Here is a 55,665-nt window from a genome sequence, read left to right on the forward strand (position 1 = left end):
CTCCGTCTCCATGCTGCTTGGCGGGCGCTGGCGCGAGAGCGTGCGCGCCTATGCGACCGGCAGCTTCAAGCGCGATGGCGTCGACCGGGTCTCCGACAATGCGCTGGAGATGGCCGAGCGCCGGGCGCAAGGCTTCCATGCCTGCAAGATCAAGATCGGCTTCGGCATCGAGGAAGATCTGCGGGTCATTCGTGCCGTGCGCGAGGCGATCGGCGACGAGATGCGGCTGATGATCGACGCCAACCATGGCTACACCGTCACCGAGGCGATCCGGCTTGGCAAGGCGGCGGCCGACTACGACATCGACTGGTTCGAGGAGCCGGTCGTGCCGGAACAGCTTTCCGCCTATCGCGCGGTCAGGGCCGGCCAACCGATCCCGGTTGCCGGCGGCGAGACCTGGCATGGCCGATATGGCATGTGGCCGGCGATCGAAAGCCGTGCCGTCGACATCCTGCAGCCGGATCTCTGTGGCTGCGGCGGCTTTTCCGAGATGGCGAAGATCACGAGTCTTGCGACGCTGCACGGCGTTCGCATCGTGCCGCATGTCTGGGGCACGGGCGTGCATATCGCTGCCGCGCTGCAGTTCATGGCGGCGATGACGCCGGATCCGGTGCGGGTCAACCCGATCGAGCCGATCCTGGAGTTCGACCGGACGGAAAATCCGTTCCGGCAGGCGGTGCTGAAGGCGCCGATCGAGGCGGTCGACGGTGTCGTTGCCATCCCCGATGCGCCCGGCCTTGGCATCGAGATCGACCGTGACGCGCTCGCCAGGTTCAAGATGCCCGAGAGCGCGCAATGATCGAGCGAACCCTCACCGGCCGCCCGCCTGAACCGCGCTTGCCGACGGGCACGGTCGACGCGCAGATGCACATGTATCTGCCGGGTTATCCATCGCTTCCCGGCGGCCCGCCTTTGCCGGTTGAGCCGTTGCCGGATGCTGCCGCCTACCGCCAGGTCATGGACTGGCTCGGCATCGACCGGGTGATCATCACCCAGGGCAACGCCCATCAGAAGGATAACGCCAATCTGCTCGCCTGCCTGGCCGAGATGGGCGATGTCGCGCGCGGCGTCACCGTCATCGACGAAACCACGTCCGACGCGGACATCGGCGCGCTCAGCGACGCGGGCGTTGTCGGTGCCCGTATCATGGATCTGCCTGGAGGGGCGGTGGGGCTCGATGCGTTGGAAGCGGTCGATGCGCGGGCACATGCGGCAGATTGGATGATAGCCGTGCAGTTCGACGGCAACCGGCTGCTCGACCATCTGCCGCGGCTGGCGCGCATCCGGTCACGCTGGGTGCTCGATCACCACGGCAAGTTCTTTGCCGGCGTCGATCCGGATGGACCGGAGATCGCGGCTCTCTTGAAGCTGATCGATCGCGACAATGTCTGGTTCAAGTTCGCCGGCGTCTACGAGAGTTCGCGGGACGGGTGGCCCTATGAGGATGTCGCAGCCGTCTCCAGGAAGATCGCCGCGCATGCGCCAGAGCGCATCGTCTGGGGCTCGAACTGGCCGCACAACATGATCCGCAAGACGGAAGACTATCCCGACGATGCACGGCTGGCAGACCTCGTGCTCGGCTGGCTTCCGGACGAACGGGCCAGACATCTGGCTCTCGTCGAGAACCCGGAACGCCTGTTCAAGCTGCCGGCCTTCGCCGCGGTGTAGTTGCCGCGGGTGCTGGGAGGCGCCCGTGGAACCCACAACATGGAGATTTCGCATGCCGGCCCGGATGGGCAGCAACCCGGTCTTGGGAGAGGCCGAAGCACGACTAGAGGAGGAAAACATGAAGAAAATTGCAAGCATGCTTTGCGTCGCCATGGGGCTGGCGTTTGCCGGCACAGCGGCGCAGGCGCAGGAAATCACCCTGCGTTCGGCCGACATCCATCCGGATGGCTACCCGACCGTCGATGCGGTCAAATACATGGGGCAATTGCTCTCCGAGCGCACCAACGGTCGCATCAAGATCGAGGTCATGAACAACGGCGTTCTCGGCGGCGAGAAGGACACGATCGAACAGACCCGCTTCGGCGTCATCGACATGAACCGCGTCAACGCAGCACCCTTCAACAACCTCGTCAAGGAGACGATGGTCCTCGGCATGCCTTTCCTGTTCCGCTCGACGGAACACATGCACAACACCGTCGACGGCCCGATCGGCGACGAAATCCTCGCAGCCTTCGAACCGCATGGCTTGATCGGTCTTGCCTTCTACGATAGCGGGGCGCGCTCCTTCTACACGACCAAGAAGCCGATCGAGAAACTGGCTGACCTGAAAGGCCTGAAGATCCGCGTGCAGCAATCCGATCTCTGGATCGCGATGATGCAGGCCTTCGGCGCCAACCCGACGCCGATGCCGATGGGCGAGGTCTACTCCTCGCTCGAGACGGGCGTCGTCGATGGTGCCGAGAACAACTGGCCGTCCTACGAATCTGCCCGCCATTTCGAGGTGGCCAAGAACTATTCGCTGACGGAGCATTCCCTCAATCCGGAGATCCTCGTCATTTCCAAGACGAGCTGGGACAAGCTCTCGCCTGAGGATCAGACGCTGCTTCGCCAAGCGGCCAAGGACAGCGTCGGCAAGATGCGCGAGCTTTGGAGCGCGCGCGAAAAGGCTTCCGAGGAGAAGGTCCGCGCTGCCGGTGCGAACGTGATCAAGGTCAACAAGGAGGAGTTCGCAGCCGCGATGGGGCCGGTCTACGACCAGTTCGTCAGCGACCCGAAGCTGAAGGACCTTCTCGAAAGGGTAAAGGCGGTCAAGTGACAGCGGTGAGGCCGGCTCCGGGATCGGGGCCGGCCTTTTCAACTGTTTACCGGATCGCCTTTGCGGAGGAGGAAGAAACATGCGTCGTTTCATGCGGACGATACGTCCGCTTCTTGGCGCGCTGAGCCGCGCTTCGCTCTACATCGCCGGCATTGGCATGGTCGCCATGACCCTGATCGTCGGCTGGCAGGTCTTTGCCCGCTACGTGCTCAACGACTCTCCGAGTTGGTCGGAGCCCTTGGCTCTTCATCTCATGGCCTGGTTCATCATGCTCGGCGCCGCCGTCGGCGTACGCGAAAGCGTGCATCTCGGCCTTGATGTCGTCCGACACGTGATGAAGCCGTCGGTGCAGCTTGCCATGGATCTGGCGAGCCTCGGGCTGATCGTCGTGTTCGGGTTAGCGATGGCCTATTACGGCCTGCTCCTTTCGGCCGGCACCTGGACGGCGACTATTCCGGTTCTCGGATGGCCCGGCGGCGTCGACTTTTTCCCGCTCGTCGTCGGTGGCGCCATGATCGCCCTGTTTGCAGCCGAGCGCTTTATCGACCAGTTTCTCGGCGTCGAACTCGCAGCCGATGTCGTCGTGCAGGAGATGGCCTGAATGGCTTACACTATCCTCTTTGGGGTCTTCACCCTCCTGATGCTCATCGGCACGCCGATCGCCTTCTGCCTCGGCATCGCTTCGTTCGCGACCGTGCTCTATCTCGGCCTGCCGCCGGTGGTGGTGTTTCAGCAGCTGAATTCGGGCATGAACGTCTTTGCCATGATGGCGATCCCGTTCTTCATCTTTGCCGGTGACCTGATGGTGCGCGGCGGCATCGCCAACCGGCTGATCCAGTTTGCGGCCGGCCTCGTCGGCCACCTGCGCGGCGGCCTCGGCCAGGTCAATATCGTCGCCTCGACGCTCTTCGGAGGCATCTCCGGCTCGGCGGTGGCTGACGCCTCTGCGGTCGGCGGTCTGATGATCCCGCAGATGGCCAAGCGCGGCTACGACCGCGACTATGCCGTCAACGTCACCGTCAATGCGGCGATTATCGCGCTGATGGTTCCGCCGTCGCACAACATGATCCTCTATTCGATCGCCGCCGGCGGTAATGTTTCGGTTGCCGATCTCTTTACCGCCGGCATCATCCCGGGGCTCTTGCTCGCGCTTGCGCTGATGGTGACGGCCTATGTCGTTGCCAGGCGCCGGGGCTATCCGTCCGAACCGTTTCCGGGCTTTGCCAAGGTCTTCTACTATCTGCTCGCCTCGTTCCCCGGCATCGTGCTGATCGGCATCATCTTCGGCGGCGTGCGCTCCGGCGTCTTCACCGCCACGGAAAGCTCGTGCATTGCCGTGCTCTATGCCTTCCTCGTCGCCATGCTTGTTTATCGCGAGCTGGATTGGACGGGCTTCGTCGAGGCGGTGATGGGGGCGGTGCGCACGACGGCCATGGTGCTGCTCGTCATCGGCATGGCGGCGTCCTTCGGCTGGCTGATGGCGTTCCTTCAGGTGCAGGCATTGATGATCAGTGCGATCGGCGCGATCTCGGAAAACCCGATCATCGTGCTGCTCGTCATCAACATCATCCTTTTGATCCTCGGCACCTTCATGGACATGGCGCCGATGGTGATCATCTGCACGCCAGTGCTGTTGCCCGTGGTCAAGGCCTTCGGCATCGATCCGGTGCATTTCGGTGTGGTGATGATCCTCAATGCCGGCATCGGCCTCAACACGCCGCCGGTCGGAACCGTACTCTTCGTCGGCTGCGCCGTCGGCGGGATATCCATCCGCGAGGCGATGCGCACGATCTGGCCGTTCTTCGGCGCCAGCATCGCAGTGCTGATGGCGGTCACCTACATACCGGCGCTGTCGCTGTGGCTGCCTTCGGTCTTCAAGTGAACTGATCGTTCGCGATATCTCCGGGCTCGGTATATCCGCCGGGCCCGGCCTTTTTCAGGGCTGGCTACTCGTTCCCGTTGGCGGCGAGACACTGCCGCTCCAGGCGTTTCAGGAAGACGCCGATTTCCTTTGCTGCCTGCAGATCGCCCTTCCGCTCGGCGACCGTACGGCCTTCGCGCCAGACCTGAATTGCCTCCTGGTGGCGGCCCAGCTTGAGGAGGATTGCGCCACGCAGTTTCCATGCTGCCGAATAGTCCGGGTCGAAGGCGATCGCCCGCTCCACATGGGCCAAGGCGGTATCGAAGTCCGCCTCCTGGAGGCAGATGCTGCCGAGCGTGAACCGCAAAAGGGCGTCGTCCTTTCCGTCCTGTAAGAGCTTTTCGAGCACTTGCCGCATGGCTTCCTCCTCCGCGATCGCCGGTTCAGGCCGCAGGCTTGCTTGGGGTAAGGGGCGCATGCCCATTGCTCGCCAGCGTCAGCGATCTCGTCCTGTCGAGAGACTGATACCGGCGGCGGCCCCAGATCAAGGGGTCGGCATGAGCAGACGTCTGGGTTGCGACAATTGTTCCCACGAACAGCATATGGTCGCCCACCTCGATCGAAGCGCTGAGCAGGCAGTCGAGCGTGGCAGCCGCGCCGAGCAGCCTTGGCCGTCCGCTCGGCCACTCAGCCCATATGCCGACGAGATAGCGCTTCGACGCTTCGATCTTGCCGGCAAAGGCATCTGCGATCAGCTCCTGGCCCTCAGCGAGCATGGCGAGCGAAAACCCTCGCTCGGCGGCGATCAGCGCGGCAAGCGGACTGTCCGCCTTGATCGAAATGACGATCGACGGCGGGTTGGCAGAGAGCGAGAAGGTCGCCGTCACCGTCCGGCCGAGACTGTCGGGGCCATTGCCGGCGCTCGCCACGCAGACGGTGGCGGCGAGATGCGACAGGGTGTCGGCGAACTCCGGTTTCGACACCGCCAGGTCGGCATGGGCGTCGATGGCGAGGGAGGGCGGAGGTGTCTGGCGCATGGGGCTCGTTCCGAGATGAAATAGCCCGTGGCGGCGGGGAGACGCCACGGGATTTGCAGAAGCCTGAGCTCAGGCGGGGGCGAGCGGCTGCTGCAACTCTTCGACCGATCGGCTCGCGAACTCTTTCCAGCCCGCACCGCCTTCAGTCGGTCAGGCGGACTTGAGTTCCGCTTCGGCAAACTCATAGTTGGCAAGCTTGTCGAGGAAGTTCGACGCGTAGTCCGGGCGACGATTGCGGTAGTCGATGTAATAGGCGTGCTCCCAGACATCGAGGCCGAGCAGCGCCTTGCCTTCATTGGTGGCAACCGGGTTGGAGCCATTGGCGGTCTTCGTCACCTTCAGCTTGCCGTCCTGGCCGAGCACCAGCCAGGCCCAGCCCGAACCGAACTGGCCGGTGGCGGCTGCCTTGAAGGCATCCTTGAAGGCAGCGACGCTGCCGAAATCTTCGGTGATCTTCTTATCGAGCACGCCGGGGATCTGACCGCCCTTCGGCGAAAGGTTTTTCCAGAACAGGATGTGGTTCCAGTGCTGGCCGGCATTGTTGAAGACCGGGGCGAGTTCCGCCTTGCCGTGGCTGAGGCGAATGATCTCTTCCAGCGACAGGCCTGCAAGCGAGGCGTCCTTCTCGACGAAGCCGTTGAGCGCCGTGACATAGGCCTGGTGATGCTTGCCGTGGTGAAACTCGATCGTCTCGGCGCTCATGCCGTTTTCGGCAAGTGCTGCGGCGGCGTAGGGAAGGGCGGGAAGTTCGAAGGCCATGGTCAAATCCTTTGCGGGCGGGGCACTCTCGGATCACTTGTCTGCGAACGGAGGAGAGTGTATTTAGCAAGACAATTCTTTGTAAATCTGCGCGCGGGAATATGTCAAGCGATCCCTTGTTAAATCCAGAGCAAAGCGCCGGCCGCACCCCGGGCGAGCGCATCATGCTTGCACTCAAGCTACACGGACCGCAGACCGCGACAGCGCTCGGCAAACGTCTGGCGATCACCGGCGAGGCCGTGCGCCAGCAGTTGGTGCGTCTCGCCGAGGAGGGGCTGGCCACGTCGTGGTCCGAGGCAAAAGGCGTCGGTCGTCCGTCGCAGTTCTGGGGGCTGACGGCTGCCGGCCACGCGGAGTTTCCCGATACGCATGCAGAGCTGACCGTCCAGTTGTTGCGCACCATCCGGCAGACGCTTGGCGAGGACGCGATCGACCGGCTGATCGCCGCGCGTGAGGACGAGACGCGCCAGAACTATCGTGCGGCGATGGTGGAGAAAGAGAGCCTGCGCGAACGGGTGGACGTGCTCGTTCGATTGCGGTCACAGGAAGGCTATATGGCCGCCTGCGAGGATCCGGGCGACGGCACGCTGCTGTTCGTCGAGAACCATTGTCCGATCTGTGCCGCCGCGACCAACTGCCAGGGCTTCTGCAGGGCAGAATTGAGCGTGTTTCGGGCGGTGCTCGGCCCCGGTGTCGAGGTCGAGCGCGCCGAGCACATTCTGGCCGGCGCGCGACGTTGTGCCTATGTGGTCAAGTCGGCCAACCGGGCCGCCTGATCGTGCCAAAGGAACGCTCTGGCACGCGCCCGGTCGTCGGGCGCCACCAGCTCCGATCGTGTCAGCGCGCGCCCATGCGCAGGGCGCCGTCGAGGCGGATGACTTCGCCGTTCAGCATGCGGTTTTCGCAGATGTGCTGCACGAGTGCCGCGAATTCGTCCGGTTTGCCAAGGCGCTGCGGGAAGGGCACGCTCTTGCCGAGCGAATCCTGCACTTCCTGCGGCATGCCGGCCATCATCGGTGTTTCGAAGATGCCCGGCGCAATGGCGACGACGCGAATGCCGTGGCGCGCGAGTTCGCGCGCAATCGGCAGGGTCATCGAGACGACGCCGCCCTTGGAAGCGGCATAGGCCGCCTGGCCGATCTGGCCATCGAAGGCGGCGACCGATGCGGTATTGACGATCACCCCGCGCTCACCATCCTCGCCGGGCTCTTCCCGCTGGATCGCCTCTGAGGCGAGCCGCAGCATGTTGAAGGTGCCGATGAGGTTGATCTCGACCGCGCGCGAAAAGCTTTCAAGCCGGTGCGGACCGTCGCGCCCGAGCACCTTTTCCCCCGGCGCGATGCCGGCGCAGTTCACCAGGCCGTGCAGATGTCCGAAGCGATCGAGGGCCGCTGCCACTGCGGCGGCGCCATCGGCCTCGCTGGTGACATCCGTCTTCTGGAAGAGCGCGTTGCCGCCAAGCTCCTCGGCCATCTGCTGGCCGGCTGCGGCGTTGACGTCGGCGAGAACCACGCGGGCACCCTCGCCATGCAGCTGCCGCGCGACGGCCGCACCCAGACCCGAACCGCCACCGGTAACGATAAAGACTTTTCCATCGATCAGCATATGAGGCTCCTCCCGTACCGGATCGTGTCGTTGAACTATCGACATAGCCTTGCTGGCTGTGGAAGCCAAGTTCCGCTGACGACGGCGGCCTTACGCGTCGGAGCCTATTGGGCGCCGATCGGGGAGATTTCGATGATCTTGATGCCGATCGCGTTGGTGGCTTCGTCGAAGACGATTTCGCCGCGGCCGATCACCATGCCGTTGACCTTGAGTTCCACCGGTTCGCCGAAGTTGCGATCGAGATGGATCGTGTCGTCCTGATGGAGTTTCGAGATCTGCGACACCGTCAGCTTGGCGCGCCCGATCACCGCTTCGATCGCGAGAGGAATTCCCTGGACTGCGCGCTCGCTCATGACAGAACGGCCTTCGAACGCAGGGCTTTCGTCGAGCTCGACCAGCTCATCCTGTAGCTTCTTGTTAATCATTCTGCACCATCCAAAGCACTGATTCACGACTCTTTAACAAAGAGTTGCGCCAGTTCGCCCTGGGTAGCAACCGTGGCTAAATGGGGGGTCCCCGTGCCTTGCAAGCGAGCGTTAACAAAGCGTTAACATCCACAATTCGGAGGCGGTGAAAGCTGTCAAAGCGACACCGCAGCCCAGTTTCCGTCCCGTTTTTGGAATCCGATCATGCGGCGGCCATTCGGCAATTTGTCGCCGAGTCGCACGACATAGACGTAACCCTCGTAGACCATCAGCCCGCGATCGCCGTCACTGAACAGGATCTGGAAATTCGGCGACTGCATCATCGCGGCGTCGACTTCAGCGCCGGTCACAGCCGGGGCAATCGCTGCGATCTCCGACGAAGGCTCTTTCGCTCCACTCAAATAGTAGAGCGATGCCGCAGCGGCTATAACGAAAAGCAGCAGGGCGCCCGCCAAAGGCAATGGGCGGCTCTTGAAACGTGTCGGGTTCGGTTGAGAGGCGGCAACACTCAAGGTCAACTTCCTGATTCGCTGTATTTTCCGAACGGATCCGGCCACAGGTGGAAAGCGACTGATTTCTCCTGCCGATACAAGGGCCGGAGATCTTGCCAAATCTACCTAGTGGAACCGTTCCGTACTTCAAGCTGAGAAGTCACTTGCTTCTCCGACTCGACAGCATGCCCACTCGCCGATTTCAGGGACATATGCCCATCGGCGTTTCCACATCTTTTGCGTGCCGTGCGACAATAGCATGTCGCCGGATGATTTTTCAGCTCCCGACGCCCGCAACTGACAGGCGCCGGGGGCGAGGCCGATCCCTCAGCCCTTTCTGATGTCGATCAGTTTCAGCCAGGGCTGAAGGTGAAAGGCGCCCATCAGCAGATACATGGCGGTCATCCCGCCGATCACAGTTTGTCCGGCGCCGCTACACAGCATCGGATCGGCCCCGGCGGTTCCCATGTTGGAAAGAACCGCCATCAGGGCGAAGGTGGGGGCGGCGGCAAGCGCCAACCCCGCGGCTACCAAACGGGCGAGGGAGGGCGCCCGCCCGTCGCGCTCACCGGAGCGGGCGCCGATGCTCATGGCTTCGCGCTCGTGTCGGAGGCGCGCATCGCGGCCTCGCCGGCATCCGATACTTCGACCCATCTTTTGTCGGGGGCAGCGCCTTCGACGTAGCTGTCGTTCCAGTTCCACCACTTGTAGGTCGGGGTCTGCGGATATCCGGCCGGCGAATCCTCCCACACTTCCTGTCGGCCGAGCGGGGTGATGTCGAGATAGTTCCAGGTGCTACCCATCTGTTCGTCGCCGCGGCTGTTGACGAGGTAGGTGCGAAACAGCTCTTCGCCGTCGCGGAAGAAGACATTGTGGCCGTGCCACTCGCCCACGTCGAAATCAGCATCGAAGCTGTCGGTGATGGTGTACCAGGGCATGGTCCAGCCCATCCGTGCCTTCAGCCTGGCAATATCCGCCTGCGGGGCGCGCGAGGCAAAGACCAGGGTCGTGTCACGGGCGTTAAGGTGCGACAGATGCGCAACCTGATCGGCGACCATCGAGCAGCCCCGGCAGCCGTGATCGGGCCAGCCATGCACGCCCGGTTCGTAGAAGGCGCGGTAGACGATCAACTGGCGCCGGCCGGCAAAGAGGTCAAGCAGGCTCGCCTTGCCGTCGGGGCCCTCGAACACGTAGTTCTTGGTCACGGCCGTCCAGGGCATCCGCCGACGCTCGGCGGCCAACGCATCGCGGGCGCGGGTGTGCGCCTTTTCCTTTACCAGCATTTCCTGCCGGGCCGCTTCCCATGCCTGTGCCGAAACCACCGGCGGCTTCTGCATCGTCGACTGGGCGTCCGCGCGTCCGTTCTCGCGTTTCTCGATCGTCTGGGTCATGGTGCTGTGTCTCCTCGTTTCAGCAAAGCTTCTCAACGCAAGGCCGATGCCTTGCAGTCCTGAGCAGCTTGACACCGCAAGAGGATCGGCGGGAGTAACAAGTGTGGCGGTGTTTTCGAGCCGGAGCCGCTGCCACTGCGCAGCGGCGCGGGAGTTCGCCGATCAAGCTCCTTTTTAGTTGTCGCTGTTGTAATTCCTCGAAGTTGAGCGAGTATGCTTGTCGCAACCACGCGCGGGAGGACGGCATGCATTTCGTTTCGGATGCGGTTGGCGGGTACAAGGTCTTCGCCGTGTCGGGGGTCAATACGGTTTCGTTCGCGATAGACTATCGCAACGCCGACACCGCGGGGCTTCTCGGTTTTGCGGTCGAGCGGCATGATCCAACGGAAGGCGAGCGGTACTACATGTACGGCTTCAAGGTCTTCGAAACGGTGATCTCCCATCCCAATGAGGATACCGTCGTTCTGACCTACGACCATCCCGTTCAGAGTTTCGTCTGGGATGACTTCACGGCCAAGCCCGGTCGGCGTTACGACTATTACTTCCATCCGCTGACGGGTATGGCGAAGAACATCGACCGGTCAGCACCTGCCATCAGAATCGGTATCAAAACCGAACCGCTCTTCAGTGAGGAGACGCACGACGTTTTCTTCAACCGCGGTGTCGCGAGCAGCCAGGCCTACCGACGCCGTTTCGGAAACAAGCCGCCGGACAAGCTGGAAACGCCGGAAAAGACGCTCGAGGCGCTGCAGTGGCTGAGCCGGGACCTTGACGAAGCACTGCTGCGTTTCATCGACCAGGCGGAAGCGGGGGACACGCTGCTCGGCTGCTTCTATGAATTCAGATATCGCCCCGTTGTGGAAAGGCTGAAGGCCGCCTTCGAGCGCGGCGTCGCCGTGAGGCTCGTGCTCGACGCGAAGGAAAATGCCTATACCGACAAGAAGGGCAAGTTCCACGAGAGCTTTCCGCGCGAGGAGAATAAGGAAATCGTCCGCACCGTAGGGCTTCCGAAGGCGGCGATCGCGCGGTGGCGGCAGAACAATCCCGCCGACATACAGCACAACAAGTTCATGGTGCTGCTCCCCAAGGATCCGGGCCGAAAGGCGCAGGTTTGGACAGGCTCGACGAACCTGTCGATGGGCGGCGTGCATGGCCAGACCAATGTCGGGCATTGGGTCCGCGACGCCGATCTCGCCAAGGCATTTGAAACATACTGGACACTGCTTGCCGGCGACCCTGGTGCGGCAAAGACCGACAATCCTGCCGCGAGCAGGTCAAAGCGAAAAGCCTTTCGCAAGGCGGTCTCTGACCTTGCCGAGGTGCCGCATGCGCCCGCGGATGTTTCAAGCGGCGTGACCTCGATCTTCAGTCCGCGTGCCGGAAGCGCCGTTCTGGACATGTATGTGAGGGCGCTGGACGAGGCGCGGTCCTATGGCGGCGTGACGCTCGCCTTCGGGATCAACGATCGCTTCAAGCAGGCGTTTCTCGACAATAGTGCCCAGTCCGGCGTGCATCCGGTGCTCTTCCTCCTCCTGGAAAAGCGCGACCAGCCTAAGGCCAAGGCGAAGAAGCCGTTCATTCCGCTGACGGCGCGACAGAACGTCTATCAGGCCTGGGGATCCTATCTGCGCGATCCGGTCTATCAGTGGGCGCGGGAAACCAATGCGCGGGCGCTCGGGCTCAACAATCACGTCGCCTATGTGCATTCCAAGTTTCTGCTCGCCGATCCCCTTGGCGCGGATCCAATGGTCGTCACCGGTTCGGCGAACTTCTCGGACGCGTCGACCAACGACAACGACGAGAACATGCTGCTCATCCGTGGCGATCGGCGCGCGGCCGACATCTACTTCACGGAGTTCAATCGGCTGTTCAACCACTATTATTTCCGCTCTGTCCGGGAGGCGACAGCAATGAAGAAGTCCGACCGGGACAAGGCGGCGCGCGTGGGGACATCCGAGGGAGCCGCGGCCAGTCTGTTCCTCGATGAAACTGGCGAGTGGCTGAAGAAGTACAAGCCCGGCAAGCTGCGAGCCAAACGCGTTCAGGTCTTCATCGACATGGCGCAGCCGGAAAATCTGCCGCCGATCTAGGTCAGCGGCGGCGATACGCCCCGAACCTGCGATTGCGCCGCCACCGTGTCGTTTGCTGCTCCCCTGTTGATCGCAGTGGGCTGGCGCGGGCACCGGAAGGTGCGTGTCATGGGCTGGGGATTTCGGTGCACTCGGCTGGCCGAGGCGCGCTGCCTGTGTCAAAACATAACCCCTAAATTATGATTGGCACCCCATATTTCATTTTTACATCACCGTTTGGCATGGCAAGCTGACAACCATCAAATCGACAGTCGTTTGCGACGAGGATGCGGGCTCGGGAGTGGCCGGCATCTCAGGGAGGAAATATGAAGCGGATGATTCTGGCTGCGGTTGCGGCTTTGGCAATGAGCAGTGCTGCCTATGCCGACACGATCAAGATCGGTGTCGTCGGACCGTTCTCCGGCCCCTTCGCGCTGCAGGGCAAGAACTTCAAGGCTGGCATCGACGCCTATATGGCGCTGAACGGCAGCAAGGTCGGCGACGACGATATCGAGATCATCTACCGCGACGTGCCGCAGGCCGATCCCGCCCAGTCAAAGGCGCTGGCCCAGGAACTGGTGGTCAAGGAAGGCGTGCAGTACCTCGCCGGCTTCTACTTCACCCCGGATGCCATGGCGGTCACGCCGCTGCTCACCCAGGCGAATGTGCCGCTCGTCATCATGAACGCGGCGACCTCGGCGATCGTCACCAAAAGCCCGCTCGTCGTGCGCACCTCGTTCACCACCTGGCAGACCTCGACGCCGATCGCCAAGGTTGCCAAGGACGCGGGTGTTTCCAAGGTGATCTCCGTCGTCAGCGACTACGGCCCGGGCGTGGACGCCGAGAACGCCTTCAAGACGGGCTTCGAAGCGGCCGGCGGCCAGGTGGTCGAAGCGATCCGCATGCCGCTTGCGACCAACGACTTTTCCCCAATCATGCAGCGCATCAAGGATTCGGGCGCGGAAGGCGTCTTCGCCTTCCTGCCGTCCGGCCCGACGACGCTCGGCTTCGTCAAGGCCTTCAAGGAAAACGGCCTGAAGGACGGCGGCATCAAGTTCTTTGCGCCCGGCGACCTCACGCAGGAATCCGATTTGCCTGCTCTCGGTGAGGCGGCGCTCGGCATTCAGACGACCTTCCACTACGCCGTCTCGCACGACTCGCCGGAGAACAAGGCCTTTGTCGAAGCGGCGAGCAAGGCGATCGGCAACCCGGCGGAACTCTCGTTCCCCTCGGTCGGAGCCTATGACGGCATGCATGTGATTTACAAGATGATCGAGGCGACCGGCGGCGAGCAGGATGCGGCCAAGGCCGTGGAAGCCGTGAAAGGCCTCTCTTGGGTCAGCCCGCGTGGTCCGGTGACGATCGATCCGGAATCGCGTCACATCACCCAGAACATCTATCTGCGCGAGGTCGAGAAGGCCGATGACGGCACCTATTACAACAAGGAAATCCAGACCTTCGAGAAGCAGGGCGACCCCGGTCTCGCTGCGCTGAAGTAGTCGACTTGGGCGGGTGCTGAGCGCCCACCGACACTGATGATGCGTTGACCGGTTGCTTTTGAGCGACCGGCGCGCCTGCGGCGCCGCGAATGCTGGCGCCTGACTGCCGCTCCGCGCATAGTGCGCACCGAATCCGGCGCAGCCAAATTTGGAAGAAAGGGCAACGGATAGCCCCATGCAAACCGTCCTCAGCATTGCGATCGACGCCCTTGCCTATGGCATGGTGCTCTTCGTCATCTCCATCGGCCTTTCGGTCACCATGGGCCTGATGCGCGTGGTCAACCTGGCGCATGGCGCCTTTGCCATGATCGGCGGTTACATCGCCTCCTATGCAGCGCGCGATTTGGGTCTTGCCTACGGCTTTGCCGTGCTGCTCGCGGTCTTCGGCACCATCATCATCGCCGTGCCGATCGAGCGGCTGCTCTATAGGCGGATCTACGGCGCACCGGAACTGACCCAGGTGCTGATGACCATTGGTATCACATTCTGCATCATCGGCATCGCCAACTATGTCTTCGGCCCGACGCTGAAGACGGTGCCGCTGCCTGGCGAATTGCAGGGATCCGTCGACCTCGGCTTCCGGGCAATCGCCACCCATCGCATCTTTGCGATCGTCTGCGGCCTCGTGGTTGCAGCCGGTCTCTGGTACGCGATCGAAAAGACCGCCTTCGGCGTCAAGCTGCGGGCCTCGGTTGACAACGCGGCAATGGCGGCCGCCCTCGGTGTGCGCACGGAAATCGTCTATGCGGTGAGCTTTGCGGTTGCCGTCGGACTTGCCGCCTTCGGCGGCGTGGTGGGGGCGGAACTTCTTCCGGTCGAACCCTATTACGCGTTGCGTTACATGGTGACGTTCCTGGTCGTCGTCTCCGTCGGCGGCGCCGGGTCTATCCCGGGCGCGCTCGTTGCCTGCCTGCTGCTCGGCGCGATCGATACGACCGGCCGTTATCTCATGCCGGAATTCGGTGAATTCTTCTTCTATCTGGCCGTGATCGCGATCATCTGCGTGTTCCCGCGCGGGCTCGCCGGGAGGGCCAAGGGATGACCATGACGACGACGAGCGACTTGATCGCGACCGCTCCGGTGCGCCGACGGTTTGGCGGTGGGGACCTCATAGGTCTGGCCGTTATCCTGCTGGTCGCGGTGGTCGGCTACTTCCTCTTTCCCAACAATCTGGCTCTTCTGACCCGGATCATCGCAGCCGCTCTGTTGGTGCTGTCGCTCGATCTCGTCACCGGCTATTGCGGTGTCGCGACGCTCGGGCACGCGGCCCTCTTCGGCGCCGGCGCCTATGCCGCGGGCATCGCCTCGGCGCATTACGGCATCAACGATCCGCTGGCGATGCTGGCCTTCGGCATTGTTGCCGGGGCGGTGGCGGGACTTATCTGCGGGGTCGTCATCCTGCGTGCGCACGGGCTGCCGCAACTGGTGCTGTCGATCGCGCTCATCCATCTCTTCCACGAGTTCGCCAACAAGGCCTCCTCCTGGACCGGTGGCAGCGACGGGCTCTCCGGCATTGCGCCGACGGCACTTCTCGGACTCTACGAGTTCGATCTCTGGGGCCGCACGGCCTATGTCTTCGGCGTGGCGCTGCTTGCCATCGTCTTCGTCGTGCTGCGACTGATCGTGCGCTCGCCCTTCGGCATGTTGTGCCGCGGCATCAAGGAAGACCCTGTCCGCATCCGCTCGATGGGGGCGTCGCCGAAGTTCGCGCTCACGAAAATGTATGTCATCTCCGGTGCCGTTGCCGGCGTCGGCGGCGCGCTGAATGCGATCTCCACCCAGGTCGTCGGGCTCGACAGCCTCTCCTTTACGATGTCGGCGGAAAGCCTCGTCATGCTGGTGCTCGGGGGTACCGGCTCTCTCTTCGGCGCGCTGACTGGCACTGTCGTCTTCATATTTTTCGAGGACGTGGTCTCGGCGGCCAATCCCTTCCACTGGCTGACGATGGTGGGCGCGCTGTTGATCGCCGTCGTGCTCTTCGCGCCGAAGGGCATCTATGGCACCGCGGCTGCGTTCTTTGCCCGCCGCAAGGAGGCACAGTGATGCAGCCGATCTTCGAAGTCCGCAACTTGAAGCGCGCCTTCGGCGGGCTCGCGGTCACCAATGACGTCAGCCTCAGCATGGCGCCGGGCGACCGGGTCGCGCTGATTGGGCCGAACGGCGCCGGCAAGACGACGTTCGTCAATCTCGTGACCGGCAATCTCAAGCCGGATTCCGGCGAGGTGCGTATCGGTGGCGAGGTGGTGACCGGTATCGACGCCATCGGTCGGGTGCGAAGGGGGCTCGTTCGCTCGTTTCAGGTGACGCGGCTCTTTGCCGATATGACACCTTCCGAACATGTTGCGCTCGCTGTCCTGCAACGCACTGGCCGCGCCGGTCGTCTGTTCGGCAATTTTCTGGGAATGCCGGACGTCATGGCCGAGGTGGCAGACCTTCTCGGCAAGCTCGGGCTTCGGGAACTGATGCACCGCAAGGTGAGAGAGATCGCCTACGGTCAGCAACGCTTGCTGGAAATCGCCGTTGCGCTGGCGCTGAAGCCGCGGGTGCTGCTGCTCGACGAGCCCGCCGCCGGCGTGCCGCAGAGCGACACCGGCCGGATCGAGCAGGCACTGGCCGACCTGCCAGCCGATCTCGCCGTCTTGATGATTGAGCACGACATGGATCTCGTCTTCCGCTTTGCCAAGCGCGTCGTCGTGCTGGCCGCCGGCGCGATCATCTTCGACGGTTCGCCGTCTGACGTGACGAAGGATCCGCGCGTGCGGGAAGCCTATCTGGGGAGCTATGCCAATGCCAGCCACGTCGCTTGAGGTGGAAAACCTGTCCGCCGGCTATGGGCCGACGCGGGTGCTCGAAGGCGTGTCCTTTGCCGTTCCGGCAGGTGCCCGGCTTGCCGTGCTCGGTCGCAACGGCATGGGCAAGACGACCCTGCTTGCAACGCTTGCCGGCCAGACGCGACGTTATGACGGGCGCATCCGCATGGGCGGGACGGACGTGGCCGGGCTGCCAAGTGCTGCGCGCGCCATGCAGGGGCTCGGCTTCGTGCCGCAGGCGCGCTGCGTCTTCCCGACGCTGACCGTGGAGGAAAACCTGTTCGTCGGCCTCAAGAACCGCCCGAAAAGTGCGATCCAGGAAGCCTACGACATGTTTCCGCGTCTCTTCGAGCGCCGGCGCAATCTCGGCAGCCAGCTCTCAGGCGGCGAACAGCAGATGCTGTCGACGGCACGCTCCATCCTCGGCCGTCCGTCGATCCTGTTGCTCGACGAACCGCTGGAGGGCCTGGCGCCCGTTATCTGCGAAGAGCTGATGAAGGCGTTTGCCGAACTGGCAAAGACCGGCGACATGACGATCGTCTTGGTCGAACAGCGCATTCAGAGCGCGCTCGACTTTGCCGACCGGGTGATCGTGCTCGAACGCGGCCGGATCGCCTGGACCGGAACGCCGGAAGCGCTGGCGGGAAATCACGATACCGTCGAGCGGCTGCTCGGCGTCGGCGGGCTCCACTGACCACGCGGTCGGTTGTGGCGGCTCACTTCGGTTCCCGTCGCGACGTATCGAGACGGGAACGCTCCCTTTCGTAGTAGCGCGCGAGTGGCGGCAGGGCGCTCTTCAACTGGTCGAACACCGCGTCATGAGCTCGAAGCGTGCCGTCATATTTGGCCTGTACGAAGGCCTGGTGGCGTTCGATCGCGTCCTTCCTGGCGCCGACGGCGACGGTGAAGACCGGCGACACGGCGGTGCGGCCCTTGACGGTGATGCGATCGAGTTCGGCGATCGGGAAGGTCTTTTCGACGAGACGCGCGGTCTCCTCGCCGAGGAGCAGGGAGATGCCGTAGTCCTTCGATGCGCCTTCGAGGCGCGAGGCCAGATTGACGGCGTCGCCAAGGGCCGAATAGTCGAACCGCTGGTGCGAGCCCATGTTGCCGACGACGCATTCGCCGGTGTTGATGCCGATGCCGATCCTCAAGGTTTGGGCCGGTCGGCGTTCCCGTTTCGCCTCGCTTTCGAGTTCCCGGTTCACCCGTTCAAGCCGCGCAAGCATGTCGAGCGCCGCCCCGACTGCATGCACGGCATGCTCGGGGTCGTCGAGCGGCGCGTTCCAGAAGGCCATCAGGCAGTCGCCGATATATTTGTCGATAGTACCGCCCTGTTCGAGAACGGCTTCTGAAAGCGGCGTCAGCAGCCGGTTGACCAGTGCCGTCAAACGCTCCGGATCCTCCTTCATTTCCTCGGCGATGGTGGTGAAGCCCCGGATGTCGCAAAAGAGGATCGACAGCGTGCGCCGCTCACCGCCGAGCCTTAGGTGTGACGGGTCTTTCGCCAGGCGCTCGACAAGGGCAGGAGAGAGGTACTGCTGGAAGGCGCGGGTGATTTCGCGGCGCTTCTTGCGTTCCTCCGCATAGTCGAGCCCGGCCTGGCCGGCAGTCACGGCAAGGAACGCAAGCCCAGGCCCAAGCGGCGACAGAAAGACGTGGCCAAGACGCATCGCGGCATAGCTGGCGGCGATGATCAGGCCGATGGCGACGGCGCCATAGGCAAGCGTGCGCCAGCCGGTCGTCCGCAGCACCGAAAAGGCCGCAAGCATCGCGGCCAGCGCAATGGCTGCAACCACATAAGGTCTTGCAGCGCGCTGAATGAAAAGCTCATGGGCCAGATTGTCGTAGATGGTAGCCTGCATCTCAACGCCGGAAACGAGCTTGTTCGAATGTACGGTATCCGATGTCGTGAAGGCATCGGCCCCGCCATCGGCGATCGATGGCGCATTTTGCAGGCTGAGGCCGACGAGCACGACGCGGTCCTCTAACATGCCTTCTGGCAGGAAATTGTCGGGATCGAGCGCCTGGTAATAGGAGACGGTGGGATAGGTCCGCGCCGGTCCGAAGACCTGGATCAGAGCGTCCTTTGGCGGTGCGTGCGATTTTGCGCCGGCGATTGCCGCGAGCACGGCGGCAAATCCGTCCGGATAGTCGGGAACGGCGCGCAACGTTCCGTCGCCGCTGAGGCTGACAGAGGCGATCCCGGTCCAGGCGCCCTTTGCGATGAAGCGGGCGAGCGGCTCGGTGCGCACGAACTGGTCGGCCTGGGGCGCCTCCACCAGCGTCTGGTCTCCGGCAAGAACCACGTCCGCGCCGAGCGCCTTTTCCAGCGCCTCGTCGTTGGCGGCATCGGCCGAAGGCTCAGCGAAAATCACGTCGATGCCGATGGCACGTGCGCCGGCCTTGCGCAGCGCCTCGATGAGGCGCGCATGCAGGGCGCGCGGCCAGGGCCATTGGCGCCCGATTTCGGCCATCGACGGTTCGTCGATCGCGACGATGATCGGGCTGTCCTCGGGCAGCGGCGGGCCGTCGATGGTCGACAGGTAGTCGAAGCTGCGCAACTCGTTCAGCCGCCAGGCATTGGTCAAGGTCGCCAGCGACAGCGCGATGGCGACGAAAACCGCAAGCGCAAGAAGTTTCAACCGCCGTTGCAGGAAGCGGGGGCTGTCCCATTGTCCGGACCGACCGCTCGATGCCTGCACGGCGACGCGCTCCTCCATCAGAACCGCACTTTGATCGTGCCTTTGAACGTTCGTCCCCAACCCGGCAGGCCATTGCCCAGCTCGAAATCTTCATCGAGCAGATTGAAGGCTGCCAGATCCACCTCGATCTGCTTGTCGAACGGTTCCCATTGCAAGGCGGCGTCGAGCGTCCAGAAGTCGTCGAGCGTCTTTAACCCGCCGGGTCGTGAACCGACATAGTTGGCGGCAACGGTCGTCTTGACGTTCGCCGTGCTGACCCAAGTCAGCGCCGCTTGGCCGGTGTTTTCCGGCACGAACAGCAGTTCGCCGGGCTGGCTGCCGGTGTGTTCCTTAACGTCGGCTTCCGTGTGGGCCGCTGTCAGGGAGAGGCCGAAGCCGTGGCCGATGGCAAAGTTCGCCGTTGCCGCAACCCGGTCGAGCCCGACCTTGGCATACGCAAGGCTGGTGGTCGAAAGCGGAATGTCGAGCGCGAGTTGCCGCACCTCCTGGTGCTGGTAGTCGAGCGCGGTGAAGAACCAGCTGTTCCACTCCGCGTCCCAACGTAGTGCCAGCGTATCGGCATAGCCTTCGGCGCCGAAGCGCAGCTGGTTCGGCTGCAGCCCGACGATGCCGATCGGCGCAAGGGTGGCGACGTCGAAGTTGAGGCCATCGCGCATGGCTGCCGCCCGCAGCCAATGCCCTTCGGCCGGCGTCCAGGCGATGCCGATTTTCGGTTCGAGCCTGACATCGCCGTCGTTGACGCCTTCGATATAGCGGGCAAAGAGGGCGCCTTCCGTCTTCAGGTCCGGCGTGATTTCGTAGATCGTGTCGATGTAAGCCTTGGCGACGGTCTGTGTGGCGGACGTCGAACCGGACGCGATGACGGGCGCATTGCTGCTGCCGGTGCTGACGCCCAGCGGGTCAAAAATGTCGAACGCGCTCGATGACTTTACCACGCCGCCTTCGACGCCGTAGCGCCAGGTGAAATCGCCGTCACCGTAAAGGTGATTGATGGCGGCGATATAGGTTCTTTGCTTGTCCTCGCTCCGGCTGGTGGCAAGGTCCGGAAAGCGCGGGTCCGTGAGCCGGATCCGCTCGTTTTCCGTGGTATTCTGATCGGAGAAGAAGAACGCGGCATTGGCGATGTTGCGGTATCCGAAGGTATGGCTCCACGCCACGCCCGAGAGTAGCCGCGAGGAATCGTCGTCGCTCAGCCCGTCGAGCTTCAGAGGGGCCGCGCGGGGATCCGGGATATCGAAAATACTGCGTTTATCATCAAGATCGCCGTAGTTGGCATAGGCCACGACCCTGTCATCCGGCGTCGGGGAGGCAGTCACATAGCCATTGCCGCCAAGCAGGCGTGCTTCACGCTCGATCGCCAGGCCATTGCCGATATCGATCGTATCGCGCGGCTTCTCCCAATGCAGATTGCCGTAGACGCTGATCGGGAAGGGCGAGAACGTCAGCCCGCGCAGTTCCGCCTCGCCGATCCCGCCCTCATGGTCGCTGTCGGCGATGATGCCGCCTGCGACCGCGGCCTCGAAGAACGGCCGTTGGACGAGATTGGCCGTGCGCTCGCGGCTTGCCAGCATGTGCGGCTCGATCAGCAGCCCCTGGAAGAAGGCGGAGAAGCTCTGCGGATTGGCGGTGTTGACGACGGGGCTGCCATCGAAATCATAGGTGTTGAACAGCGGATTGACGCTGCCGCGGATCGCCTGGTCGACATAGCTCGATCCCGTGAACGGATCGAAGACCACATCGCCGTAATATTGCCCCCAGGCGTTCAGGCCTTGCAGGCGGAAGGCGTCGTTGAGCGTCGATCCGGCATCCTGGTTGGCGCCGAGCGGAGCACTTTCGCCGCCGCGCGCCCGCGTCCGCCGCATCAGTTCCTGCGCGTAGCGGATCGCCGCATCGGAATCGTATTCGTCGATCGCAATCGCGGTCCGCACAGTCGCGACAACGGGGTCGTTCGGGTCGAGCCGGTCGGCATTGTCGAGGGCCTGTGCCGCCGGAAGGCGGTCTCCCTTTTCATAATGCGCCGCCGAGAGCAGCAATTGCGCGTTGGAATAGGCGGGGTTGGCCGTCGAACCGGCCAAGAGGTCGTCGATGGCCTTGTCCAGGTTGCCGTTCTGCAAATGGTACCGACCGCGGGCGACGAGCACGAGGTCGAAGGAAGGATCGATCGCGAGTGCCGTATCGATCTCGCGCTTTGCTTCCGCAAGCCGCATTTCATCGAGGTACTGATAGGCCAGGTTGGCGTGGTAAAGCGGATCGGCCGGATCGAGTTCCACGGCCTTCTGGAATGCTCTCTCGGCGCCGCGATTGTCGCCCCGCTCGCTTTTTGCCAGGCCCACCCAGTTCCAGAGAGACGGGTCGCCCGGCGTGATTTCCAAGGCACGCTCGAGATCCGCCAGCGCGCCTATTCGATCGTTTTCAATGAGCAAGCGGTACTTGGCGCGCGATTCCAGTGCGGTCGGGTCGTCGGGATCGTTCGCAAGCGCCTTTTCGATACCGGCGCGCGTTTCGTCTCGATCGTCGAGCAGCATTGCAAATTGCGCGCGGGCCGCTGGGAGGAACGGATCGTCCGGATATCGCCTTTCCGCCTTCTTGATCGTTTCGATCGCTGCGCGGATATCGGTGCGAAAGCCCGCGGTCCAGGCCGCAGCGAAGGCGCCATAGGCACCTGTTGCCTGAGACGGCGGCTGCTCGATCCGGTCGGGGTCGGCGAGAGCGCGTGCGAAATAGCCGCCGAAGGCCGCGACGGAGCGGCGGTCGGCATCGAGCCCGGGGGTTGCCTTTTCGAACAGCTGTGCCGCATCGCCGTAGCGGTTTTCAGAACCGGCAATCAGCGCTTCGACGAGATAGGCGCGCGCGGCTTGAGATCGATTGAGGCCGAGGCGTCGAGCCTGTTGAAGGGCGGCTGTGGCCTGGGCTCGCCCGTCGAACCGCAGTTGGATTTCGGCGAGTGTCAGCCAATCTTCGGCCGAGCGCGACGCTTCCGGCCGGGCTTCGATCCGTTCGCGCTCATCGCGCATGTCGCGCACCTTAAGCGGGGTTGACGGCATGAGCGCGAAGGCGTCGCGTAAAGACAGATGGAAGAGCATCTGTTCGCGGTCCTTCGGCGTCACGATCACGATCTTGGTCGGCGCTTTCCCGATCGCGGCAACGGCGCCTTCACCCTGCTTCACGGTGACGCTTCCAAGTTCGTTGGCGAGTTCGACCACGCCTTCAAGCACGGTCAGCGAGGTCGTGTCGCCGGCGACCGTCAGGGTCCAATCGGTGCCACGAATGGCAGCGGTTGCCGCCGGCGTGTCGATCGTCAGGCCCTGGCCGCCACGCTCCGCCCGTGCCCAGATCGTGCCTGACTGCAGTTCGAGATTGGTATCGCTGCCTGTGCCCATCCGTTTGACGCGCAACGCCGTGTTGCGGCCGAGCCGGATCTGGGTGTGGTCGGAGAAAAGCACCGCCAGCGCCCCGGTCGCATTGGTGCGCAGGATATCGCCGGACAAAAGGTCCTGTGCGAGATCGACGAAGCGCCAGCTCGAAACGTCGACGAAGCGCACTTCCTCACCGGATTTTCGGGCAATCACCGATCCGGCCACGGGCGGTGTTCTTTGAACCGGTTCTGCCAAGCCTGCGCTTGGACAGAGGATTGCCACTGTCGCAAGCAGTCCCCGAAGCTGATGCCGCCCCATCTTCGTTCCCGTCTCCGTCCCACCGTGGATTCAGTGAATTTCGATCAGGATAAAGTCAATAGAATTCGAATATTCTTAATTGCGTTCCAAGTGATATGGTTAGTTCGCGAGGCAAATCTGTAACGCCAGGGCGAGAGCAAGGGGTCTCGTCTGCCGCTCCTTGTTGTCGGACAGTCGGTGAGGAAGGCTTATCCGAATTAGAGCATTCGCGTGGGTGGTTTTGGCCCACGATTTGGCGTCCCTGCACCGGCTGCCTGCCGGCTCCATCAGGTGGTCCGGCGACTCCGCTGGGGCTGCAACGCTTATTTTCCAAGCGCTCAAATCTTGACGCAAATATCGCGTGGCCAAAGCGGGCGGCGCGGGACATGCCGCGGCCGTTATCAACGCTAATGCGAAGTTCTGACGGAAGCCACGACCGGGTGAGCCAGCCTCGCTCACTTACGCCGAAGCTGGAGCGTCGCCTACACCGCGGCGCGCACCCGTTCCCAGGCATTCATGAGGTGCCGACCGAGAACTTCGGAAAGCCTTGCCTTGTCGCGGGCTTCGAGCGCGACGATCATCTCCTCATGCTCGGCAACGGCCGCTGCCCATTTTTCGGGCCCCTCGTGGCCGATGAAGCGAATGCGCTTCAGCCGCGTCTGCAAGATCGCATGCATATCCGCCAAGGCGGCGTTTGCCGCCAGTTGCGCGATGGCCGAATGGATCTGCTGGTTGAGCTTGTAATACTGCAGCCGGTCACCGGCCTTGTAGCGCGAGACCATTTCGTCGTGGAGCGCGCGCACTTCGGCGATGCCGGCGTCGCTGGCGGCTTCACAGGCGAGCTTGCCGGCAAGCTCTTCCAGCGTCTGCAAGACCGTCAGCATGTCACGCACGTCCTTGGCGCTGAAACGCTTGACGACGGCGCCGCGGCTCGGAACGAGCTCCACCAGTCCTTCGCTCGCCAGATACTTGATGGCTTCGCGCAGCGGCGTGCGCGAGACGCCGAGCTGCTCGCCGAGTTGACCTTCATGCAGACGCGTGCCGGGCGAGAGATCACCCTCGATGATCATGTCGCGCAGATGCGTGACCAGCGTGTCGTGCAGCGCAGTGCGTCGGATCGGGCCGGGGCCGCCCTCGGGGCGTTTCTCCAGAGAGGTAATTTCGTTCATCGTTTCGCTTCTGCATCTGGCGACTGAAGTGTCGGCCGTCTGTTCCCGTTCGCGCCAATTGAATCAGCGCTGTCTCATTAAAGCATGGAGACGGCCCCCGATATCGTCAACAGAAAATGCTGCATACAGAATACAAAAGACTTGATGCAGAATTTTGAATAACGTATGACGGCTCTCGAAAGAATGAAGTGGAGGACATCTCTCATGACGACCAACGGTGTAGCCGCTAACGGCGCGCGTCCTGTCATCGCGCTCGCTATGGGCGATCCGGCCGGCATCAGCCCGGAGCTCACGGCAAAGCTGCTGGCGCTTTCCGATATTCGTGAGGCTGCCCACATCATCACGATCGGCGATCGTCGTATCCTCGATGAAGGCGCCCGCATTGCCGGCGTCACGCTCGACCTTGCATCCTCGACCCTGGAGGACCTCGACGCTGTCGGGACCGAGCGCCACGTGTTCGTCGACCTTGGCCATCTCGATCCGGCCGACGTCGTTCGCGGCGAGGCGACGCTTGCGGGCGGCACCTTTGCGACCCGCAACTTTCGCGTAGCGCTCGAGCTGGCGCATGCCGGCAAGGCGGAAGCAGTCTGCTTCACGCCCTTCAACAAGAAGGCGATGCGCTTTGCCTATCCGGGCTACGACGACGAGATCCGTTTCGTCTCCGACGTTCTCAACTTCACGGGCAAGGTCCGGGAATTCAACGTTCTCGAGAAGGTCTGGAACGCCCGCGTCACCTCGCACATTCCGATCAAGGAAGTGGCCGACAACCTGTCGGTCGAGGCGATCCTTGCCGAGCTCGAGCTGACCCAGAGCTGCCTCAAGGAAGCCGGTTACAGCGAGGCGAAGATTGCTGTTGCCGGGCTCAACCCGCACGCCGGAGACGGCGGCAGCTTCGGCATGGAAGAGATCGACATCATCGAGCCGGCCGTCGAAAAGGCCAAGGCGCGCGGCTTCAACGTCGACGGCCCGTTCCCGGCGGACACAGTCTTCGGCCGCGCCCTGAAGGAAGGCTACAACGCCGTAATGACCATGTACCACGACCAGGGCCAGATCGCGATGAAGCTGATCGGCTTCGACAAGGGCGTGACGATGATGGGCGGCCTGCCGTTCCCGCTCTGCACGCCGGCCCACGGCACGGCCTACGACATCGCCGGCAAGGGGATTGCCGACGTCGGCGCCAGCCGCGAAGCGCTGCTTCTGGCAGTGCGCATGGCGAAGAAAAAGGCGGCTCTCAAGGCTGCTGCCTGATTTCGCACGCTTTCAAGCAATAACGGCGCAGGAGGAGGTCTTGCGCCGCAGAACCACAAAAACGGGAGGACCCGCATGAAGAATACCGTCTCCATCGCATGCATCATGGCAGCCGTTTTCGGCGTTGCTGCTCCGGCCGCCGCTTTCGAGCCCGATCGTCCGGTTGAATTCGTCGTCACCGCCGGCCCCGGCGGCGGCACCGATATCTTCGCCCGCACGATCCAGGCGATCATCGGAAAGTACGAGCTGATGAAGGCTCCGGTCGTGGTCACCAACAAGGGCAGCGCCGGCGGCGCCGAAGGCTTCGTCTACACGGCGACCAACAAGGGCGACGCCTACAAGCTGGCATTCGGCACCAACAACGCCTACCTGCTGCCGGTCCGCGCCAAGGTTCCCTACAAGGCTGAAGACCTGACGCCGGTTGCGGCGCTTGCTTCCGACGAGTTCGTTCTCTGGGTCAACGGCAAGGCCTCCTACAACACCGCTGCCGACTTTGCCGCCAAGGCGAAGGAAGGCGGCCTCAAGATCGGCGGCAGCCAGTCGAAGGACGTCGACCAGATCCTGACCTCGATGATCAACGAGACGACCGGCTCGACGATCAACTACATCCCGTTCAAGAGCGGCGGCGAAGCGGCCGTTCAGCTCGCCGGCGAGCACCTCGATGCCAACGTCAACAACCCGAGCGAAAACCTTGGCCAGTGGCAGGCCGGAATGGTCAAGCCGCTTTGCGTCTTCAAGAGCGTCAAGCTTTCGAACGAAACCAAGGTTGCCGGCGACAAGGCCTGGAGCGACATCCCCACTTGCAAGGAATCGGGCATCGCCATCGACAACTACTCCATGCCGCGCACCGTCTGGCTGCCGGCCGGCGTTGACCAGGATGTGGTCAAGTTCTATGCGGACCTGATGCGTAAGGTTTCGGAAACGCCGGAATGGGCGAAGTACCTGGCCGACACGTCGCAGTCGCCCGCCTACATCGCCGGCGACGACTTCAAGGCCGCCATCGAAATGGATGGCGCTGCTGTCGGCGAAGTGCTGAAGCGCGAAGGTTGGCTCGCCAACTAACAGGCGACGATCGGGACGGGTGCCATCCGGCGCCCGTCATTCGCTTTGAAAGGTCACGATCATGAGCCAGAACGGTGCGAATGGGGTCTCCCGCTTCGCGGTTGAGCTTGGTGTTGCCGCACTGACCGGCGCCTTCGGTGCTGCGGTCTGCTACGGATCTCTCGATATCGGCGCGGGCTGGACGGAATTCGGTCCCGAAGCCGGCTATTTTCCCTTCTATGTCGGGCTTCTGATCCTTCTCGGAAGCGTCGCCAATGCGATCCACGCCTTCGTGAAACATCGCGGGTCCGGTGAAATCTTCATCGACGGTCACCGCGCCAAGGTGGTGGCATCGTTCCTGCTGCCGCTGGTTGTCTTTGCCGGCGTATCCGCCTGGCTCGGCCTTTATGTCGGGACGGCGCTCTATATCGCCGGAACCATGCTCTTCCAGGGGCGCTACAAATGGTGGATCGCGCTGCCGTCGGGCATCGCTGTTTCGCTGTTTTTCTTCATCGTATTCGAGTTCGGTTTCAAGGTTCCCCTGCTCAAGGGACCGATCGAGGCCTGGTTCGGGATCTATTGATCCCGACCGCTCAAGGGCATGTCGCGTAAGCGCGCACAGCGGTCTCGCGCTAACGACAAGCAAAAAAATCAAAGACTTAAAGCCCGGGGAGCGAGCCTCAAGGATCGTGACGTGCTTTAAGCCCCGGGAGGAATGACATGGAAAATATCGGTCTTCTGATCGATGGCTTCGGCCACATCCTCAGCTGGAACCATATCCTGCTGATGATGATCGGCGTCACGCTCGGCATTCTGGTCGGCGTGTTGCCCGGCCTTGGCGCGCCGAACGGCGTTTCGCTGCTCTTGCCACTGACTTTCTCGATGGACCCGATCTCCGCCATCATCCTGCTCTCCTGCATGTACTGGGGGGCGCTCTTCGGCGGATCGACCACATCGATCCTGTTCAACATTCCCGGCGAACCCTCGTCGGTGGCGACCACGTTCGACGGCTATCCGATGGCGAAAGCCGGGCAGGCGAGCCGAGCGCTGACGCTCGCCTTCGTATCCGCCGGCATCGGCGCGCTGGCCGGCGTCGTGATGATCACACTGCTTTCCGGCTGGGTCGCGAACTTCGCACTGCGTTTCTCGTCGCCGGAATATTTCGCGGTCTACTTCCTTGCGTTTGCAAGTTTCATCTCGATGGGCGCGCAATCGCCCTTCAAGACGCTCGTCTCGATGATGCTCGGCTTCGCGCTTGCTTCCGTCGGCATGGACACGATCTCCGGCGACCTGCGCCTGACCTTCGATATCCCGACGCTGATCAAGGGCGTCAGCTTCCTGATCGCGGTCATGGGTCTCTTCGGCATCGGTGAACTGCTGCTGACGACGGAAGAGGGCCTGCGCTTCGAAGGCATTAAGGCGCGCGTCAAGCTCGTCGAGATCGGTCGCACGCTGGTCGAGATCCCGCGCTACTGGTTCACGATCCTGCGCTCGACGATCATCGGCATCTGGATGGGCATCACGCCCGCTGGCCCGACCGCGGCTTCCTTCATGAGCTACGGCGTTGCCCGTCGCTCGGCCCGCGACAAGTCGAAGTTCGGCAAGGGCGACCCGCGCGGCGTCGTCGCACCCGAGACCGCCGACCACTCGGCCGGTACCTCGGCGCTGCTGCCGATGCTGGCGCTCGGCGTTCCCGGCTCGGCAACGGCGGCCGTCATGATGGGCGGCCTGATGATCTGGGGCCTGACCCCCGGCCCGATGCTTTTTACCGAGCGGCCGGACTTCGTCTGGGGCCTGATCGCGTCCATGTATCTCGGCAACGTCGTCGCCGTCTTCCTGGTGATCGCCACCGTGCCGCTCTACGCCTCGATCCTGCGCGTGCCTTTTGCGATCATCGGTCCGATCATCGTCGCCGTCATCTTCTCCGGCGCCTATCAGGTGGCAAACTCGGTCTCCGACATCTTCATGGTCATCGGCTTTGGCGTAATCGGCTACGTCTTCAAGAAGCTCGACTACCCGCTTGCGCCGCTGGTTCTGGCCATGGTGCTCGGCGACAAGGCTGAGGACGCCTTCCGCCAGTCGATGCTTCTTTCCGGCGGTACCCTGAACATCTTCTGGTCAAACCCGCTGGTTTCCTCTCTGATGGCGCTTGCTCTTGCCCTTCTGCTGTCGCCGCTTGTCTTCGGGCTGGTCGGCCTGGTCCGCAAGCGCAAGCAAGATGCGGCCACGCCGCATGGCGACGGCAGTGCGGCGGCTTGACGGAGCCGCCGCACCTCAAAACAAGCGCATCGGAAAAGCGCGGCGCGGTCTGCTTATAGACTGCGTCGCAAAATAAGTGAGGAAAACCATGGCGAACCCATCGCGCAAATGGACCCGTGAAACCTGGCCGATCGCGGCCGCGATGATCCAGTATCCGAACGTGCTAGCAGACGGCAGCTCCGTGCAGGATCAGTCGGTCGAGCAATGGGCCGAGACACTCGCCGATGTCGTCGACGCCGGCTTCACCGAGCTCGACCCGACCGACAGCTGGATCCGGCTGGCCGACCTCCCGGCCGCGCGGCGCGATGACTTCGTCAAGCTGACGCGTGACCTTGGCCTTTCCATGCCGGCGATCTCGACTTCGCGGCGTAGCGTCATTGATCCGGAGCATGGCGACAAATATCTCGCCTACGGACATCGGGTCATCGACACGGCTGCGGCCATCGGCGCCGGCTCCGTTTCCTTCGGCTTCTTCGGGCCTTTGACCGACGCGCAGAAGAAAGCGCTCTGGTTCTGGACCGTCGACGGCGTCAAGAACCCGGAAGACCCCGCGGTCTGGAGACAAGCGGTTCAGCGCATCCGCGAACTTGGTCGCCATGCCGAGGAACTCGGCATCGAGCTGGCGCTCGAGATGTACGAGGACACCTATATCGGCTCGGCCGACAGCGCCGTGCGCTTCGTTACCGATGTCGGCCTGCCGAACGTCGGCATCAATGCCGATCTCGGCAATCTCGTGCGCCTTCACCGCCCGGTCGAGCACTGGCAGCCGATGATGGCCAAGGTTGCACCCTTCGCCAAATACTGGCACGTCAAGAATTACTACCGCACCGAGGATGAGACCTCGGGGCTGGTGGTCACCCATCCGGCGCCGCTGGAATTCGGCGTTATCAACTATCGGGCGGCGATCCGTATGGCCTTGGCGCATGGCTTCGACAGCCCGTTTCTCTGCGAGCATTACGGTGGCGACGGGCTCTCCGTCAGCGCCGCCAACCGGGACTATCTGAGGCGCATTCTGCCTCGCGACTAAGGGAAGAGACGCGATGACCACAATCTTTGACGCACCGGAAGAATTTGCGACGACCGCGCTTGCCGGATTCAGCTCGATCTACGCGCGCAACGTCCGTCTCGTGAAGGGCGGCGTCGTGCGCTCGACCAAAGTGCCGAAGGGCAAGGTCGCCGTCGTCGTCGGCGGCGGCTCCGGCCACTACCCGGCCTTTGCCGGCTATGTTGGCCCGGGCATGGCGGATGCGGCCGTGGCCGGTGACGTCTTCGCCTCACCTTCGACTGCGGCCGTTGCCCGCGTCTGCCGGGTGGCTGATCAGGGCGGCGGCGTGCTGCTTGGCTTCGGCAACTATGCCGGCGACGTCTTGAACTTCGGCGTTGCCGCCGAGCGGCTGCGCGCCGAAGGCATCGACGTGCGGATCGTGCCGGTGACGGACGACGTGGCGAGCGCCTCTGCCGAAACCCCGGCCAAGCGCCGCGGCATCGCCGGCGACCTCGTGGTCTTCAAGGTTGCCGGAGCCGCAGCGGAAGCGGGCCTCAATCTCGACGACGTTGAGCGCGTCACCCGTCTTGCAAACGACCGCACCGTCTCCTTCGGTGTGGCTTTCGGCGGCTGCACGCTTCCGGGCGCCAAGGGTCCGCTCTTCACCGTTCCAAAGGGCGAGATGGCCCTTGGTCTCGGCATCCACGGCGAGCCGGGTATCCGCGAAGAAAAGATGGTTTCGGCAACTGAGTTCGCGAAGCTGCTCGTCGGCAAACTGCTCGCCGAGCGGCCGGCGGATGTGCGCAAGGTCGCACCGCTTCTGAACGGCCTCGGCTCGACCAAGTATGAAGAACTCTTCGTGCTTTGGGTTGCGATCGAAAAGGAACTGAAGGCGGCTGGCCTGGAGATCGTCGATCCGGAATGCGGGGAATTCGTCACCAGCCTCGACATGCAGGGCTGCTCGCTGACGCTGATGTGGCTGAACGACGAGCTCGAGACCTACTGGCGCGCGGCTTGCGATGCGCCGGCCCTGCGCAAGGGGGCGATCATCGCCACCGAGCCCGCGACGGACACGCTCAAGGATGACGAGGACGCCATTTCCTTCGCAGCGGCTTCCGAGACCTCCCGTCAGAGCGGCGCGTGCATTGCGCGGCTGATCGGCGAAATGGCCGAGGCGCTGAAGCAGGCGGAAGACGAACTCGGTCGCATCGACGCCTTTGCCGGCGACGGCGACCACGGACAGGGCATGCGCCGAGGTTCGGCCGCGGCCAACGATGCCGCGAAGGCGGCGGTTGCAGCGGGTGCAGGCGCCGCCAGCGTTCTGGCGGTCGCGGGCGATGCCTGGGCGGACCGGGCCGGCGGCACGTCGGGCGCGATCTGGGGCCTGCTGTTGCGCGCCTGGAGCAATGCCTTCAACGATGATGCAGCCCCGACCGATGCCGCGATTGTCGACGGTGCCCGCCGTGCACTCGATGGCGTGACCCGCCTCGGCCGCGCCCGTGTCGGCGACAAGACCCTTGTCGATGCATTGGTGCCTTTCGTCGAGACCCTGGAGCGCGAGTTTGCCGCCGGAAAGCCGTTGATCGAGGCATGGCAGGCGGCGGCAAAGGCTGCGACCGAAGCGGCCGAAGCCACTTCGAGCCTGACGCCGAAGCTCGGCCGGGCACGGCCGCTTGCGGAAAAGAGCATCGGTCATCCGGACGCCGGCGCCGTTTCTCTGGCGCTGACGGCACGCGTTGCCGCCGGTGTCCTGGCGCAGGCCGCAAAGGCCTAAGAAACGATATCTCCTCCGATCGGGCGGCGCCGTCGCCCGATCGGAACCTCCCCCCGTGTAACCGCTGCATTGCCCCGCGCCAATCGGCGCCGCCACACGCTGCCGCGCAAATCAGCTCCGCGGAATGCCCGGCCCGGGCCTTTCCGTGGCTTTTTCAACACAATCTGCAGTCATTGTTGGGGAAACCCGACCAATTTTATCGTCTGCTAAAAGCTTGCCACGGAATTGCCCGATCGCGGGCTATGGCTTTGGTTTCCTGCAGCGTGCGCTATGTGCTTGAGTTCGTGTGCCGCCGGTCAAATGACAATCATTTCTGACGTTCCGAGAAGGAGACAAGAATGAAAAAGAGTTTTGCCGTAAAGGTGTCCGCAGCGTCTCTGGTTCTCGCGGGCGCGATCGCCGCAAACGCAGCCGATCTCGCGACAGTTCAACCGCAGCCCGAGCCCGACACAAGCAACGGCGTCAAGATTGGTTACCTCGATTGCAACATCGCTGGCGGTGTCGGCTATGTGCTCGGCTCGGCCAAGGAAGTCGATTGCGTCTTCCGCTCGACCATGGGTGCTGAAGCCTCCGACCACTATTCCGGCGCCATCCGCAAGATGGGCGTCGATGTCGGCTTCACGACGCAGAGCCGCCTGATTTGGGCCGTGTTCGCACCGACCGCCGGCTACCACCGCGGTTCGCTCGGCGGTCTCTACCAGGGTGCAACGGCGGAAGCGACCGTCGGCGCCGGTATCGGTGCCAACATCCTCGTCGGCGGCACCTCCGGTTCGATCCACCTGCAGACGATCAGCGTGACCGGCCAGATCGGCCTAAACCTCGCGGCCACCGGCACGTCGATGACGCTGACGGCCGTCAACTAACGTCGTTTGGGCGGCCCGTTGCACCTCCCACAACGGGGCGTCAAAAGACCGGGTAAGACGCAAAGGCACCGCACGCTGGAGACCGCGCGCGGTGCCTTTGTTTTTTGGCCTGTTGCCATTGGCCGATTCGCGTTTAAGGAATGCGGCCAGGAATCGTGCGCCGACAGGGCGAACTTCGAGGGGTTGGATTGAACAAAAGCCTTTGCCTGGGCGTCGTTGCCCTTTGCCTTGCGTCTGGGCCGCGGTTCGCCTCTGCCGAATGGCAGCCGGTCGAAAAGGAAGCGCTCTACACAATCACCGGGCAGACGGGTGCCGAGCTCTACGCCTCGATCGGCGAACGGGGTCCGAAAGCCGGAATCGGCAGGGCGATCGCACACACCAACTTCAAGCTGACCTGGACGCGAAAATATGAAGAGCAAGGCGGTGCCTGCGTGCTGGCGGTGGCAAAGCCGAAACTGATCATCACCTACACCCTGCCGAAACCGGCAAGGCCGCTGCCTTCAGGCACGCGCGAAAACTGGGACATCTTCATCGACGGCGTGCGCAAGCACGAACTCGTGCACGGCGATTTCATCAAGGAGATGGTCCGCGCGATCGAGCAGGCGACGCTGGGCCTCACTGTTCCCGACGATCCGAAGTGCCGCAAGATCAGGACCGTCATGACCGAGCGCCTCGGCGCGCTCTCGCAGACGCAGCGCCAGCGCAGCCGCGACTTCGACCAGGTCGAGTTGACCGATGGCGGCAATATTCACCAGTTGATTCTGAAGTTGGTCAACGGGCCGTAACCGGCTCGTTCTCAGCTCGGAAAGGCGCCGAACCTCTGCCCGGCGCCGTATCACTCACGCATAACGCACCAAAAACTCTTCGGCCGTCAGCTCGCGGAAATCGTCGAGCGCGCGGCGCAGGCGCTGGTGGTCCCAGTCCCACCACGAGAGCGCGTCCATCCGCTCGCCGACGCCCTCGTTGAAACGGGCGCGGATGAGCTTGGCGGGCACGCCGCCGACGATGGTGTAGGGCTCGACGTCCTTCGAGACGACTGCGCCGGCGCCGATAACAGCACCGTTGCCGACAGTGACGCCCGGCAGGATGGTGGCGCCGTGGCCGATCCACACATCATGGCCGATCGTCACCCGGTTCGAGCGCCGCCAGGCGAAAAGGTCGTGGTCGAGTTGGGTATCGTCCCAATAGTTCGGCGCGCGATAGGTGAAGTGATGCAGCGTCGCCCGCCAGGTCGGGTGGTTGGTGGCGTTGATGCGCACGGCGGCTGCGATGTTGACGAACTTGCCGATCGTTGCGCACCAGATCGAGCCGTCCTGCATGATGTAGGAGTAGTCGCCGAACTTGACCTCGTCGAGCCTTGAGCGCTCCTGCACTTCGGTGTAGCGGCCGAGCGTCGAATTGTTGACGCTCGCCGTTGGGTGGATAAAGGGCTCGAGCCCGAGCTTCTGGCTCATGCGGCAGCCTTTCGCGGCGAGAAGGCCGAGACGTCGAGAATGCGATCGGCAACGGCGTCGCGCACTTCCTCGTCGTGGAAAATGCCGATCAGCGCGGTGCCCTTGGCCTTCTTCTCGGCAATCAGTTCGACAACGACCGCCCGGTTCTTCGCGTCGAGCGACGCGGTCGGCTCGTCGAGCAGAAGGATCTTGTGGTCGGTGATGAAACCGCGGGCGATGTTGACGCGCTGCTGTTCGCCGCCGGAGAAGGTCGCCGGTGGCAGGCTCCAGAGTTCGCGCGGCAGGTTCAGCTTGTTCAACAGTTCGGCCGCATGGGTGCGGGCCTCTTCGAGCGGCATGCCGCGGGCCTGCAGCGGCTCGGCGACGATGTCGAGGGAGGAGACGCGCGGCACCACCCGCAGGAACTGGCTGACATAGCCGAGCGTCGTGCGCCGGACTTCGAGCACCGTGCGCGGCTCGGCCGTTGCCAGATTGACCAGCTTGCCGTCGTGATCCATCAGGATCTGGCCTTCGTCGACGCCGTAATTGCCGTAGAGCATTTTCAGGATCGAGCTCTTGCCGACGCCGGAGGGGCCGCCGAGAACGACGCATTCGCCGGCCTTCACCGAGAAGGAGACGTTGGCGACGACCGGCCGGCGGATACCGTCACGCAGATGCATGGTGAAGCTTTTTGCGACTTCGGAAACAACAAGGGGCGTGGCCATGGTTTACACCTGCAGGATCGAGGAGACGAGGAGCTGGGTATAGGGCTCGCGCGGATCGTCGAGCACGCGGTCGGTCAGCCCCTGTTCGATGACGGCTCCGTCCTTCATCACCATCATGCGGTGTGAAAGAAGGCGGGCGACGGCGAGATCGTGGGTGACGATGATGGCGGCAAGCCCGAGGTCATGCACGAGGCCGCGCACGAGATCGAGCAGGCGCGCCTGAACCGAGACGTCGAGGCCGCCGGTCGGCTCGTCCATGAAGACGAGGCGCGGGGAAGTGACGAGGTTGCGGGCGATCTGGAGGCGCTGACGCATGCCGCCCGAAAAGGCGCGCGGCTGGTCGTCGATGCGGTCGATGCCGATTTCCACCCGCTCCAGCCAGTCTCTGGCGGTGGCGCGGATGTTGCCGTAGTGGCGATCGCCGACGGCCATCAACCGCTCGCCGACATTGGCGCCGGCAGACACGGTCATGCGCAGGCCGTCGGCCGGGTTCTGGTGCACGAAGCCCCAGTCGGTACGCATCAGGAAGCGGCGCTCGGCTTCGCCCATGCGGGCGAGGTCACGGTACTGACCGTCGCGCATGTGGTACTCGACGATACCGGAGGTCGGCATCAGACGGGTCGAGAGGCACGACAGAAGTGTCGTCTTGCCCGAGCCGGATTCGCCGACGATGGCGAGCACTTCGCCCGCATAGAGCTCGAAGGAAACGTTGCGGCAGCCGATGCGGCTTCCGTAGAACTTCGAGACGTCGTTCACTTTCAGAAGCGGGAGCGTACTCATTCTGCGGCTTCCTTTCGGGCAAGCATGTGACCTGCATGGCCGCAGGCGCGGCGGTCTTCGCAATGATCGGTATCGGAGCAGACGAACATGCGTCCGCCCTTGTCGTCGAGGATCACCTCGTCGAGATAGACGTCCTCGGCGCCGCAGAGCGCGCAGGGCTTGTCGAAGCTCTGGATCTCGAAGGGATGGTCGTCGAAATCGAGGCTGACGACTTCGGTATAGGGCGGGACAGCGTAGATCCGCTTTTCGCGACCGGCGCCGAAGAGCTGCAGCGCTTCCGACATATGCATCTTCGGATTGTCGAACTTAGGCGTCGGCGACGGGTCCATCACGTAACGTCCCTCGACCTTGACCGGATAGGCGTAGGTCGTGGCGATATGGCCGTTGCGGGCGATGTCCTCGTAGAGCTTCACATGCATCAGCCCGTACTCCTCGAGCGCATGCATCTTCCGCGTCTCGGTCTCGCGCGGCTCGAGGAAGCGCAAGGGTTCCGGGATCGGCACCTGGTAGACGAGCGTCTGTCCCTCCGAGAGTTTTTCCTCCGGAATGCGGTGGCGCGTCTGGATGATCGTCGCGTCTTTCGTCCGGGTGGTGACGGCAACGTCGGCGACCTTCTGGAAAAAGGCGCGGATGGAAACCGCGTTGGTTGTGTCGTCGGCGCCCTGGTCGATGACCTTCAAGACGTCCTGCGGACCGAGGATCGAGGCGGTGACCTGCACGCCGCCGGTGCCCCAGCCGTAGGGCATCGGCATTTCGCGTGACGCAAATGGAACCTGGTAGCCGGGAATGGCGATCGCCTTCAGGATCGCGCGGCGGATCATGCGCTTGGTTTGTTCGTCCAGATAGGCGAAATTATAGGTAGCAAGGTCGTTCATCGCTGATTACCCTTGAGTGTGCCGACCGCTGATGAGGCCAGGATTTGAGCGAGATTTTCGTCTGGATGATTGGGATCTTCGTGCTTTGTTCGGCGGTTGCCGGCCTGTTCGGCATTGCCCGCCGGCCGCAGCGCGGGCCGGAGAGCAGGGCGCGCAAGAACGACGGAGGTGGCGACGCCGGTGGTGTCTATGCCGGTGACGGCGGCGATTGTGGTGGCGGGGATGGCGGCGGCGATTGAACCGCTAGGGCTGGCGGCATGTCGCATCATTCTGCCGCCTCCCGTTGTACCTTCGGTGTTTCACCTGAATTCGCGGCCTCGTAATCGCGGCGCATGCGGCGCACGAGATCGAGTTCGGCCTGGAAGTCGACATAGTGCGGCAGCTTCAGGTGCTCGACGAAGCCGGTAGCCTGAACGTTGTCTGCATGCGAGATGACAAATTCCTGATCCTGGGCGGGTGCGACGATGTCCTCGCTGAACTCGTCAGTGCGTAGTGCCCGGTCGACCAGCGACATCGACATTGCTTTGCGTTCACTCTGGCCAAAGACGAGGCCGTAGCCGCGGGTGAATTGCGGCGGCTGCTTGGCCGAGCCCATGAACTGGTTGACCATCTGGCATTCGGTGACGCGGATCGCGCCGAGTGAGACGGCAAAGCCGAGTTCCGGCAGATCGAGTTCGACTTCCACTTCTCCGATGCGGACTTCGCCGACGAATGGGTGGGTGCGGCCGTAGCCGCGCTGGGTGGAGTAGGCGAGCGCCAAGAGGAAGCCTTCGTCGCCGCGGGCAAGCGCCTGCAGTCGCAGGTCCCGGGCCATCGGAAACTCCATCGGCTCGCGGGTAAGGTCGCCCATGACATGGCCCTCGGGCATCTGGCCATCACCCTCGATCAGGCCTTCGCCGTCGAGAATGTCGGAGACGCGCATCACATGCTCACCTGGCTCCTTGACCGCCGGTTCTTCGACCGCTTCGTCGGCGATCAGCGATGGGTCGAGCAGGCGGTGGGTGTAATCGAAGGTCGGGCCCAGAAGCTGTCCGCCGGGCAGGTCCTTGTAGGTCGCCGACACGCGGCGCTCGACCTTCATGTTGGCGGTATCGACCGGCTCGGAGTAGCCGAAGCGCGGCAACGTCGTGCGATAGGCGCGCAGGATGAAGATCGCCTCGATCATGTCGCCGCGCGCCTGGCGGACGGCAAGGGCTGCGAGCGCACGGTCATAGAGCGAGGCTTCTGCCATCACTCTATCGACCGCAAGGCCGAGCTGCTCGACCACCTGGTCGATGGTGATGGAGGGAAGGCTACGGTCGCCACGGCGGCGATCGGCGAGAAGGCGGTGGGCATTGGCAATGGCGGCTTCCCCGCCCTTGACGGCTACATACATGGCTCACGCCTCCTTGAGCGAAAGACGGGTGGTGCGCGGCAGGCAGATGAGCTTGTCGCTGGCCGTCAGCACGAGATCGACGCCGCGCGGAAAGATCGCGCGATTGGCGGTCCAGAATTCGAGGAAGACGTCCGGCAGCCCCTTCACCGCAATCTCCATCACGTCCTTGATGCCGGGGCCTTTGGCGGTCAGCGCAGGGCCGCCGCTCAGCGCTTCGACTTCGATGACGAGTGTCGTCGAGCGATCCGGATATTCCTGCGTGCCAAGCGAGAACTGGTCGAAGCCGGGGAAGGCGGCGCCCTTTTCGATGAAGGCAAAACGCGCGTCGGTCTTGCTGGTGGTGAGCGGAGCACCGGTGTGGAAAGCGATCCACTGCGGAACGGCCGATTTGGAAAGTGCCGTCGTCAGCCAGACGGGCGTGTCATGGTCGCACAAAGTCAGCGCTACGGCGCCTGCGGCGGTAACGAGCGGAGCCGGAGGCGTGCTCGTCGCTTCGAGGCGCTTGATCGTACCCGGACGGGCAAAGCCGTCCATCAGGTCGCGGAAGACGGACTGAGCGGCAAAGACTGGATCGGCAAAGGCGCCGGCGTAAATCTGCGATTGGCTGGCCATCAGTCGTCTCCCCGAACCATGGTGAAAAAGTCCACGCGGGTGGCCGCGGTTTCTTCCGCCTTGCGGCGTTCTTCCTGGGCAAGCCGGTCGGCCACGCGGCCAAGTAGGGCCTCGACCTTAGCCCTGTCGCCGTCACGCTGGGCAAGGGCGTCGAAGATGGCGGCAAGCCGGGCGCGTTCCTTGTCGGTTCCGAGCAACTGCCCGTGGCCGATTTCGCCGGTCGAAAGGCGGACGGTGGCGCGCGACACCGTAGCCTCGCCGAGATTGAAGGGATCGCCGCCGCCGCCGATGCGGCCGCGCACCATGACGAGGCCGGTCTCGGGGCCTCGGACCGGGTGAACCTCGGGCTGGTCTGCGAGCGCTTTCCAGGCGTCCTTGAGTTCGGCGAGCGTTGCCTGGGCGAGCAACCGCATGGCCTCCTTGCGCGCCGGGTCCGGCGGGCTTTCCTGCTTCACTTTCGCGTCCATCATTTTCACCTCAAATGTCTATTGATCTAGACAACTATACATCTTATACTTTTTCATAACGTCGGCAAATGACAGGCTTGTGACATGCCAATGCGAAAAGACACGGCAGCGCGAAAAGTGGTGGAGCGCCAGACCGGCGTCGCTCTCTGGCGGCAGATTGCCGACCGGATCCGCCTGGCAATCAGCAATGGCGACTATGACGCGACCGGCATGGTGCCGCCGGAAACGGTGCTTGCGGGCGAGTTCGGCGTCAACCGGCACACGGTCAGAAGCGCGCTGGCGGCGCTGGCCGAAGAAGGGCTGGTGCGTCCCGTCCAGGGGCGCGGCACGATGATCGAGCGCAAGGAGCGGGTGAGTTATCCGATTTCAAAGCGCACGCGCTTCTCGCAAGGTCTTGGCCACCAGGTGAAGGAAATTGGCTCGCGGCTGCTCGGCCACACGGAATTGCCGGCAAGGGGCGAAGTGGCGAGCGCGCTTGCCATCAGGCCCGGTGATCCGGTGATCGAACTCAGAACCGTCAGCAGCGGCGATGGTCGACCGCTCTCGGTATCCTCGAGCTACTATCCGGCGCATCGCTTCCCGCGCATGGCCGAAGAATTCGAACGGCTGCACTCCGTCACCAAGGCCTTCGCAGCCCACGGTCTGGATGATTATGTACGCGCCTCAACGGAGATCGTCGCCCGGCACGCTGACGCCGACGAGCTTGCGATGCTGAAGCTCTCGCCGGGCGCAATCGTGCTCGAAGCCCAGTCGATCAACGCCGATCTCGACGGCAAGCCGATCGAATATTCCCGTAGCCGCTTTGCCGCTGACCGGATGAAGCTGCGGATCGAGACTTGAGGCCATGAGGCCGCCTCTGCCGGTCGCGATGACGTCTCGCTCAACCACAAGCGTTCCGATCCCTGTCAGGAAATAAGGCAAAGGCCGTATTTCCGACGCGTTTTTGCCGCATGACCGGAGCCTGCATCAGGACCGCGCATTCGGGAATTCTCTAAGGGGGAGAATGGCAATGGCGACGTGGCGACCCGATCCTTCCTTCTATCCATCACCGCGCATGGCGGCCAAGGCTCCAAAGGAGACGCTCGCCTACGTGGCGGCTTTCGATCCGGACCGAAGAAGGCCGGACGCGATCGCCGTCGTCGATGTGGATCCGGCGTCGCAAAGCTATTCGCAGATCGTCGGGCAGGTCGAGATGCCGAATATCGGGGACGAGTTGCACCATTTCGGCTGGAACGCCTGCTCCTCGTGCCTGTGCCCCAACGCACCGCATCCACATGTCGAGCGTCGCTACCTGGTGGTGCCGGGCCTGCGCTCCTCCCGTCTCCATATCATCGACACCAAGCCGGACCCCCGCAATCCGAAGATCGTGCGGGTGATCGAGCCCGCGGAAATCGCCGAGAAGGCGAATTATTCGCGGTTGCACACAACCCATTGCGGACCCGAAGGCATTTACGTCAACGCGCTTGCGGATCGAGACGGCAAGGCGCCCGGCGGCATTTTCCTGCTCGACCATCAGAGCTTCGATGTGCTCGGACAGTGGGAAATGGACCGTGGGCCGCAGAAGCTCGCCTATGATTTCTGGTGGCACCTCGGCCACGACACGATGATCACCAGCGAATGGGGCACGCCCGATACTTTCGAGAACGGGCTGGTGCCGGAGGTGCTGCTTGGCTCGAAATACGGCCGCCGCCTGCATTTCTGGGACCTGCACAAGCGCAAGCACGTGCAGGAGATCGACTTCGGCGAGGAACACCAGCTCGTTTTCGAACTGCGCCCGGCCCACGATCCGACCAAGGCCTACGGCTTCGTTGGCTGCGTCATCAGCCTCAAGGACCTCTCGGCGTCGATCTGGACCTGGTATCGCGACGGCGACCGATGGGCCGTGAAGAAGGTGATCGAGATTCCGGCAGAACCGGCCGATCCGGATCTGTTGCCACCGGTGCTGAAAGGCTTCAGTGCGGTCGCGCCGCTCGTCACCGACATCGACCTGTCGATGGACGATCGCTTCCTTTACGTTTCCTGCTGGGGCACCGGCGACATGATCCAGTACGACGTGTCCGACCCCTTCGCACCGAAGGAAACGGGGCGGGTCAGGATCGGCGGCATCGTGTCGCGTGCGAGCCATCCGAAGGCGAAGAACGGTGCGCTCAACGGTGGGCCGCAGATGGTGGAAATCAGCCGCGACGGCAAGCGGGTCTATTTCACCAACTCGCTCTATGGCGCCATCGACCCGCAGTTCTATCCCGAAGGCATCGACGGTTGGATGGTCAAGCTCGATGTCGCCGATGGTGGCGGGATCGCCTTCGACGAAAACTTCTTCGTCGACTGGCCAAAGGGTCATCGACCGCATCAGGTTCGCCTCGAAGGCGGCGACTGCTCGTCCGATTCCTATTGTTATCCGTGAGGAGGGAGCCGCGGTGAAGCAGCCCGATCACGGCGAATGACGACGGTCTGGCCATGGCTCTCGCTTGGCGGCCTCGGCGCCTTTCACGGCCTCAACCCGGCGATGGGCTGGCTGTTTGCGGTGGCCCTCGGACTTCATCGCCAGAGCAGCCGGGCCGTATGGCTGTCCCTCGCACCCATTGCGGTTGGTCACGCGATCTCGGTCGCGACCGTGCTGGCGGTGGTCGCAGCATTCGGCTCGGTGCTGGATCCGAACACGTTCAGGATCGCGGCCGCCGTGCTCATTCTGGGGGCCGCCGGCTACACCGCCATTTATGGCCATCGCCATCGCGTCCGGATCGGGATGCGGACCGGCATGGCGGGACTTGCGGTCTGGTCATTCCTGATGGCGACGAGCCATGGGGCCGGCCTGATGCTGGTGCCGGCGGTGCTCAGTCTCTGTCTTGCCGGTCACGCCGGCGAACTGGCGATGGCAAGTTCGCTGCCGGTCTCGCTCGCCGCCGTCGCGGTGCATAGCATCGCGATGCTGACGGTGACCGCGGTGCTGGCGCTCGCCGTCTTCACCTGGTTCGATCTTGCGGTCCTGCGTTCGGCCTGGATCAATTTCGATCGCCTCTGGACGCTCGCACTCGGGGCAACCGGCGTCGCACTCCTCATTCAATGATCCGCATCGTAGCGGCCGAACCTATTGCCGCTGCGATTTTACATAAGCGATATAGCCGCGGACATCGGCGGCGGGCTCGGCATAGGCGGCCCCGAGCGTTCTTTCGATGTTTGCCATGTAGGTCTTTGCCCAGTCCGGCAGGTCATAGTCGATCGCGGCCAGGAATTCGAGGGTTGCTGCGAGCCGGATATCGGCGATCGAAGGCTTCGCGCCACCGATGAACGGCTTGTCGCCAATGTAGAAAGCGCGGAAAACGTCGAGCGGTTCGGCAAGGGCTGCAACCGCTGCCTTCCGGGCGATCTCCTTCGTCGGTGCGTCGGCATCGCTGCAGCCGACCTCGCCCGCGTAGAGCGGAAAGTTCAGCGCCGGATAGGTTGCGCGGGCAAGGTAAGGATAGAAGGTGCCGATCAGGTAGAACATGGCGCTGTCGATCATCGCGCGTGCTTCGGGTTCCCTCGGGTAGAAGTCATCAAGCCCATGTTTGTTGCAAAGGTACTGCATGATCGCGCAGCTTTCCCAAAGCGCGCCCCTGGGCAGGTCCGCTGTCTCGATCATCGGTGTCAGATGCGACGGCGCTCGTGCCAGATATTCGGGCGAGCGCGTCTGGCCGTAGACATCGTTTTCACTGAAATCGAGCTTGGCTGCGCGCAGGAACACGCGCGCGGTCATGTTGTTGACGCTGGGCTTGATCACATTGAGCTGGATTGCGGACATGGCATTCCTCCCGGTTGAGCGTCGTTGAACTGGCGGCGGTTCGCCCGCGGCAGACACCGCCACTTGGCTACAGATCTCACCAAGTGCGACCCTATCGCGGTCCGTATGGGTTCTTCGGTTGGCGATCGAGCGACAGCGTCGGCCGAGAGCGTTCGTTCAGGGCTTCGATCGCATCGGCGAGATGGACCTCGGCGATGTTATAGTCGCCGCGTTCAGTCCTGATCCTATGCGCTTCCATCAGGACTTCGGCATGGCTGTGACCGGCCGGCGGCTCGAAGCGATAGGAGGCAAGTTCAACCAGCAGCCCAAGCGGATCTTCGAAGTAGATCGAATCCATGAAGCCGCGATCCTTGACGCCACTGTGGCGGATCTTTCGCTCGTCGAGCCGCTCCACCGCCTGGTTGAATGTCGCGCGCGAAACAGCAAAGGCGATGTGATGCACACAGCCCATGTCGGTCGGGGTGCGCTCGGGATCCGGCGTGCGGTTCTCGTCGGTGAAGACGGTGATCAGGCGGCCGTCGCCCGGATCGAAATAGAGGTGGCTTTCGCTCGCCCGGTCGAGGTTCGGTTGCTCGAAAATGAAGGGCATGCCGAGCAGCCCCTCCCAGAAATCGATCGACGTCTGACGGTCCGCCCCGACAAGCGTGATGTGGTGAACGCCTTGCGATTGCAGTTTGCGCATAGCCGGCCTCCTGGGTTCGGCGGAGAATGTGGGCCGAATGGCTCCTGGCACCGCTTTCCACCGCATGCAATTGTCGCCCGTCGCGGGCAGAAGGCAAGCGCCAATCACGGGTGGGTTGGCGGGCGGCAAACGTGTTGTGGCTGGGCAATGCACAGCTTTTAGCCCACCCGACCTTCGTTCTGAGGTTGTGCCTGCCGAAGAAACCGTTTCCGACACGCGTGTTTTGATTTCCTCGGCAAACTTTCCTATCTTCCGGTTGCAGTATCCGCAGGGTGGATGGAGGACAGATGCCGGTCATGCGGCGGTCGAAGATCAGGCAGCGCCTGCTGATCATGCTTGTCACCGGTATCGGCGGCATGGCGGCGGCTGCGATTTCCTTTGCTTCGGCGGTTTATGATGCAGCCAATCCGGTTCCTGTTCCGGTCATAGGTAAAGACCAGGTCGTCGACACGGGCCGTTGGCGGGTGACCATCAATGGCGCCCATATGTCGTCTCTGCCGCCAACCGGCACCAAACCGTTCGAGCCGAAGAGGTTCCTCCTTGTGGATCTCGAACTCGACAACCGGTCCGTGGCCAGCAGCAACGTCTTCATGAACCTGATCACGATCAAGGATGACGTCGCTCCGCTGCAGCCCAAGCCCACCTATTACCTGGCGAGGGACAAGTGGATCGCCAGTGCGATCAATCCGAACATGCCGGAAAAACTGGTCGCGGCCTGGGAGTGGCCGGCGGACCGCCCGGAACCGCAAACGCTTTCGCTGGCGATCGGCAAACAGATCTACAAGCCACGTGACAATCTCTACGGCGCGCCGAATTGGTTCGATGACGGCGAGGCCGCGGTCGTCGAGTTGCCGGTGACGCAAGCTGTGGAGACGACGGAGCAATGATGTCGGCTTTCCGTACGCTGCTGCTTTGCGGCCTTGCAATCGCCGCGCTCTATGGGATGCGAAACAGTACCCCCGGCTACGGCGACATCACCGCGCCGATCGCCATTCGCGGTGCTGTCGGCGAGCGGGTGGAGACGCGCGACTTCGCTTTCGGCGCAGCCAATGTGCATCTGGCACGACAGCTCAAGGTCGAAAGTTTTGGACGGGTCAAGGACTTCTCCACATCCGGCATCTGGCTGGTCATCGAGGGCGCGGCCGTTTCCAAGACGGAAACGATGACGTTGATGTCTGCGGAATGGCTGGCGAGCAATGGTGTGCGCTACGCGTTGAGCCAGCGGTTCTCGACCGTGCCGGGCTATCTGCCGACGGAGCGGCTCGAACCCGGCCTGCCAAGGCCGGTGCTTCTTGCCTTCGAGCTTCCCGAGGCGGCCGTCGACCAGGGCACGCTGCTCGTTGCACGCAGTCGTGTGTCGCCGCTCGCCGAGGAGCTGTCGATTGCGCTCGGCGACAAGAAGCCGGCCGAGATCAAGCCGTCTGTCACCATTGCGCGCAGCGGCAGCAGGGCGCCCTGGACACTGGCCGCGCACTGAGGGAGGTAGTCATGAGCGAGAAACGCACCTTCTGGACCTGCCTGCTCGCGTTGATCGTCGCGCTGCCGCTCGCCTTCGTCGCCCGCGCATGGGAAAGCCTTGGTGAGAGCCAATGGCTCGCCGGCGGTAGCCCGGAAGTCGTCGTTGCGGATGGAGCGGCGCAGGCCTTCGCTGGCGGGCAATGGAAGCTTATGGATATGCGACGCCTGCCGCGCACCGACGACGCACGCGTCATTCTTACCGAATTCGAGGCATCGCCGACCGATCTCGCCGCTTTGTCGAAGGGCGCCTGCCGCGTTCGACTGATCGACGACAAAGGGCGCCGCTTCGAACCGGTCACCCTGACCGAGCCGATCGTGCGAGAGATGTATCCGGAGGTGGCCGAGCGTCCGCGCTGCAGTGTCCTGGCCTTTACGGATGCCAAGGCCGGCAGCCCCGTCCGCATGGCCGAGAGCTTCATCGTTCCGGCGGAGGCGCGGGACCTTTCGCTGCGGATCGAATTTCCCGGCGCCAGTGACGAGACGCTGGTGTTCAAGTGGACGCGTAGTTGATCTCGACTTTCTCGGCCTGACGGGAAACGGCGTGTTCGAGCATCGCCGCCAGCAGGGTGATGCGCAGGGCATCGAGCACGATGCCGCCGTTGAGATCGCTGGGGCTGCCGATGAAAAGGCTCACGGCATCGAAAACGAGCCGCCAGCTCGCAAGATCTGCCACGTCCAGCGTCCGTGTTGCCGCGTACCAGATCCAGGCGCCGAGCCAGGCAATGGCATTGTAGGCGATGATAAAGGCGAAAAGTGCCGCCAGCCCCGAGCCGAGCGTCAGCTTCAGGCAGGTCCAGATCGGCGCATAGCGGGAGCGATAATCGTCGATGAAGTGGTCGAGAAAATCGGCGACCCATTTGCGCAGCGTGCGGGCACGGCGCGGCTTTGGCGATGCCGGCCGGGTGCGCGGTGTTGCGCTCGAAAGCTCGTAGCCGTTGATGATGGCCGCCATGACCAGCCAGACGACCGGAAGGAGCGCATAGAAGAACAGGCCTGTGGCCTGGCTATCCCAGTCAGGTTTTCTCAGTTCCACCGGCACGAAGGTCTCGGCGGCATGCGCAATGCCGGCGAAGGCGAAGCCGTTCATGCTCAGAAGCTTGCCGGCGCCTAGCCAGGTGATCACCTGGTCCTTCCAGACCGACAGGCCGTAGAGACCGATGAAGATCCAGCTTGCATCTGCGGCTACAATCAGAAGACGCCAGACGGGCGCTTCGCTCAGCTTGCTCATGCGTTTTGCGCCCCAGCGTACAAGCCAGCAGAGCGCGATCGACACGAGAACGCCGCGCGACCCCAGAATATCAAAGAAGTTGGCTTTTTCGCCGAAAGCGACGGCAGCAAGCGCTGATCGCGAATATTCGCGCACGGTATCGCCGAGAAAACCCCAGGCGGCGTAGTAGGCAAAGAACGGCAGCAGGGCGGCGGCGGTGACGGCGAGCAGCCTGCGCTCGGCCTTCGGCACCTTGCTCTCGACAGGCGCCGCAGCCGGTTGCTGCCGGAGCGCTTCGAGCGCCGGCAAGCCCGGGCGAAGGACCATGAACATCAGCACGATGACGACGAGCTTCGCCAACACGACGAGGGAGAGTGTGACCATGCCGCCGAGCGGATGCTGCATCCCGATCCAGACGGCTGCCCGCATCAGGAGATCGTGCACAATGGCGCCGCAGGCGCCGATCAGCAGGAGCTGCGGCCAGAAGCGGGCGAGAAGGCGCGCCATCAGGGCAAAGGGTCCGAACACTTCGGCGATCGACGTCATGCCGACACCATAGTTGCGTCGGCCGGTAACGACAACCGCTCGGGCGGGCGGAGAGACAATGTCCTCCGCGTCGCCCGGCGTCAGATGTTGCGGCGCTTGCCCTCGATCAGGTCGAGCACCGCGCGTGCCGCATCGAGCACGTTGGTGCCGGGGCCGAAGACCGCCGACACGCCGTTCTCCATGAGATAGTCATAGTCCTGGCGAGGGATGACACCCCCACAGATGACGATGACATCCTCGCCGCCACGCTTTTTCAGCGCTTCGGCCAATTGCGGCATCAGCGTCTTATGGCCGGCTGCGAGCGAAGAGACGCCAATGACATTGACCTTGCTCGCAAGCGCCATGTCGGCCGCTTCCTCCGGTGTCTGGAACAACGGGCCGGCAAGCACGTCGAAGCCGATGTCGCCAAAGGCCGACGCGATCACCTTGGCGCCCCGGTCGTGGCCGTCCTGGCCGAGCTTGGCGACCATGATTTTCGGTTTGCGGCCGAGTTTCGCCGAAACCTCGTCGAGGCGGCCGGAGAGCACCTCGAGTTCAGGCTCGCCCTCATAGGCCTTGCCATAGATCTTGCTGACGACCTTGGGCGTTGCGGCATGGTCACCAAAGGTGCCGCGCATCGCATCGGAGATTTCGCCGACGGTCGCGCGCGCCCGCGCCGCTTCGACGGCGGCCGCCAAGAGGTTGCCTTCGCCGGTCGAGGCGACCTTTGAAACCGCGGCCAGGGTCTCTTTCACCTTTGCGCTGTCGCGCCGCCGCTTCGTCTCCTCGATGCGACGGATCTGCGCGGCGCGCACGGCGCTGTTGTCAATTTCCAGGATGTCGATCGGCTCCTCGTTGTCGAGCCGGTACTTGTTGACGCCGACGATGATTTCCTCGCCCTTGTCGACCGCGGCCTGGCGGCGGGTCGCGGCCTCTTCGATCAGTCGCTTCGGCAGGCCGGCGTTGACCGCACGGGTCATGCCGCCCATCGCCTCGACCTCTTCGATCAGCGCCCAGGCCTTTTCCGCGAGTTCATTGGTCAGGCTCTCGACATAGTAGGAGCCGGCAAGCGGATCGACGACCTTGGTGACACCGGTCTCGTGCTGCAGGATCAGCTGCGTGTTGCGGGCGATGCGCGCTGAAAACTCCGTCGGCAGTGCGATCGCCTCGTCGAAGGAGTTGGTGTGCAGCGATTGCGTGCCGCCAAGGGCGGCCGACATCGCCTCGAAAGCGGTGCGGATGATGTTGTTATAGGGATCCTGCTCCTGCAGCGAGACGCCCGAGGTCTGGCAATGGGTACGCAGCATCAGCGAAGACGGCTTCTTCGGCTCGAACTCCTTCATGATCCGGGTCCAGAGCAGCCGCGCCGCCCGAAGCTTCGCCGCTTCCATAAAGAAATTCATGCCGATGGCGAAGAAGAACGAAAGCCTCCCGGCGAACTCGTCGACGTTCAGCCCCTTGGCAAGGGCAGCCCGCACATATTCGCGCCCGTCGGCGAGCGTGAAGGCAAGCTCCTGCACCAGCGTCGCGCCGGCTTCCTGCATGTGGTAGCCGGAAATCGAGATCGAATTGAACTTCGGCATCTCCTTCGCCGTATACTCGATGATATCGGCGACGATGCGCATCGAGGGTTCCGGCGGGTAGATGTAGGTGTTGCGGACCATGAACTCCTTGAGGATGTCGTTCTGGATGGTCCCCGAGAGCTTGTCGCGCGAAACGCCCTGTTCCTCGCCAGCGACGATGAAGGAGGCGAGGATCGGAATGACCGCGCCGTTCATGGTCATCGAGACCGACATCTCGTCGAGCGGAATGCCGTCGAACAGGATCTTCATGTCCTCGACCGAGTCGATCGCAACCCCTGCCTTGCCGACATCGCCTTCGACGCGCGGATGATCGCTGTCGTAGCCGCGATGGGTCGCAAGGTCGAAGGCGACGGAAAGGCCCTTTTGTCCGGCCGCGAGATTCTTCCGATAGAAGGCGTTCGAAGCTTCGGCCGTGGAGAATCCGGCATATTGGCGGATCGTCCAGGGACGCCCGGCATACATGGTCGCGCGCGGACCACGCACGAAAGGCTCGAAGCCCGGCAGCGAATCCAAATGATCGATGCCGTCGAGGTCGCCGGCCGTATAGAGCGGCTTCACCGCAATGCCCTCGGGCGTCTGCCAGGTGAGGCTTTCCGGCGCTGCCTTCAGTTCACGCTCGGCGAGCGTTTCCCAGTCCTTGGTGGTCTTTTCGGTCATCGGATGTTCTCCTGGATGATGGCGTCGACAGCCGTCGCCATCATTCGAATTCCATGATCAGTTCGTCGACCGCGAGGCTGGCGCCGGCGGCGACCGCCACGCGCTTGACCACGGCCTTCTTTTCGGCGCGCAGAATGTTTTCCATCTTCATCGCTTCGACCACGGCAAGAGCCTGCCCGGCCTCGACGGTGTCGCCGGCCTTGACCGTGACCGAGGTGATGACACCCGGCATGGGGCAGAGCAGCATGCGCGACGTGTCCGGTGGCAGCTTTTTCGGCATCAGCCGCGCCAGCTCCGCAACCCGCGGGCTTCTGACGTGGGCAATGGTGTCGATGCCGCGCCAGCGGAGCCGGATGGCGGTTCCAACCCGATCGACTTTGACGCTCAAGGGCTCATTGTCGATGTTGAAGGTGGCAAGGGTGCGGCCGGGAGCCCAGTCACCGGCGATCGTAACCGAGGCGCCGTCGGCAAATCGGACATAGGCACCATCGGCAGACGCGCCGGCGGTGACTGCGAAGTTGTGATCGCCGAGGCTGACCACCCAGTCGTGACCGACGATGCGACGGTGATTGCCGATCGTGCCGGAGATCTGGCTGGCGCGCTCCTGCAGCACCTGGTTGATCGATACGGCGACGGCTGCGATCTTGCGAAGCGACTGCTCGTCGGCCGCAACGCCGTGGAAGCCGTCGGCGAATTCCTCGGCGATATAGGCCGTGGTCAGCCGGCCCTCTCGGAACCGCTGCTGCTGCATGACGGCTGCAAGGAACGGCAGGTTGTGACCGATGCCTTCCACCTCGAACTGATCGAGCGCATCGGCCATGGCATCGACTGCCGTCTTGCGATCCGGCCCCCAGGTGCAGAGCTTGGCGATCATCGGGTCGTAATACATCGAGATCTCGCCGCCCTCGAAGACGCCGGTATCGTTGCGTGTCACCGTGCCATCTTCGCGTCTGCCCTCGACCGGGGGACGATAGCGCGTCAGCCGACCGATCGAAGGCAGGAAATTGCGGTAGGGGTCTTCCGCATAGAGCCGGCTTTCGATCGCCCAGCCATTGAGCTTTACGTCGTCCTGGCCGAAGGCCAGTTTTTCGCCACTCGCAACACGGATCATCTGCTCGACGAGATCGAGCCCGGTGATGAGCTCGGTCACCGGATGCTCCACCTGCAGGCGGGTGTTCATTTCGAGGAAGTAGAAATTGCGCTTGCCGTCGACGATGAACTCGACGGTACCGGCCGAATGATAGCCGACGGCCTTGGCGAGCGCGACCGCCTGTTCGCCCATGGCCTTGCGGGTCTCGGCGTCGAGGAAGGGCGAGGGGGCTTCTTCGATGACCTTCTGGTTGCGTCGCTGGATCGAGCATTCGCGTTCGCCCAGGTAAAGCGTATTGCCGTGTTTGTCGCCGAGTACCTGGATTTCGATATGGCGTGGCTCGGTCACGAATTTCTCAATGAAGATGCGGTCATCGCCAAAGGCGTTCTTCGCTTCGTTCTTCGACGACTGGAAGCCTTCGCGTGCCTCCTGGTCGTTCCAGGCGATGCGCATGCCCTTGCCGCCGCCACCGGCCGAAGCCTTGATCATGACGGGATAGCCGATCGAACCGGCGATCCGAACCGCCTCGTCGGCATCCTCGATCAGACCCATATGGCCCGGAACCGTGGAGACACCCGCTTCGGCCGCGAGCTTCTTCGAGGTGATCTTGTCGCCCATCGCCTGTATGGCTCCAACCGGAGGGCCGATGAAGGCAACGCCTTCCTTTTCCAGGGCTTGCGCAAAGGCGGCATTCTCCGAAAGGAAGCCATAGCCCGGATGAACGGCATCGGCGCCGGTCTTGCGGATCGCATCGATAATTTTGTCGATGACGATATAGGACTGCGCCGAGGGCGAGGAGCCGATATGCACCGCCTCATCCGCCATGCGCACATGCATCGCGTCGCGATCGGCGTCGGAATAGACCGCGACCGTTGCGATGCCGAGCTTCCTCGCAGTCTTTATGACGCGGCAGGCGATTTCACCACGGTTGGCGATGAGGATTTTCTTGAACATCTTGTTTCTCTTTCAAATCCGGACTGCGCGTCAGCGTTTGAACTTGCGGCGATAGGGCAGAAGCGCGATCGAGGATGCTGCGGCAGCACCTCCAAAGAGCAACGCGAAAGGCACCACGACCATGAGGGTTGCGAGTACCGGGCTCGTCGAGCGTATGATGTGCGTGCCGACCGCGCCGATATTGAGCCAGATCAGCACGCCGGCCGTTATGGCCCCGATCGCAACGCCGATCAGCGCGTTGACGGTCATGTAGCGCAGCATCTGCCAGTGGTCGCGTCGGGCCTCTTCCGGTGTCATTACGCGTTCCGGCTCCCGTTCCATCGTCGCCTCCATCAGAGCGGGATCGTGTCGTGCTTGCGCCAGCGGACATCGACCTGCTTGTTGCGCAAGGATGCGAAGGCACGAGCGATGCGGCGACGCGACGAATGCGGCATGATCACTTCGTCGATGAAGCCACGCTCGGCGGCGACGAACGGATTGGCGAAGCGCTCCTCGTATTCTTTGGTGCGCGCGGCAATCTTCTCGGCATCGCCGAGTTCCGAGCGGTAGAGGATCTCGGTTGCGCCCTTGGCGCCCATCACGGCGATCTCGGCGGTCGGCCAGGCATAGTTGACGTCGGCGCCGATGTGCTTGGAGGCCATGACGTCGTAGGCGCCCCCATAGGCCTTGCGGGTGATCAGCGTCACCATTGGCACGGTCGCTTGGCTATAGGCGAAGAGCAGCTTGGCGCCGTGCTTGATGACGCCGCCATACTCCTGCGCCGTGCCAGGCAGGAAGCCGGGCACGTCGACCAACGTCAGGAGCGGGATCGAGAAAGCGTCGCAGAAGCGTACGAAACGCGCGGCCTTGCGCGAGCTGTCGATATCGAGGCAGCCGGCAAGCACCATCGGCTGGTTGGCGACGACGCCGACTGTCTGGCCCTCCATGCGGATGAAGCCGGTGATGATGTTGCGGGCAAAGCTCTGCTGCAGCTCGAAGAAATCACCTTCGTCGGCGAGCGCAAGGATCAGTTCCTTCATGTCGTAGGGCTTGGTGGCGCTATCGGGGATCAGGCTGTCCAAACGCATTTCGAGCCGCGCCGGGTCGTCGTGGAAGGGACGGACCGGCGGCTTCTCTCGGTTGTTGAGCGGCAGGAAATCGAAGAGCAGGCGCACATGCTCAAGCGTTTCGATGTCGTTCTCGTAGGCTGCGTCGGCGACGGAGGACTTTTTCGTGTGCGTGCCCGCACCGCCGAGTTCTTCGGCCGTGACGATCTCGTTGGTCACGGTCTTTACGACGTCGGGCCCGGTCACGAACATGTAGGACGAGTCACGCACCATGAAGATGAAGTCGGTCATGGCCGGCGAATAGACGGCGCCGCCAGCGCAGGGCCCCATGATGACCGAGATCTGCGGGATGACGCCCGAGGCTTCGGCATTGCGGCGGAAGACCTCGGCATAGCCGGCAAGGGAGGCCACGCCTTCCTGGATGCGGGCGCCGCCCGAGTCGTTGAGGCCGATGACCGGCGCGCCGTTGCGTACAGCCATATCCATGATCTTGCAGATCTTCTGCGCATGCGTTTCCGACAGCGAACCGCCGAGCACCGTAAAGTCCTGGGAGAAGACATAGACCTGGCGGCCATTGATTGTGCCCCAGCCGGTGACGACGCCGTCGCCCGCGACCTTCTGGCCTTCCATGCCGAAGTCGACGCAGCGGTGCGTGACGTACATGTCGTATTCTTCGAAGGAGCCTTCATCGAGCAGCACCTCGATGCGTTCGCGCGCCGTCAGCTTGCCTTTGCCGTGCTGGGCATCGATCCGCCGCTGGCCGCCGCCGGCTCTTGCTTCCGCCCTGCGGGCTTCGACCTGTTCTAGTATGGCGCGCATGGTGCCCTCCCGATTTTTTGATGCCCGGCTTTTTCAACGATTGTGCAGAGGCGCTTCGAGCTTCGCAATAGCGTCGAAGACGGCATGGAAAAACGTCTCTTTATGTGCAAATGTGAAATAGATTATTTTGTGAAACGTAAATTGCAAAGTTGCAAACATGGCGATCGGCAAGCTCTACATCGGCCGCAAGGTCCGGGAACTGCGGGAAGCGAACAAGGCGACGCAAGGTCAGTTCGCTGAACGCATCGGTATTTCCACTAGCTATCTCAACCAGATCGAAAACAACCAGCGGCCGGTTTCGGCGGCGGTGCTTTTGGCGCTCGCCGAAAAATTCCAGATCGACATCTCCGAGCTTTCGACCGGGGAGGGCGATCGCCTGCTTTCGGCGCTCTCCGAAGCGCTCAGCGACCCCCTGTTCGAGACCTATTCGGCGAGCCTGCAGGAGCTGAAGCTCGTTGCCCAGAACGCGCCAGGCCTGGCGCATGCGCTGATCACCTGCCACCAGGCCTACCGCCGCAACAGCGAACAGCTTGCGAGCATCGACGACACCATCGGCCGCGGCGGCCCCTTCGTCGAAACGACGCCCTATGAGGAAGTGCGCGACTTTTTCCATTTCGTCGACAACTACATCCACGAGATTGATATACTCGCGGAGCGGCTGGTGAGCGAACTCGGGCTCGGCGAAGGCGACAATCATGCAGCGCTTGCAAGCTATCTGGAGCAACGACATGGCGTCCGTGTTGTGCGCGGTAATGCCGGCGACGAGGCGATCCGTCGCTTCGATCCGCGTGCCCGTATCCTGACGCTCAATCCTTACGCGCCGCCAGCGACGCGCGACTTTCAGATCGCCCTGCAGATCGCCCAGCTTCATGCCCGCGAGGAGATCGACCGGGTGGCCGGCAGCGCCGGTTTCCGCACGGAAGAGGCCTATGAGATCTGTCGCATCGGCCTGCAGAACTATTTCGCCGGTGCGCTCATCTTGCCCTATCAGGCGTTCTCAAAAGCCGCCCGCGACTTGCGGCACGATATCGAGCTGCTCGCCGCCCGTTTCGGCGCCTCATTGGAGCAGGTCTGTCACCGCCTTTCGACCCTGCAGCGACCGGGGCAGAAGGGCATTCCGATCTTCTTTGCCCGCATCGATCGCGCCGGCAACATCACCAAGCGCCATAGCGCCGCGAAGCTGCAATTCGCCCGCTTCGGTGCCGCCTGTCCGCTCTGGAACGTGCACCAGGCCTTCGAGACTCCGGGCAGAATCATCCGGCAACTCGCCGAAACGCCTGACGGCGTGCGCTACCTCTGTCTCGCCACCCAGATCACCAAGGGTGGCGGTGGTTTCCGCGCCGCGCAGCCGCGTTATGCGCTGGCGCTCGGCTGCGAGATCTCCTACGCCGATGCTTTCGTCTATGCCGACGACATGGATCTCGGCAACCGCGCCGCCTTCGACCCGATCGGTATTTCCTGTCGCATCTGCGAGCGCACGAAATGCGCCAGCCGCGCCGTACCGCCATTGAAGCGTCGCCTGATTGTGGATCATGACTTACGCGGCGCTCTGCCTTATCGTCTAAGTGAGAACTGATTGGGCTTGTCTGTTCATTTTTGAACAGACCCTGTGAGAAGTTGCATATGGGCCTGCCGGAGGTTTGGTGTAACTAGGCCCTAATTGCTCGACTATGCGGTCAGGGAGGACATGCATATGGATTTTCGCCTGTCGGAGGAACAGGAGGCCATTCGTCAGATGGCGCTCGATTTCGCCCGCGACGAGATTGCCCCTCACGCGATCGACTGGGATCAGCAGAAGCATTTTCCGGTCGACACGTTGCGCGGCGCCGCCGCACTCGGCATGGCCGGCATCTACGTCCGTGACGATGTCGGCGGCACGGGCCTGACCCGGCTAGACGCTGCGATCATCATCGAGGCGTTGGCGACCGGCTGCCCCGCCGTCGCCTCCTTCATGTCGATCCACAATATGTGCGCCGGCATGATCGACCGTTATGGCACCGACGAGCAGCGCCAGCGGCTGCTGCCCAAGCTTTTGACTATGGACGTGCTCGCGAGCTACTGCCTGACCGAGCCCGGTTCCGGTTCGGATGCGGCGGCGCTGAAGACAAAGGCGGTCAAGGAAGGCGACAGCTATGTGCTGACCGGCCAGAAACAGTTCATCTCCGGCGCCGGTGAATCCGGCCTCTATGTGATCATGGCGCGCACCGGCGAAGACGGCCCCAAGGGGATCTCGACCTTCATCGTCGAGAAGGATGCGCCGGGCCTGACCTTCGGCGCCAACGAGAAGAAGATGGGCTGGCACGTGCAGCCGACCCGCGCCGTCATGCTCGACGGCGTGCGCGTACCCGCTGAAAATCGCCTCGGCGGCGAAGGCGACGGCTTCAAGATCGCCATGGGCGGGCTCGATGGCGGTCGCTTGAACATCGCCGCCGCGTCGCTCGGCGGTGCTCAATCGGCCTTCGAAAGGGCGCTGGCCTACGTTCAGGAGCGGCGCGCCTTTGGCAAGGCGATCGGCGAATTCCAGGCGCTACAGTTCCGTCTCGCCGACATGGCGACCGATCTCGAAATCGCCCGCACTTTCCTTTGGCGTGCCGCTTCGGCGCTCGATGCGGGCGACCCGGAAGCGACGAAGCTCTGCGCCATGGCCAAGCGCTTCGTCACCGACCGCTGCTTCGCCGTCGCCAACGACGCGCTGCAGCTTCATGGCGGCTATGGCTATCTCGCCGATTATGGCGTCGAGAAGATTGTCAGGGACCTTCGGGTGCACCAGATCCTGGAAGGCACCAACGAGATCATGCGCCTCATCGTGGCGCGTTCGCTTATCGGCCGGAAATAGGCCAGAAACGGGAAAGACCGCTCATGGAAATGCAGACGCCAGCACCGGAAGTGATCGTCGAGCGCCAGGGCGCGGTCGGCCGGATCCGGTTGAACCGCACGCGCGCGCTGAACAGCCTCAACGTGCCGATGATCCGGTTAATCGCGGCGGCCCTGACCGAATTCGAGAACGATCCGGCGGTCGCTGCCGTGCTTGTCACCGGCGAGGGCGAGCGCGGGCTTTGCGCCGGCGGTGATATCCGAATGATCTATGAGAGCGGCCGCGAGCGCCCGGAGGAGGGCGCCCAGTTCTG

Annotated in this window: 55 protein-coding genes (1 of these 55 only partly in view); 30 read left to right on the forward strand and 25 right to left on the reverse strand. The window is 63.2% G+C overall.

Translation table 11 applies throughout. The annotated features are described in order from the left end of the window. From ASD01_RS26890 to ASD01_RS26910, 5 genes are all read left to right on the forward strand, one after another. Positions 1–799: mandelate racemase/muconate lactonizing enzyme family protein (locus ASD01_RS26890; protein WP_244495311.1), on the forward strand; the 799-nt coding region annotated here is incomplete at its 5' end. Then, the gene (locus tag ASD01_RS26895; protein WP_234798783.1) at positions 796–1,668 is read left to right on the forward strand and encodes an amidohydrolase family protein; all 873 of its coding nucleotides are present in this window, start codon (positions 796–798) and stop codon (positions 1,666–1,668) included. The genes ASD01_RS26890 and ASD01_RS26895, both read left to right, overlap by 4 nt. 118 nt (positions 1,669–1,786) lie before the next feature. Next, positions 1,787–2,764, forward strand: a complete 978-nt coding sequence (locus tag ASD01_RS26900; protein ID WP_060520509.1) for a TRAP transporter substrate-binding protein — start codon at positions 1,787–1,789, stop codon at positions 2,762–2,764. A gap of 79 nt (positions 2,765–2,843) precedes the next feature. Then, entirely contained in the window at positions 2,844–3,365 is a 522-nt protein-coding gene (locus ASD01_RS26905; RefSeq protein ID WP_034800060.1) for a TRAP transporter small permease, read from the forward strand. After that, a complete protein-coding gene (locus tag ASD01_RS26910; RefSeq protein WP_034800061.1) occupies positions 3,366–4,646 on the forward strand; it encodes a TRAP transporter large permease in 1,281 nt (426 codons plus the stop codon). It abuts the gene before it with no gap. A 64-nt stretch (positions 4,647–4,710) separates the two neighbouring features. Here the strand turns inward: ASD01_RS26910 and ASD01_RS26915 are convergent, their stop codons facing one another. From ASD01_RS26915 to ASD01_RS26925, 3 genes are all read right to left on the reverse strand, one after another. Beyond that, positions 4,711–5,043: a tetratricopeptide repeat protein gene (locus ASD01_RS26915; protein ID WP_034800062.1), complete on the reverse strand. Its 333-nt coding sequence runs from the start codon at positions 5,041–5,043 to the stop codon at positions 4,711–4,713. Positions 5,044–5,068: 25 nt separating this feature from the next. After that, the gene (locus ASD01_RS26920) at positions 5,069–5,662 is read right to left on the reverse strand and encodes a flavin reductase family protein (RefSeq protein ID WP_063979538.1); all 594 of its coding nucleotides are present in this window, start codon (positions 5,660–5,662) and stop codon (positions 5,069–5,071) included. A 150-nt stretch (positions 5,663–5,812) separates the two neighbouring features. Beyond that, complete coding sequence (locus tag ASD01_RS26925; RefSeq protein ID WP_060644753.1) at positions 5,813–6,421, reverse strand: superoxide dismutase; 609 nt, start codon at positions 6,419–6,421, stop codon at positions 5,813–5,815. A gap of 164 nt (positions 6,422–6,585) precedes the next feature. On the opposite strand from ASD01_RS26925, the gene ASD01_RS26930 reads away from it, so the two are divergent. Next, positions 6,586–7,197 carry a helix-turn-helix transcriptional regulator gene (locus ASD01_RS26930; RefSeq protein WP_060644798.1) on the forward strand — a complete coding sequence of 204 codons (612 nt, stop codon included), beginning with the start codon at positions 6,586–6,588 and terminating at the stop codon, positions 7,195–7,197. A gap of 61 nt (positions 7,198–7,258) precedes the next feature. Here the strand turns inward: ASD01_RS26930 and ASD01_RS26935 are convergent, their stop codons facing one another. The 5 genes from ASD01_RS26935 to ASD01_RS26955 all read right to left on the reverse strand — a co-directional run bounded on the left by ASD01_RS26935 (position 7,259) and on the right by ASD01_RS26955 (position 10,333). After that, positions 7,259–8,026 (reverse strand): 3-hydroxyacyl-CoA dehydrogenase, encoded by a 768-nt coding sequence (locus tag ASD01_RS26935; RefSeq protein WP_060644755.1) that lies wholly within the window; start codon positions 8,024–8,026, stop codon positions 7,259–7,261. 104 nt (positions 8,027–8,130) lie between these two features. Then, the gene (locus ASD01_RS26940; protein ID WP_051659531.1) at positions 8,131–8,451 is read right to left on the reverse strand and encodes a FliM/FliN family flagellar motor switch protein; all 321 of its coding nucleotides are present in this window, start codon (positions 8,449–8,451) and stop codon (positions 8,131–8,133) included. Positions 8,452–8,606: 155 nt separating this feature from the next. Further along, positions 8,607–8,963, reverse strand: a complete 357-nt coding sequence (locus tag ASD01_RS26945) for a hypothetical protein (RefSeq protein ID WP_156623707.1) — start codon at positions 8,961–8,963, stop codon at positions 8,607–8,609. Between the two features lie 306 nt (positions 8,964–9,269). Beyond that, positions 9,270–9,533, reverse strand: coding sequence for a hypothetical protein (locus ASD01_RS26950; RefSeq protein ID WP_034800066.1), 264 nt, complete (start codon positions 9,531–9,533; stop codon positions 9,270–9,272). Continuing rightward, positions 9,530–10,333 carry a DUF899 domain-containing protein gene (locus tag ASD01_RS26955; RefSeq protein ID WP_060644759.1) on the reverse strand — a complete coding sequence of 268 codons (804 nt, stop codon included), beginning with the start codon at positions 10,331–10,333 and terminating at the stop codon, positions 9,530–9,532. Before ASD01_RS26955 ends, ASD01_RS26950 begins: the two co-directional genes overlap by 4 nt. Positions 10,334–10,578: 245 nt before the next feature. Here ASD01_RS26955 and ASD01_RS26960 point away from each other — a divergent pair, with 245 nt between their 5' ends. The 6 genes from ASD01_RS26960 to ASD01_RS26985 all read left to right on the forward strand — a co-directional run bounded on the left by ASD01_RS26960 (position 10,579) and on the right by ASD01_RS26985 (position 17,405). After that, positions 10,579–12,423, forward strand: coding sequence for a phospholipase D-like domain-containing protein (locus tag ASD01_RS26960; protein ID WP_060644761.1), 1,845 nt, complete (start codon positions 10,579–10,581; stop codon positions 12,421–12,423). A gap of 305 nt (positions 12,424–12,728) precedes the next feature. After that, complete coding sequence (locus ASD01_RS26965) at positions 12,729–13,901, forward strand: ABC transporter substrate-binding protein (protein ID WP_060644763.1); 1,173 nt, start codon at positions 12,729–12,731, stop codon at positions 13,899–13,901. 175 nt (positions 13,902–14,076) lie between these two features. Beyond that, on the forward strand, positions 14,077–14,943 hold the full coding sequence (locus ASD01_RS26970; protein ID WP_034800070.1) for a branched-chain amino acid ABC transporter permease: 867 nt from the start codon (positions 14,077–14,079) through the stop codon (positions 14,941–14,943). Further along, on the forward strand, positions 14,940–15,944 hold the full coding sequence (locus ASD01_RS26975; protein ID WP_156623708.1) for a branched-chain amino acid ABC transporter permease: 1,005 nt from the start codon (positions 14,940–14,942) through the stop codon (positions 15,942–15,944). Before ASD01_RS26970 ends, ASD01_RS26975 begins: the two co-directional genes overlap by 4 nt. Further along, positions 15,944–16,708 carry an ABC transporter ATP-binding protein gene (locus ASD01_RS26980; protein WP_060644764.1) on the forward strand — a complete coding sequence of 255 codons (765 nt, stop codon included), beginning with the start codon at positions 15,944–15,946 and terminating at the stop codon, positions 16,706–16,708. Before ASD01_RS26975 ends, ASD01_RS26980 begins: the two co-directional genes overlap by 1 nt. After that, positions 16,689–17,405, forward strand: a complete 717-nt coding sequence (locus ASD01_RS26985) for an ABC transporter ATP-binding protein (protein WP_060644765.1) — start codon at positions 16,689–16,691, stop codon at positions 17,403–17,405. Before ASD01_RS26980 ends, ASD01_RS26985 begins: the two co-directional genes overlap by 20 nt. A 22-nt stretch (positions 17,406–17,427) precedes the next feature. Here ASD01_RS26985 and ASD01_RS26990 read toward each other — a convergent pair whose 3' ends face one another. The 3 genes from ASD01_RS26990 to ASD01_RS27000 all read right to left on the reverse strand — a co-directional run bounded on the left by ASD01_RS26990 (position 17,428) and on the right by ASD01_RS27000 (position 24,238). Then, positions 17,428–19,434 carry a CHASE2 domain-containing protein gene (locus ASD01_RS26990; RefSeq protein WP_082584701.1) on the reverse strand — a complete coding sequence of 669 codons (2,007 nt, stop codon included), beginning with the start codon at positions 19,432–19,434 and terminating at the stop codon, positions 17,428–17,430. Then, on the reverse strand, positions 19,434–23,090 hold the full coding sequence (locus ASD01_RS26995; RefSeq protein WP_060644767.1) for a FecR domain-containing protein: 3,657 nt from the start codon (positions 23,088–23,090) through the stop codon (positions 19,434–19,436). Before ASD01_RS26995 ends, ASD01_RS26990 begins: the two co-directional genes overlap by 1 nt. A gap of 461 nt (positions 23,091–23,551) precedes the next feature. Then, on the reverse strand, positions 23,552–24,238 hold the full coding sequence (locus tag ASD01_RS27000; RefSeq protein ID WP_034800075.1) for a GntR family transcriptional regulator: 687 nt from the start codon (positions 24,236–24,238) through the stop codon (positions 23,552–23,554). A 204-nt stretch (positions 24,239–24,442) separates the two neighbouring features. Between ASD01_RS27000 and ASD01_RS27005 the strand changes: the two genes are divergently transcribed. From ASD01_RS27005 to ASD01_RS27040, 8 genes are all read left to right on the forward strand, one after another. Then, positions 24,443–25,486, forward strand: a complete 1,044-nt coding sequence (locus ASD01_RS27005; protein WP_060529556.1) for a 4-hydroxythreonine-4-phosphate dehydrogenase PdxA — start codon at positions 24,443–24,445, stop codon at positions 25,484–25,486. A gap of 75 nt (positions 25,487–25,561) precedes the next feature. Further along, positions 25,562–26,548: a Bug family tripartite tricarboxylate transporter substrate binding protein gene (locus ASD01_RS27010; protein WP_060520518.1), complete on the forward strand. Its 987-nt coding sequence runs from the start codon at positions 25,562–25,564 to the stop codon at positions 26,546–26,548. A gap of 61 nt (positions 26,549–26,609) precedes the next feature. After that, entirely contained in the window at positions 26,610–27,110 is a 501-nt protein-coding gene (locus ASD01_RS27015; RefSeq protein ID WP_060644769.1) for a tripartite tricarboxylate transporter TctB family protein, read from the forward strand. A gap of 137 nt (positions 27,111–27,247) precedes the next feature. Next, on the forward strand, positions 27,248–28,786 hold the full coding sequence (locus ASD01_RS27020) for a tripartite tricarboxylate transporter permease (protein WP_060644770.1): 1,539 nt from the start codon (positions 27,248–27,250) through the stop codon (positions 28,784–28,786). Between the two features lie 88 nt (positions 28,787–28,874). Further along, positions 28,875–29,813, forward strand: a complete 939-nt coding sequence (locus ASD01_RS27025; RefSeq protein ID WP_060529557.1) for a sugar phosphate isomerase/epimerase family protein — start codon at positions 28,875–28,877, stop codon at positions 29,811–29,813. 13 nt (positions 29,814–29,826) lie between these two features. Next, complete coding sequence (locus ASD01_RS27030; protein ID WP_060644771.1) at positions 29,827–31,545, forward strand: dihydroxyacetone kinase family protein; 1,719 nt, start codon at positions 29,827–29,829, stop codon at positions 31,543–31,545. 338 nt (positions 31,546–31,883) lie between these two features. After that, positions 31,884–32,408: a DUF992 domain-containing protein gene (locus ASD01_RS27035; protein WP_034800084.1), complete on the forward strand. Its 525-nt coding sequence runs from the start codon at positions 31,884–31,886 to the stop codon at positions 32,406–32,408. A 140-nt stretch (positions 32,409–32,548) separates the two neighbouring features. Beyond that, positions 32,549–33,193 (forward strand): DUF922 domain-containing Zn-dependent protease, encoded by a 645-nt coding sequence (locus ASD01_RS27040; RefSeq protein ID WP_060529558.1) that lies wholly within the window; start codon positions 32,549–32,551, stop codon positions 33,191–33,193. A gap of 54 nt (positions 33,194–33,247) precedes the next feature. On the opposite strand, the gene ASD01_RS27045 is transcribed toward ASD01_RS27040, so the two are convergent. Genes ASD01_RS27045 through ASD01_RS27060 form a run of 4 tightly spaced genes read right to left on the reverse strand, consistent with a single transcriptional unit; the run spans position 33,248 to position 36,221 of the window. Beyond that, positions 33,248–33,862 (reverse strand): DapH/DapD/GlmU-related protein, encoded by a 615-nt coding sequence (locus ASD01_RS27045; protein WP_060644772.1) that lies wholly within the window; start codon positions 33,860–33,862, stop codon positions 33,248–33,250. Further along, entirely contained in the window at positions 33,859–34,566 is a 708-nt protein-coding gene (gene phnL / locus ASD01_RS27050; protein WP_034800087.1) for a phosphonate C-P lyase system protein PhnL, read from the reverse strand. Before phnL ends, ASD01_RS27045 begins: the two co-directional genes overlap by 4 nt. Before the next feature lie 3 nt (positions 34,567–34,569). Next, on the reverse strand, positions 34,570–35,346 hold the full coding sequence (phnK, locus tag ASD01_RS27055; protein WP_034800088.1) for a phosphonate C-P lyase system protein PhnK: 777 nt from the start codon (positions 35,344–35,346) through the stop codon (positions 34,570–34,572). Next, positions 35,343–36,221: an alpha-D-ribose 1-methylphosphonate 5-phosphate C-P-lyase PhnJ gene (locus ASD01_RS27060; protein ID WP_034800089.1), complete on the reverse strand. Its 879-nt coding sequence runs from the start codon at positions 36,219–36,221 to the stop codon at positions 35,343–35,345. Before ASD01_RS27060 ends, phnK begins: the two co-directional genes overlap by 4 nt. 44 nt (positions 36,222–36,265) lie before the next feature. Here ASD01_RS27060 and ASD01_RS27065 point away from each other — a divergent pair, with 44 nt between their 5' ends. After that, complete coding sequence (locus ASD01_RS27065) at positions 36,266–36,460, forward strand: hypothetical protein (protein WP_060644773.1); 195 nt, start codon at positions 36,266–36,268, stop codon at positions 36,458–36,460. A 26-nt stretch (positions 36,461–36,486) separates the two neighbouring features. Here the strand turns inward: ASD01_RS27065 and ASD01_RS27070 are convergent, their stop codons facing one another. From ASD01_RS27070 to phnG, 3 genes are read right to left on the reverse strand one after another with little or no spacing between them, the layout of a single operon-like run. Next, on the reverse strand, positions 36,487–37,596 hold the full coding sequence (locus tag ASD01_RS27070; protein WP_060529560.1) for a carbon-phosphorus lyase complex subunit PhnI: 1,110 nt from the start codon (positions 37,594–37,596) through the stop codon (positions 36,487–36,489). 3 nt (positions 37,597–37,599) lie between these two features. Beyond that, positions 37,600–38,208, reverse strand: a complete 609-nt coding sequence (phnH, locus tag ASD01_RS27075; protein ID WP_060644774.1) for a phosphonate C-P lyase system protein PhnH — start codon at positions 38,206–38,208, stop codon at positions 37,600–37,602. After that, the gene (gene phnG / locus ASD01_RS27080; RefSeq protein WP_090301696.1) at positions 38,208–38,675 is read right to left on the reverse strand and encodes a phosphonate C-P lyase system protein PhnG; all 468 of its coding nucleotides are present in this window, start codon (positions 38,673–38,675) and stop codon (positions 38,208–38,210) included. The genes phnH and phnG overlap by 1 nt, the downstream gene beginning before the upstream one ends. A 90-nt stretch (positions 38,676–38,765) precedes the next feature. On the opposite strand from phnG, the gene phnF reads away from it, so the two are divergent. From phnF to ASD01_RS27095, 3 genes are all read left to right on the forward strand, one after another. Beyond that, positions 38,766–39,515, forward strand: coding sequence for a phosphonate metabolism transcriptional regulator PhnF (gene phnF, locus ASD01_RS27085; protein ID WP_060608991.1), 750 nt, complete (start codon positions 38,766–38,768; stop codon positions 39,513–39,515). A 169-nt stretch (positions 39,516–39,684) separates the two neighbouring features. Continuing rightward, a complete protein-coding gene (locus tag ASD01_RS27090; protein WP_060644775.1) occupies positions 39,685–41,079 on the forward strand; it encodes a selenium-binding family protein in 1,395 nt (464 codons plus the stop codon). Between the two features lie 36 nt (positions 41,080–41,115). Further along, positions 41,116–41,742 (forward strand): hypothetical protein, encoded by a 627-nt coding sequence (locus ASD01_RS27095; RefSeq protein WP_060644776.1) that lies wholly within the window; start codon positions 41,116–41,118, stop codon positions 41,740–41,742. 21 nt (positions 41,743–41,763) lie between these two features. Here the strand turns inward: ASD01_RS27095 and ASD01_RS27100 are convergent, their stop codons facing one another. Both ASD01_RS27100 and ASD01_RS27105 read right to left on the reverse strand, forming a co-directional pair. Then, positions 41,764–42,456, reverse strand: a complete 693-nt coding sequence (locus tag ASD01_RS27100; protein WP_060644777.1) for a glutathione S-transferase family protein — start codon at positions 42,454–42,456, stop codon at positions 41,764–41,766. Between the two features lie 91 nt (positions 42,457–42,547). Then, entirely contained in the window at positions 42,548–43,138 is a 591-nt protein-coding gene (locus tag ASD01_RS27105) for a VOC family protein (protein WP_034800095.1), read from the reverse strand. Between the two features lie 287 nt (positions 43,139–43,425). On the opposite strand from ASD01_RS27105, the gene ASD01_RS27110 reads away from it, so the two are divergent. Genes ASD01_RS27110 through ASD01_RS27120 form a run of 3 tightly spaced genes read left to right on the forward strand, consistent with a single transcriptional unit; the run spans position 43,426 to position 45,166 of the window. Beyond that, positions 43,426–44,025, forward strand: a complete 600-nt coding sequence (locus ASD01_RS27110; protein WP_034800096.1) for a hypothetical protein — start codon at positions 43,426–43,428, stop codon at positions 44,023–44,025. Beyond that, on the forward strand, positions 44,022–44,615 hold the full coding sequence (locus tag ASD01_RS27115) for a hypothetical protein (protein WP_051659534.1): 594 nt from the start codon (positions 44,022–44,024) through the stop codon (positions 44,613–44,615). The genes ASD01_RS27110 and ASD01_RS27115 overlap by 4 nt, the downstream gene beginning before the upstream one ends. A gap of 11 nt (positions 44,616–44,626) precedes the next feature. Beyond that, positions 44,627–45,166: a hypothetical protein gene (locus tag ASD01_RS27120; protein WP_060583590.1), complete on the forward strand. Its 540-nt coding sequence runs from the start codon at positions 44,627–44,629 to the stop codon at positions 45,164–45,166. On the opposite strand, the gene ASD01_RS27125 is transcribed toward ASD01_RS27120, so the two are convergent. From ASD01_RS27125 to ASD01_RS27145, 5 genes are all read right to left on the reverse strand, one after another. Further along, positions 45,147–46,409 (reverse strand): hypothetical protein, encoded by a 1,263-nt coding sequence (locus tag ASD01_RS27125; protein ID WP_060644778.1) that lies wholly within the window; start codon positions 46,407–46,409, stop codon positions 45,147–45,149. The genes ASD01_RS27120 and ASD01_RS27125 overlap by 20 nt on opposite strands. Before the next feature lie 80 nt (positions 46,410–46,489). Beyond that, positions 46,490–48,628, reverse strand: a complete 2,139-nt coding sequence (gene scpA / locus ASD01_RS27130; protein WP_060644779.1) for a methylmalonyl-CoA mutase — start codon at positions 48,626–48,628, stop codon at positions 46,490–46,492. A gap of 40 nt (positions 48,629–48,668) precedes the next feature. Beyond that, on the reverse strand, positions 48,669–50,672 hold the full coding sequence (locus ASD01_RS27135) for an acetyl-CoA carboxylase biotin carboxylase subunit (protein ID WP_060644780.1): 2,004 nt from the start codon (positions 50,670–50,672) through the stop codon (positions 48,669–48,671). A 30-nt stretch (positions 50,673–50,702) separates the two neighbouring features. Beyond that, on the reverse strand, positions 50,703–50,969 hold the full coding sequence (locus ASD01_RS27140) for a hypothetical protein (protein WP_034800118.1): 267 nt from the start codon (positions 50,967–50,969) through the stop codon (positions 50,703–50,705). A 35-nt stretch (positions 50,970–51,004) separates the two neighbouring features. Then, the gene (locus ASD01_RS27145) at positions 51,005–52,537 is read right to left on the reverse strand and encodes an acyl-CoA carboxylase subunit beta (protein ID WP_029742743.1); all 1,533 of its coding nucleotides are present in this window, start codon (positions 52,535–52,537) and stop codon (positions 51,005–51,007) included. A 157-nt stretch (positions 52,538–52,694) separates the two neighbouring features. Between ASD01_RS27145 and ASD01_RS27150 the strand changes: the two genes are divergently transcribed. The 3 genes from ASD01_RS27150 to ASD01_RS27160 all read left to right on the forward strand — a co-directional run. After that, complete coding sequence (locus ASD01_RS27150; RefSeq protein ID WP_060644781.1) at positions 52,695–54,113, forward strand: helix-turn-helix domain-containing protein; 1,419 nt, start codon at positions 52,695–52,697, stop codon at positions 54,111–54,113. Between the two features lie 117 nt (positions 54,114–54,230). Further along, positions 54,231–55,373: an isobutyryl-CoA dehydrogenase gene (locus ASD01_RS27155; RefSeq protein ID WP_029742745.1), complete on the forward strand. Its 1,143-nt coding sequence runs from the start codon at positions 54,231–54,233 to the stop codon at positions 55,371–55,373. A gap of 23 nt (positions 55,374–55,396) precedes the next feature. Then, positions 55,397–55,665: the beginning of an enoyl-CoA hydratase/isomerase family protein gene (locus ASD01_RS27160; protein ID WP_060644782.1), read on the forward strand. 790 nt of this gene lie beyond the right edge of the window; only the first 269 of its 1,059 coding nucleotides appear in the window; the start codon lies at positions 55,397–55,399; its stop codon lies beyond the right edge, outside the window.

It is taken from the genome of Ensifer sp. Root423, from assembly GCF_001426275.1.
Taxonomy (GTDB): Bacteria; Pseudomonadota; Alphaproteobacteria; order Rhizobiales; family Rhizobiaceae; genus Ensifer; species Ensifer adhaerens.

Coding starts and splice junctions, on each gene's coding strand:
- ASD01_RS26895 (WP_234798783.1), top strand. CDS start 796: ATGATCGAGCGAACCCTCACCGGCCGCCCGCCTGAACCGCGCTTGCCG.
- ASD01_RS26900 (WP_060520509.1), top strand. CDS start 1,787: ATGAAGAAAATTGCAAGCATGCTTTGCGTCGCCATGGGGCTGGCGTTT.
- ASD01_RS26905 (WP_034800060.1), top strand. CDS start 2,844: ATGCGTCGTTTCATGCGGACGATACGTCCGCTTCTTGGCGCGCTGAGC.
- ASD01_RS26910 (WP_034800061.1), top strand. CDS start 3,366: ATGGCTTACACTATCCTCTTTGGGGTCTTCACCCTCCTGATGCTCATC.
- ASD01_RS26915 (WP_034800062.1), bottom strand. CDS start 5,043: ATGCGGCAAGTGCTCGAAAAGCTCTTACAGGACGGAAAGGACGACGCC.
- ASD01_RS26920 (WP_063979538.1), bottom strand. CDS start 5,662: ATGCGCCAGACACCTCCGCCCTCCCTCGCCATCGACGCCCATGCCGAC.
- ASD01_RS26925 (WP_060644753.1), bottom strand. CDS start 6,421: ATGGCCTTCGAACTTCCCGCCCTTCCCTACGCCGCCGCAGCACTTGCC.
- ASD01_RS26930 (WP_060644798.1), top strand. CDS start 6,586: ATGCTTGCACTCAAGCTACACGGACCGCAGACCGCGACAGCGCTCGGC.
- ASD01_RS26935 (WP_060644755.1), bottom strand. CDS start 8,026: ATGCTGATCGATGGAAAAGTCTTTATCGTTACCGGTGGCGGTTCGGGT.
- ASD01_RS26940 (WP_051659531.1), bottom strand. CDS start 8,451: ATGATTAACAAGAAGCTACAGGATGAGCTGGTCGAGCTCGACGAAAGC.
- ASD01_RS26950 (WP_034800066.1), bottom strand. CDS start 9,533: ATGAGCATCGGCGCCCGCTCCGGTGAGCGCGACGGGCGGGCGCCCTCC.
- ASD01_RS26955 (WP_060644759.1), bottom strand. CDS start 10,333: ATGACCCAGACGATCGAGAAACGCGAGAACGGACGCGCGGACGCCCAG.
- ASD01_RS26960 (WP_060644761.1), top strand. CDS start 10,579: ATGCATTTCGTTTCGGATGCGGTTGGCGGGTACAAGGTCTTCGCCGTG.
- ASD01_RS26965 (WP_060644763.1), top strand. CDS start 12,729: ATGAAGCGGATGATTCTGGCTGCGGTTGCGGCTTTGGCAATGAGCAGT.
- ASD01_RS26970 (WP_034800070.1), top strand. CDS start 14,077: ATGCAAACCGTCCTCAGCATTGCGATCGACGCCCTTGCCTATGGCATG.
- ASD01_RS26975 (WP_156623708.1), top strand. CDS start 14,940: ATGACCATGACGACGACGAGCGACTTGATCGCGACCGCTCCGGTGCGC.
- ASD01_RS26980 (WP_060644764.1), top strand. CDS start 15,944: ATGCAGCCGATCTTCGAAGTCCGCAACTTGAAGCGCGCCTTCGGCGGG.
- ASD01_RS26985 (WP_060644765.1), top strand. CDS start 16,689: ATGCCAGCCACGTCGCTTGAGGTGGAAAACCTGTCCGCCGGCTATGGG.
- ASD01_RS26990 (WP_082584701.1), bottom strand. CDS start 19,434: ATGGAGGAGCGCGTCGCCGTGCAGGCATCGAGCGGTCGGTCCGGACAA.
- ASD01_RS26995 (WP_060644767.1), bottom strand. CDS start 23,090: ATGGGGCGGCATCAGCTTCGGGGACTGCTTGCGACAGTGGCAATCCTC.
- ASD01_RS27000 (WP_034800075.1), bottom strand. CDS start 24,238: ATGAACGAAATTACCTCTCTGGAGAAACGCCCCGAGGGCGGCCCCGGC.
- ASD01_RS27005 (WP_060529556.1), top strand. CDS start 24,443: ATGACGACCAACGGTGTAGCCGCTAACGGCGCGCGTCCTGTCATCGCG.
- ASD01_RS27010 (WP_060520518.1), top strand. CDS start 25,562: ATGAAGAATACCGTCTCCATCGCATGCATCATGGCAGCCGTTTTCGGC.
- ASD01_RS27015 (WP_060644769.1), top strand. CDS start 26,610: ATGAGCCAGAACGGTGCGAATGGGGTCTCCCGCTTCGCGGTTGAGCTT.
- ASD01_RS27020 (WP_060644770.1), top strand. CDS start 27,248: ATGGAAAATATCGGTCTTCTGATCGATGGCTTCGGCCACATCCTCAGC.
- ASD01_RS27025 (WP_060529557.1), top strand. CDS start 28,875: ATGGCGAACCCATCGCGCAAATGGACCCGTGAAACCTGGCCGATCGCG.
- ASD01_RS27030 (WP_060644771.1), top strand. CDS start 29,827: ATGACCACAATCTTTGACGCACCGGAAGAATTTGCGACGACCGCGCTT.
- ASD01_RS27035 (WP_034800084.1), top strand. CDS start 31,884: ATGAAAAAGAGTTTTGCCGTAAAGGTGTCCGCAGCGTCTCTGGTTCTC.
- ASD01_RS27040 (WP_060529558.1), top strand. CDS start 32,549: ATGCGGCCAGGAATCGTGCGCCGACAGGGCGAACTTCGAGGGGTTGGA.
- ASD01_RS27045 (WP_060644772.1), bottom strand. CDS start 33,862: ATGAGCCAGAAGCTCGGGCTCGAGCCCTTTATCCACCCAACGGCGAGC.
- phnL (WP_034800087.1), bottom strand. CDS start 34,566: ATGGCCACGCCCCTTGTTGTTTCCGAAGTCGCAAAAAGCTTCACCATG.
- phnK (WP_034800088.1), bottom strand. CDS start 35,346: ATGAGTACGCTCCCGCTTCTGAAAGTGAACGACGTCTCGAAGTTCTAC.
- ASD01_RS27060 (WP_034800089.1), bottom strand. CDS start 36,221: ATGAACGACCTTGCTACCTATAATTTCGCCTATCTGGACGAACAAACC.
- ASD01_RS27070 (WP_060529560.1), bottom strand. CDS start 37,596: ATGTATGTAGCCGTCAAGGGCGGGGAAGCCGCCATTGCCAATGCCCAC.
- phnH (WP_060644774.1), bottom strand. CDS start 38,208: ATGGCCAGCCAATCGCAGATTTACGCCGGCGCCTTTGCCGATCCAGTC.
- phnG (WP_090301696.1), bottom strand. CDS start 38,675: ATGGACGCGAAAGTGAAGCAGGAAAGCCCGCCGGACCCGGCGCGCAAG.
- phnF (WP_060608991.1), top strand. CDS start 38,766: ATGCGAAAAGACACGGCAGCGCGAAAAGTGGTGGAGCGCCAGACCGGC.
- ASD01_RS27090 (WP_060644775.1), top strand. CDS start 39,685: ATGGCGACGTGGCGACCCGATCCTTCCTTCTATCCATCACCGCGCATG.
- ASD01_RS27095 (WP_060644776.1), top strand. CDS start 41,116: ATGACGACGGTCTGGCCATGGCTCTCGCTTGGCGGCCTCGGCGCCTTT.
- ASD01_RS27100 (WP_060644777.1), bottom strand. CDS start 42,456: ATGTCCGCAATCCAGCTCAATGTGATCAAGCCCAGCGTCAACAACATG.
- ASD01_RS27105 (WP_034800095.1), bottom strand. CDS start 43,138: ATGCGCAAACTGCAATCGCAAGGCGTTCACCACATCACGCTTGTCGGG.
- ASD01_RS27110 (WP_034800096.1), top strand. CDS start 43,426: ATGCCGGTCATGCGGCGGTCGAAGATCAGGCAGCGCCTGCTGATCATG.
- ASD01_RS27115 (WP_051659534.1), top strand. CDS start 44,022: ATGATGTCGGCTTTCCGTACGCTGCTGCTTTGCGGCCTTGCAATCGCC.
- ASD01_RS27120 (WP_060583590.1), top strand. CDS start 44,627: ATGAGCGAGAAACGCACCTTCTGGACCTGCCTGCTCGCGTTGATCGTC.
- ASD01_RS27125 (WP_060644778.1), bottom strand. CDS start 46,409: ATGACGTCGATCGCCGAAGTGTTCGGACCCTTTGCCCTGATGGCGCGC.
- scpA (WP_060644779.1), bottom strand. CDS start 48,628: ATGACCGAAAAGACCACCAAGGACTGGGAAACGCTCGCCGAGCGTGAA.
- ASD01_RS27135 (WP_060644780.1), bottom strand. CDS start 50,672: ATGTTCAAGAAAATCCTCATCGCCAACCGTGGTGAAATCGCCTGCCGC.
- ASD01_RS27140 (WP_034800118.1), bottom strand. CDS start 50,969: ATGACACCGGAAGAGGCCCGACGCGACCACTGGCAGATGCTGCGCTAC.
- ASD01_RS27145 (WP_029742743.1), bottom strand. CDS start 52,537: ATGCGCGCCATACTAGAACAGGTCGAAGCCCGCAGGGCGGAAGCAAGA.
- ASD01_RS27150 (WP_060644781.1), top strand. CDS start 52,695: ATGGCGATCGGCAAGCTCTACATCGGCCGCAAGGTCCGGGAACTGCGG.
- ASD01_RS27155 (WP_029742745.1), top strand. CDS start 54,231: ATGGATTTTCGCCTGTCGGAGGAACAGGAGGCCATTCGTCAGATGGCG.